We start from the raw sequence: 57,671 nt of genomic DNA on the forward strand, positions 1-57,671 counted from the left end.
TTACGGAACCCCCCAATGTGCCGCCGCTTGTCCCACAAATGCTGGTTGTTTGTCTCTATCGGAGAAAATGGGTCAACCCAGGGACTATTGGGATACTTGGTTTAATCACTACAACACTCTCCTAACCAAGCTAAAACACGAAGAACCCACCTATTGTTGGGAGACTTGGTTTGATACTTATTCGCGCGAAATCGCCTCTTTAATGACGGCCCACAGTTAACAGTCAACCACGAAAAAAATCACTGATAACTGATTAGGGAAACGGTATCATTGGCAACTTAATTTTGGTAACTATCGATGCGAGAATGTATATATCTTGATAACAACGCCACCACCCAAATAGACGAGGAAGTCTTAGGGGCGATGATGCCCTACCTGACCCTCTACTATGGCAACCCCTCTAGTATGCACACCTTTGGCGGACAAGTAGGACGAGCCGTAACCACCGCTAGAGAACAGGTCGCCTCCCTTTTAGGGGCAGATGCTTCAGAAATCGTCTTTACCAGTTGTGGTACTGAAGGAGATAATGCTGCTATTCGTGGGGCCCTAGCTGCTCAACCGAATAAACGCCATATCGTCACTAGCGAAGTTGAACACCCTGCTGTTCTTAATCTTTGCAAAAACCTTGAAAAACAGGGTTATACGGTAACATATCTTTCGGTTAATAATCAAGGACAACTTGACCTGAGTGAAGTAGAAGCCTCTCTCACCGGGAACACAGCCCTAGTTTCGATTATGTATGCGAATAATGAAACTGGCGTTGTCTTCCCAGTAGAAAAGGTGGGGCAACTGGCGAAAGATTATGGAGCGATCTTCCATGTGGATGCAGTGCAAGCAGTGGGAAAAATTCCTCTCAATATGCAAACTAGCACCATAGATCTCTTAACCCTCTCTGGTCATAAAATCCATGCTCCTAAAGGCATTGGTGCTTTGTATGTCCGTCGCGGTACTCGCTTCCGTCCTTCCATGATTGGGGGACATCAAGAACGGGGCCGTCGGGCAGGTACGGAAAATGTCCCTGGGATTGTAGCATTAGGAAAAGCGGCCGAGTTAGCTCAATATCATTTAGCTAATGTGTCTGGCGAACGGCAATTACGGGATTATTTAGAACAAACAATTCTGACTTTAATTCCGAATACGGTGGTCAATGGTCATCCGATTCAACGATTGCCTAATACGACAAATATTGGTTTCAAATATATTGAAGGTGAGGCGATCTTACTCTCTCTAAATCAATATGAGATTTGTGCTTCTTCGGGTTCTGCTTGTACCTCTGGTTCCTTAGAACCTTCTCACGTCCTGCGGGCTATGGGACTTCCTTACAGTGTTCTTCACGGTTCGATTCGCTTTAGCCTTTCTCGTTATACAACACAAACTCAGATTGATCGAGTTCTTGAGGTTTTACCAGGAATCATTGAGCGATTACGGGCTTTATCTCCCTTTAATAGCGATGATTCTAGCTGGTTACAAGAACAAGAACTAGCCGTATTAGCTAAGTAAATCATGAATGATAAATGATGAATGATGAATTGAAAAAATGGCTATAAAGGTAAGTATTATACCTTCATAACTGACAATCTAGTCTAACAGTTCATAATTCATAATTCATAATTCATAATTCATAATTTAGAATTTTCTCAACTGATAACTGATAAGTGGTAACTGACTATGTGGGACTATACAGATAAGGTGATGGAATTCTTCTATAATCCTCGTAATCAGGGAACGATTACGGAGAAAAATGAAGGAGAAGCGATTACAACCGGAGAAGTAGGTAGTATTTCTTGTGGAGACGCTTTAAGGTTACATCTTAAGATTGATACTGCTACAGAAATCATCTTAGATGCTCGGTTTCAAACTTTTGGTTGTGCTTCTGCGATCGCGTCTTCTTCAGCATTAACTGAGTTATTGGTAGGCAAAACTTTAGATGAAGCTTTGAGTCTTACTAATAAACAAATTGCTGAATTCTTAGGGGGTTTACCCGAAGAAAAAATGCACTGTTCAGTGATGGGACAAGAAGCATTAGAAGCAGCTATCTTTAATTATAGAGGGATTCCTCTTGATAATCATGACGATGATGAAGGAGCCTTAGTTTGCCGTTGTTTTGGGGTCAGTGATGCCAGAATTCGCAGAATTGTTTCTGAAAATGGTCTGACGACTGCTGAACAAGTAACCCATTATGTGAAAGCAGGTGGAGGTTGTGGTTCTTGTCTAACAGATATTGATGATTTAATTGCAGAAATTGTGTTAGAACAAGAGACTGCAGTTGCTGCGGCGACTAAAGTTATTCAATCAAAAACAATTCCTACTACACCACTAACTAATCTACAAAAAATCACTCTTATTCAACAAATTCTCGAACAAGAAATCAAACCCATGTTAGCACAAGATGGGGGAGATGTAGAGTTATTTGATATCGAAGGAGATCTCGTTAAAGTAATTCTAAAAGGAGCTTGTGGTTCTTGTCCAAGTAGCACTGCTACCTTAAAAATGGGCATAGAAGCGCGATTACAAGAACGAATTTCACCGACTCTAACAGTCATTGCTGTGTAATTAATTGTCAACTATGAATGAGAAATGATGACCTATGAATTGGAAAAATAGATGTCAACAATCTAGTCTAAAATTCATAATTCATAATTCATAATTCATAATTTTCCCAAGAGGCCCTATGTTATTCCAAAAAAATAGTCGAGAGCGGTCGCCACCAAACGAGCATCGCTTTCGCGAGAGTGTTGAGAGACTCAAACCCAACATTTGATATCTGCAACACAACCCCCAGACGTTTTATCTAACGTCTCTTCCAAGACTGACGTAGTGATCGAGGGTTCGACGGGACGTAATCCCCAAGACAATTATAGAACGAATCATTACTACGTCCGAAAGGTCAACCTTGACCATTGTATTCACACTAAATTGTCAATCAAGTACAAGCGAGAAATCACCATGCGTCAAATTGCATTTTACGGAAAAGGCGGTATCGGTAAATCTACCACTTCTCAAAATACCTTAGCCGGAATGGCTCAAGCTGGCAACCGCATCATGATCGTCGGTTGTGACCCTAAAGCTGATTCTACCCGTTTGATCCTTAACTGTAAAGCTCAGGTAACTGTATTACACTTAGCAGCAGAACGCGGTTCAGTTGAAGACATCGAACTCGAAGATGTACTATTAACTGGATTTGAAAATATCAAATGTGTCGAATCAGGTGGTCCTGAACCTGGGGTTGGTTGTGCTGGTCGTGGTATTATCACTTCCATCAACTTCCTAGAAGAAGAAGGTGCTTATGCAGACCTAGACTTCGTATCCTATGACGTATTAGGAGACGTTGTGTGTGGTGGTTTCGCAATGCCTATCCGTGAAGGAAAAGCCCAAGAAATCTACATCGTAACCTCTGGGGAAATGATGGCGATGTATGCTGCTAACAACATCGCTCGTGGTATCTTGAAATATGCTCACACTGGTGGCGTACGTTTAGGTGGTTTAATTTGTAACAGCCGTAACGTCAACAAAGAAATCGAACTAATCGAAGAATTGGCTGAACGTTTAAACACCCAAATGATTCACTTCGTACCCCGTTCCAAACAGGTACAAGAAGCTGAATTACGTCGTCAAACCGTTATTCAATACTCTCCTGATCATCCTCAAGCTCAAGAATACCGTGACTTAGGTGACAAAATTGTTAACAACAAAAAACTCACCATCCCCACTCCCATCGACAACGACGAACTCGAAGAACTCTTAATCAACTACGGTTTATTAGGTTCCGAAGAAGAGTACAAGAAAGTTATGGAAGCTGATGTGGCAGCACAACAACTCACCAGAGGTTCTAAGTAATCTAGGGTACTCGCGCAATTAAACCCATGTAACTGGGACATGGGGGAATCAAACCAGTGAACAGTGAACAGTGAACAGTAAACAGTTGTCAAAACTTTTAACTGATAACTGATAACTGATAACTGATAACCCCCTTACCCCTTCTTCAGTGAACAGTAAACAGTAAACAGTAAACAGAGCAACAGTGATTTAACTGATAACTGATAACTGATAACTGGTAATCCTCATCCTCACAAACACTCCCCACTCGTCTATTTGACGAGGGCGTTGTTCCATCCTAATCGCCAACCTATCACCGAGGAACACTATGTCAACAGTAGAAGACAGAAAGCAGCTAATCAAAGACGTTCTTGATACTTACCCCGACAAGTTAGCCAAGAAACGTTCCAAACATCTTAACGTTTACGAAGAAGGCAAAGACGATTGCGGTGTAAAATCTAACGTTAAGTCTGCACCTGGAGTTATGACCGCTCGTGGTTGTGCTTATGCAGGGTCTAAAGGGGTAGTTTGGGGTCCTATCAAAGATATGATCCACATCTCCCACGGGCCGGTTGGTTGTGGTTACTACTCTTGGTCTGGTCGTCGTAACTACTATATCGGAACCACTGGAGTTGATACCTTTGGTACGATGAACTTTACCTCTGATTTCCAAGAACGGGACATCGTTTTTGGTGGAGACAAAAAACTCCTGAAAATCACCGAGGAAATTGAAGAATTATTCCCCCTCAACAATGGGATTTCCATTCAATCTGAATGTCCTATTGGCTTAATCGGAGACGATATTGAAGGTGTTGCCCGTAAAGCGCAAAAAATCACCAACAAACCCGTTGTTCCCGTCCGTTGTGAAGGGTTCCGTGGAGTTTCTCAATCTTTAGGACACCACATCGCTAACGACGCAGTACGTGACTGGGTATTCAGTCGTACAGATGCAGCCGAAATCGAAACCACTCCTTATGACGTAGCCATCATCGGTGACTACAACATCGGTGGAGATGCTTGGTCTAGCCGTATTCTTCTCGAAGAAATGGGTCTACGCGTCGTTGCTCAATGGTCTGGAGACGGAACCATCAACGAAATGATGCAAACCCCCAAAGTGAAACTCAACCTGATTCACTGTTACCGTTCCATGAACTACATCAGTCGTCACATGGAAGAAAAATACGGTATTCCCTGGTTTGAATACAACTTCTTCGGCCCCACCAAAATTGCTGAATCTTTACGGGCGATCGCTGCACTCTTTGATGAAACCATCCAAGAAAAAGCAGAACAAGTAATCGCTAAGTACGAACAACAAACTGCAGATGTCTTAGCTAAATACCGTCCTCGTTTAGAAGGCAAAACCGTCATGATGATGGTTGGTGGATTACGTCCTCGTCACGTTGTTCCCGCTTTCACCGACTTAGGTATGGTCATGATTGGAACCGGATATGAGTTCGCTCACGGTGACGACTATAAACGTACCACTGAGTATGTAGATGACGCAACCCTCATCTATGATGACGTAACTGCTTATGAGTTTGAAAAATTCGTTCAAGAACTCAAACCCGACTTAGTTGCTTCCGGTGTTAAAGAGAAGTATGTGTTCCAAAAAATGGGACTACCCTTCCGTCAAATGCACTCTTGGGATTACTCTGGCCCTTATCACGGTTATGACGGATTTGCTATCTTTGCACGGGATATGGACTTAGCTCTAAATAACCCAACTTGGGGGCTGATCAAATCTCCTTGGAATAAATAAGACAAGGGAACAGGGGACAAGTTTCCCCCCTCCCCCTCTTATTGCCCAAACGATGCCTTACTATCCTTGATCGAAGAACGGAGTACCACCAATGCCTCAGAATATAGATAACATTCAAGACCACGTTGAGTTATTTCATCAGCCTGAGTACCAAGAGTTATTTGAAAACAAAAAAGCCATGCAAGGTATGGCTGCTGATGAAGAAGTAACCAAAGTTGCTGAGTGGACCAAAAGTTGGGAATATCGTGAAAAGAACTTCGCTCGTGAAGCCCTCACCATCAACCCCGCTAAAGCTTGTCAACCTTTAGGTGCTATCTTAGCAGCAGTTGGATTTGAAGGAACCCTCCCCTTTGTACACGGGTCACAAGGTTGTGTTGCTTACTTCCGTACCCACTTTACCCGTCACTTCAAAGAACCCTTTAGTGGTGTTTCTTCTTCCATGACTGAAGACGCAGCCGTTTTCGGTGGATTGAAAAACATGATCGAAGGTTTAGAGAACGCCTACAATCTCTACAAACCCAAAATGATTGCTGTCTGTACAACTTGTATGGCAGAAGTTATTGGAGATGACTTAGGTTCCTTCATCGGTAACTCTAAAGCAGCAGGTTCTGTTCCTGAAGATTTCCCCGTTCCCTTTGCTCATACTCCTTCTTTCGTTGGTTCTCATATCACTGGATATGACAACATGATGAAAGCTGTCCTCGGCAACTTAACCGAAGGCAAAAAAGCTGCTACCACCAACGGCAAAATCAACTTTATTCCTGGGTTTGAAACCTATATTGGTAACTTACGCGAACTGAAACACTTAGTCAGTGCTATGGGCGTTAATGCTACCATCTTAGGCGACCACGAACTCTATTTAGATTCTCCTAACGATGGAGAATTCAAAATGTACCAAGGCGGTACAACCTTAGCAGAAGGTGCAGATTCTATCAACGCTGAAAAAACCATCGCTCTGCAAACTTATCCTACCCTAAAAACCCTCGACTATATCGAGAAAGAATGGCAGCAACCCACCGCTACCTATCGTCCTTGGGGTATTCAAGCGACTGACGCTTTCTTAATGGGACTCTCTGAAATCACAGGTAATCCTGTTCCCCCCGAATTAGAATTAGAACGGGGACGTGCAGTAGATGCCATGACCGATAGTCATGCTTGGTTACACGGCAAAACCGCCGCTATCTACGGTGATCCTGATCTTGTATTAGGCGTACTACAATTCTTGTTAGAAATGGGCGTAGAACCAGTTCACGTCTTAGTTAACAATTCTAGCGAAGAATTTGAAACAGAAGCCAAAGCCCTCTTAGCTTCTAGTCCTTACGGTCAAAAAGCAACCGTTTGGGGTGGTAAAGATTTATGGCATATGCGTTCTTTACTGTTCACCGAACCCGTTGACTTCTTAGTTGGTAACTCCTACGGTAAATACCTCTGGCGCGATACCCAGATTCCTTTAATCCGCATCGGTTATCCTATCTTTGATCGTCACCACTTACACCGTTATTCTACCATTGGTTACAATGGCGCGATTAACCTACTAAATTGGATTGTTAACGCTCTATTTGAAGAAATTGACCGTAACACCAATATCCCCTCGAAGACCGATATTTCCTTCGATTTAGTCCGTTAATCAAAGGGAGACAAGGAAGAACAGGGGGAAAAGGAATTCTTTTCCTCCCCCCCCTCTCCTTTTAGAAGTTAGAAGTTAGAAGTCAGAAGTCAGAAGTTAAATGCTTTTTATGCTTCCTTTATTTCGACCAAAAGTAGAGATATATGACCAGTGAACAGTGATTTAACTGATAACTGATAACTGATAAAGCTCAATCCTCTCTACCACCAATTTATTATTTTGCGCTTACGCGCTCTCACTTAAATGTGCTGATGTTTGCGGCGAAGATGTTGGTCATTATATCTGTTAAAGGGACGCAATAGTTAATAGTTAATGGTTAGTAGTTTATACATAAAAACTATCAATTATCAACTGTTAACTATTAACTCTCAACTCTCAAAAGGAATTCAGTCATGAAATTAACAAAAGGCAAAATCAACGAACTGCTAACGCAACCCGGTTGTGAGCATAATCATAAAAAAGAGGGTGAGGGTAAAAATAAGTCTTGTACCCAACAAGCTCAACCCGGTTCTGCTCAAGGAGGCTGCGCTTTTGATGGTGCATCTATCGCCCTTGTTCCTATCACCGATGCAGCCCATTTAGTTCATGGTTCTATTGCTTGTTCTGGTAATACTTGGGGCAGTCGTGGCAGTCTGTCAAGCGGCCCTAATACTTATAAAATGGGTTTTACAACTGATTTATCAGAAAATGATGTTATTTTTGGTGGTGAGAAAAAACTTTATCAAGCAATTGGTCAACTCATTACACGTTATCATCCAGCCGCAGTTTTTGTCTATTCAACTTGTGTTACTGCCCTCATTGGGGATGATTTAGATGCAGTCTGTAAAGCTGCTAGTAATAAGTTTGAAACTCCTATTGTTCCGGTTCATGCACCAGGATTTGTGGGTAGCAAAAATCTGGGCAACCGTTTAGGAGGAGAAGCTTTACTTGACTATGTAGTCGGAACTAGAGAACCGGAATATACCACTCCTTATGATATTAATCTCATTGGAGAATATAATATCGCGGGTGAAATGTGGGGTGTTATTCCCTTATTAGAAAAAGCGGGATTTCGGGTTCTTTCTAAGATTACAGGTGATGCTCGTTATAATGAGGTTTGTTATGCTCATCGGGCTAAACTTAATGTTATGATTTGCTCGAAAGCTTTAATTAATATGGCTACTGCCATGAAGGAACGTTACGATATTCCTTTCATAGAAGAATCCTTCTATGGTGTAGCTGATATGAACCGTTGTTTACGCAATATTGCCGCTTTCTTCGGTGATGCTGCTTTACAAGAACGGGTAGAAAATTTAATTGAAGAACAAACCCTTAAGTTAGACATCGCTTTGGCCCCTTATCGGCAAAGGTTAGAGGGTAAACGCATGGTCTTATATACAGGAGGTGTAAAAAGTTGGTCAATTGTATCAGCCGCTCAAGATTTAGGTATTGAAGTCGTCGCAACTAGCACTAAAAAAAGCACAGAAGAAGACAAAGCGCGTATTAAACAGTTGCTTGGTCAAGATGGCATTATGCTAGAAAAAGGCAGCCCCGAAGAACTATTACGAGTCATTGAAAAAACAAAGGCTGATTTATTAGTTGCAGGGGGACGTAATCAATATACTGCCCTGAAAGCTAGAATTCCCTTTTTAGATGTTAACCAAGAACGTCATCATCCTTATGCGGGTTATGTCGGTATGGTGGAAATGGCTAGAGAATTAGATGAGGCAGTACATAGTCCTATTTGGCGACAAGTCCGTCAAGCTGCCCCTTGGGAAATTTGGCAACAAGAACATGAAAGTTTGTTGCATTTGGAAGCAGAGTAGGGAGAGCAGGGAGCAGGGAGCAGGGAGCAGGGAGCAGGGAGCAGGGGAGCAGGGGGAGTAGGGGAGAAGAAAAATTGTCTTATTGTCCCATCATCCCATCATCCCATCACCCCATCACCCGATTACCCCATCACCCCATCACCCCATCACCCCATCATCCCATCATCCCATCATCCCATTACCCAACAGAAGGAGGAACGGAAATGACCACTATTTTAAGTCCCAATAAGTCTCTATCAGTCAACCCCTTAAAAATGAGTCAACCTTTAGGCGCGGCCTTAGCGTTCTTAGGGTTAAAAGGAATGATGCCTTTATTTCATGGGGCCCAAGGTTGTACAGCCTTTGCTAAAGTAGTCTTAGTTCGTCATTTCCGTGAATCAATTCCCTTGTCTACCACTGCTATGACGGAAGTAAGTACCATTTTAGGGGGTGAAGACCATGTTGAGCAAGCTATCTTAACAATTGTTGACAAATATAAACCTCAAGTTATTGGTTTGTTAACTACAGGGTTAACGGAAACGAGAGGGGATGATATGGGAGGTATTCTCCAGGTAATTCGAGAACGTAACCCCAAATTAAACAATTTACCCATTATTTTCGTTTCTACTCCTGATTATAAAGGATCGTTACAAGATGGGTATACAGCCGCCATAGAAAGCATTGTTTCTACGGACTATGGGTCTTTCACCCCTGACCAACCGTTGATGGCTTCTGTGGGGATGCAGCCTCAAGTGACCATTCTGTGTAGTTCCTCTTTATCTCCTGGAGATGTGGAAGAACTCAAAGCGATCGTGGAAGGATTTGGCTTAACTCCTATCATGATACCCGATCTGTCTCGTTCTTTGGATGGTCACTTAGAAGATAATCCTCATACGGTAACAACAGGGGGAACCACATTAACCCAACTGCAACAATTAAACCGTTCTTGCTTTACTTTAGCGGTTGGGGAAAGTATGCGCAAAGCAGCCCAAATTTTAGAACAACGGTTTGGGACTAAATATGAGGTTTTCTCCCGTTTAGCGGGGTTAGATGGAGTAGATGCCTTTTTATGGCGACTCTCTCAGATTATTACTTCCCGTTGTGATCATCATTTCCCCATTATCCCCAATATTCCGGCCTATCTGCAACGTCAACGCCGTCAGCTACAAGATACTATCCTCGATACTCACTTCTATTTTGGGGGCAAAAAGGTAGTTTTAGCTTTAGAACCGGATTTACTGCACCAAACCGCCTGGTTATTAAATTCTATGGGGGCTAAAATCCAAGGGGCTGTTACAACGACAAAATCCCCCTTATTAGAAGATTTACCCATAGAAACGGTAATAATCGGGGATTTAGAAGATTTAGAAGATTTGGCTGTCGGCTGTGACCTGGTGATTACCAATTCTCATGGCGGCCCCATTGCCAAACGACTCCATGCCCCATTGTATCGTATGGGATATCCCGTATTTGATCAATTAGGCAATGGTCAACGATGTTTAGTAGGTTATCGAGGAACGATGCAATTTCTTTTTGATGTGGGTAATATTTTACTCGAAGAAGAAGTTAAACATAGTCCTTGTTCATCTACCTATGTTAATAGTTAATAGTTGATAGTTAATGGTTAACAGCTATTAACTACCAACTCGTAACTATCAACTGCCAACGACTACTTATTATCTCTAGGAGGAACGGAAATGAAAGTTGCTTTTACGACCAGTGATAATGTTCATGTTAATGCCCATTTTGGTTCAGCTAGTCAAATTGCCCTCTATGATGTTTCTCCCAATGGGTTTAACTTTGTTAATACCTTGAAGTTTAACGGAGAATTAAAAGAAGATGGGAACGAAGATAAATTAGTTCCTAAAATCGAGGCTTTAAACGGTTGTACTTTAATCTATGTTTCTGCTATTGGAGGTAGTGCTGCAGCCCGTTTAATTCGTAAAAATGTAACCCCAATTAAAGCTCGTACCGAAGATGATAAAATTGATGAAATTCTTGGTGAATTAGTCAAAACCTTAAAAGGAAATCCTCCTCCCTGGTTACGCAAAGTTCTACAACAAGAATCACAACCTGTCAGTTTTGAAGACTAGGAATAGTAAATAGTAAATAGTGAATAGTTAATAGTGAATAGTTAATCAATACTCACTATCAACTATTAACTAAAAACCATCAACTATCAACTATCAATTACTAACCATCAACTACTATGACAACGACAACTCAAAATCCTGAAACATCTCCTAGTTTAATTGCAGAAAGTCTATTTCTACAAGAATTAGTCCGTCAAATTCGCGCCTTTGATCACTATGGATTTTATCGAAGTTGGTCTGATGAATTAGTTCTGTCTCCTTTCATCATAGCTAAGAAGAAAAGACGGGAAATTTCCTTAGAAGGAGATGTTGACCCTACCACAAAAATGAGAATTCTCTGTTTCTATCGTGCCATTGCTTCTTTGATTGAAAAAGAAACCGGACAATTATGTCAAGTGGTGGTAGATTTAAACCATGAAGGCTTTGGTTGGGTATTAATTTGGTGTGGTCGTTTAATGGTAGTCACTCGTACCTTAAGAGATGCTCATCGCTTTGGTTTTGAAACCATGGAATCTTTAGCAGAACAAGGGAAAAATTTAACAGCTTCCGGCGTTGAAATGGTTAAACGTTTTCCTGAAGTTGCTCAATTTTAACTGAGGAATAAGGACTATGGTACAAATTATCAATTCCCTACCAACACCGGAAACTGTTGCTGATCTCAAAACCAAAATTCGGCGACTAAATTCTCAAGCTGGTCAATCAAAAATGGACTTGCATGATCTCGCAGAAGGACTACCTACAGATTATGAAACTCTCCTAGAACAAGCCCAAAAAACTTACGATATCTATCGTGAACTAGATCAACTGAAACAACAACTCAAACAATGGGAGGAAACCCTATAATGACTGCTACTCCACAAACTTTAGTTGGCTTCAAAAGCTTAATCGATACCGAAGAATTTTTAGACTTTTTTGGCATTGAATACGACCCTACTTTTGTCAATGTCAATCGTCTACATATTCTCAAACAATTTTCTCTCTTAATTGCTGAAATTGATGAAGTTTTCGGTGACTTAACTGAAGCTGAAAAATTGGCTAAATATGGTGAAGCTTTTGAAGAAGCTTACGAACTTTTCAAAACGTCTAGTCCCATAGAAACCAGACTGTTTAAAGTCTTCAAAGATAAGGCCAAAAACTTTGTTTCCTTAGACGAAATAAGCACAGAAGCTGGAGTTTAATTAAGATCATGGAATTCACCCCTACTGAACTAGAACGCTATTCCCGACAAATACAACTTCCTGGTTTTGGCCAAGAAGGACAAAAACGCCTCAAGGACTCCACTGCCGTCGTTACTGGAGTCGGGGGACTCGGCGGCACTGTAGCCCTTTATTTGGCTGTTGCTGGCGTAGGTAAATTAATTCTCGTTCGTGGGGGTGATTTGCGCCTTGATGACCTCAATCGTCAAATTTTGATGACTAATGCTTGGGTAGGTCAACCCAGAGTCTTTAAGGCTAGGGAAACCCTCTTAAATATTAACCCAGAAATCGAAATTGAGGCGGTTCACGAATTTGTCACCCCTGACAATGTGGATGCTTTAGTACAACAGGCTGATATTGCCTTTGACTGTGCCTTTGATTTTACGGAACGGAATCTCCTCAATGCTGCTTGTGTGCGGTGGGGGGTTCCGATGGTGGAAGCAGCTATGAGTGGCATGGATGCGTACTTAACCACCATTATTCCTGGGGAAACTCCTTGTTTATCTTGTATTTTCCCAGAAAAACCAGATTGGGATCGATGGGGATTTGGGGTTTTAGGCGCAGTTTCAGGAACTTTAGCCTGTTTAGCTGCCTTAGAAGGAATTAAACTCCTCACTGGCCTCGGAGAACCCTTAACGGGTCAACTTTTGACGATGGACTTGGGCAGCGCAACTTTTGCTAAACGTCGTCCTTATCATGATCCTAATTGTCCGGTTTGTGGGCATTTTACCCAACAACGGTTAATGAGTTACGTCGGAAAGCAAAAGGCACAAGTTCAGAATTATGAATTCATAATTCATAATTCATAATTTAGAATTTATAATTCATAATTTCTATCAGGAGGTATCAATGACAGTTACTCTAACAGAAAAAGCAGCATTTCGACTTCGCTCTTTTTTAAGAGGCGAAACCCCCAAAGTAAGCGGTATTAGAGTTGGGGTGATTAATGGAGGCTGCAATGGTCGTGAATATTCCTTAAATTTGGTCAGTGAACCTAAGACCGATGACTTGGTATTTGAACAAGATAGAGTTCCCATTTATGTGGATTCTAATAGTTCTACTTTGTTAAGTGGGGTTGTCATTGACTTTGTTGAAAGTTTAACCCAAAGTGGCTTTACTTTTAGTAATCCAAATGCAAGTAATACTTGTGGCTGTGGTAAGTCTTTCTCAACATCAGATTGTTCCAGTCAAGCATCATCTTGCGGCTAAAAAGTTTTGATTGTTTTATCGTTTTTTTTCTGTGAAAACGGTAACATATCAATTGTCAACGTTCCATTCCTGGAGAACAAGAAAACATGACTACAACCTACAAAGTTCGTCTCACCAAAGTTGTTAAAAGAAAAAATCAAGAGACGGGAAAGAAAGAAGAATTCACGGAAATGGATCTTACTTTAGATGTTCCTGAGGATAAGTATATCCTTGAAGCGTTTGAAGATGCCATTAACGACGATGAAATTCAATACCCTGATGGTATTGATGAGTTGCCTTCTTCTTGTCGTTCAGGTTCTTGTTCTAGTTGCTTAGGCAGAATAGTAGAAGGAACAGTTAATCAAGAAGACCAAAGCTTTTTGGATGATGAGCAAATGGAGAAAGGATGGGTACTTCTTTGTGTTGCTTATCCTACCTCAGATTGCATCATTAAAACTCACCAAGAAGCCAATCTTGGTTAAGTTAAACTAACACAGTGAACAGTTATCAAAACTTTTAACTGATAACTGATAACTGATAACTGTTAAACACCTTCATCCATCTGCTGGGGAAGTCGTTGTCACCCATAGACTACGACTTCTCACCCTTTATCTTTGACTTTTGAAGGAAAACATAATTATGGATGTTACCCTAATTAACCCTAACAATAATTGGATTGAGGTCAGTCATGGACTTAAAGTGGAAAATATTTTTATTCAAAACTATCTTTTGGATTATGGGGGAAGTTTTACTCAACGTTTTAGGCTTGGATAATGTGGCAGATTATAGCGAATTTATTTTCGGTCAAGAGATGGAATTATCTAAGAAAAATAACCGCATGGTTAAACTTTCTTGTCTCAAACCTAAATTCTGCCCCAAAATAAATGAAAATTGTCCGGTTAATGAAGTCGCTTTTCAATTTTCTGAGGCTCCCATAGATGACTGTATTAGTCAGCATAGCGTCTTTTTCAATAAATGTGTGAAGGTTAAACACCATTGCATTAAAGCGTCTCTATTTTCTGATTTATCCTATAGTTCTCATCACAAGGAGTCGCCAGATGATTCGTGAAAGATTAGTTCAAGAATATCTCGAAATTATTAATCGATATTATCCTAAAGTTGGTGACTTATTGAAGGATTGTCATGTGACTTTGTGTCAAGTTTCTCTGAGAAAATCTAGAGAAAATCATTATTATTATTTGGCAATTTATTATTCATCCCCTAGAAGTAAAACTGTTGTATCTTATCAAAACGAACTCAAGGAAGTTGCAGAAAATTTAGGCTTAGTAGATGTCACATTTTTGAATGCTAAAACCTTGATTCGTGATCCTCTTTCTCAACTTAAACAACAAAATCCTCGTCTGTGGTTAGAGTTATATTGGCTTGTTAATTTGAACTCTGAACCCCTAAGATAATTGATTTATTCAAAGAAATATTTAACTTTAGGCTCTTGATTAAACTGAGTTGAATAATTACCCAAAACTATTACGTTAAGGAAGTAATTATTTAGCTCAGATTTTTTATATATAAACTTAAATGATTATGTAAAATATGTATATCTAGTTACGGTTTGTGATATAAAAAATTATTATAATAATAGTTAGGTACAAAGGATTAAATATGAAATGTAATTCCTGTCCTGATAGTTGTGAAACCAAGTCCAATAAACCGAAGCAAAAAAGTAGACGTTTTTGGGCAAAACAAACAACTAAACCATCTCCTCCCCCTAGTAATCATCCTACTATTATTTTAGTAGGTTCTCCTAATGTGGGAAAAAGTCTACTGTTTAATGTATTAACAGGTTCTTACGTTTCCGTAGGTAACTATCCTGGTACTACAGTAGAAGTTTCACGCAGTCATACCATTATTGGGGGACAAACAGTAACAATGATAGATACTCCTGGAATGTATTCTTTAGTTTCTTTAACCGAAGAAGAAAAGTTCTCCAGAAATTTATTATTTACTGAAAAAATTGATTTGGTCATTCATGTTATTGATGCCAAAAATGTGAGTAGAATGTTACCCCTAACGTTTCAATTAATTGAAACTCAGATCCCTATTATTTTAGCAGTCAATATGATTGATGAAGCTGAAAAATTAGGAATTTGGGTTAATGAGAAACAATTAGAGGCTTCTTTGGGAATCTCAGTTGTTACCCTCTCAGCCATCCAAAAACGTGGGATTCAAACTCTAACTAATAAGGTGGCAAATCATGTCTTTATTCCTTCGTTATCCTACAGCTATTGAAGAAGGGATTACTAAAATTGAGTCCCTACTCAGCAAAAATAAAGTCATTATGTCGATGACTGTTAATTCTTCAGTTTCTCGACGCTCTTTAGCCTTATTACTACTCCAAAAAGAACCCATTTTTTGGAAAAAAATACAACAACAAGAACCTTATATTGTTGAAATTGAATCTGTTATACAGTCAGTTCAATCTCAATTTAGTGATCCCTTAATTTTAGTGATTGCTAAAACTCGCCATCAGATGGCCAGAAAAATAGAAGAATCTGCTGTTGTTAAGCTCAAGAAAAAATCCCCTGAAGGAGAAGATTTTTTCCATCAATTAACGGTCAATCCTATTACGGGTTTTCCCTTACTTATTTTTGTCCTTTATTTTGGTATTTATAAATTTGTTGGGGAGTTTGGGGCTGGAATTTTAGTGAATCAAATCGAAGGATTTTTTGCTAACAATATTAATCCTGTCGTTAATCAAATAACGGCTCAATTTTTACCTTGGAAGATCGCGCAAGATTTAATTGCCAATGATTATGGTATTATTACATTAGGAGTTCGCTATGCGATCGCTATTATTTTTCCGATTGTAACTACTTTCTTTTTAGTCTTGTCTTTACTAGAAGATAGTGGTTATCTGCCTCGAATTTCCTTGTTAGTGGATCGTTTATTTAAACCACTTGGACTTTCAGGACGTGCCATTATTCCTCTTATTTTGGGGCTAGGATGTGGGACAATGGCAACTTTAGTGACTCGCACTTTAGAAAGTAAAAGAGAAAGATTTATTGCTACTCTTTTATTAGCATTGGTCATCCCTTGTTCGGCTCAATTAGGCATTATTTTAGGGTTACTTTCTCAAAATCCTTTAGCCTTAACAATTTGGCTAGGATGTCTTGGAATTGTCTTCTTAGGAGTAGGGATATTAACAGCAAAAGTTATCCCTGGTAATATGTCCTCATTTTATATGGAAATTCCCCCTTTACGTTGGCCTCATCCGATGGGAATTGTCAGTAAAACCTATGGCCGTGTTAAATGGTATATTAAAGAAATTACTGGCTTATTTATTTTAGCATCTATCTTTATTTGGATAGGAAAATTAACTGGAATCTTTGAATTATTAGTTAACTTACTCAATCCAATTATGATAGATTTAGGATTACCTAAAGATGCTGCTTCTGTGTTTTTGTATGGATTTTTCCGTCGAGATTATGGGGCAGCCGGAATGTTTGATTTATATAATTCTGGTATTTTAGACGGGCGACAATTAGTTGTAACTGCTGTTACTCTAACCTTATTTATTCCTTGTATTGCTCAATTTCAATCTCTTTTGAGAGAACAGGGACTTAAAACTACTCTAGGTATGACTAGCTTCATTCTTACTTTTGCCTTTTGTATTGGCTATTCTCTCAATCAATTATTACTAATTTTCGAGGTAAGTTTCTAAATGTTTACTCAAACTTTTACCGTGGAATCTTCTGCCTTAAATCTACTCAAAGAAAAAGAAAAAGGCATTATCACACAATTTCGCAAAAATGATGAACTTCTGCTCAAAAAACTTATTGCTATGGGAATTATGCCAGGACTTTCTGTGACCATAGAACAACGATTTCCTTCATTTGTTATTAATATGAATGGCACTCGTCTGGCCATTGATCGTAATCTAGCCCGTGCGATTTATGTCCGACGAACCCGATAGGAAGTAACGCAAAAATAACATTGAGGGGAGAATTATTTTAATGATACTAAACTGGCAAAAAGATCACTCATTCTTAGCATTTTGCTTTGCTGTCCCCATTGCCTTATTAGGCGGGTTAATGGGGTTAGGAGGTGCAGAATTTCGCTTGCCAGTATTAGCAGGGCCATTAGGATATTCTGCTCGTCAGTCAGTGCCTCTCAACTTAGCAGTTAGTTTAGTGACAATTATCATTTCTCTGCTAATTCGTGGCAAAATTTTATCATTAGCTGTAGTTATTCCTTATAGCCCAATTCTCATATTTTTAATTATTGGCGCAGTCATTATGGCTTTTTTTGGGGCAAGTTGGTCAAAAAAAATCTCTAATGAAAGTCTTGAAAAAGTCATTTTAGTCTTGCTAATTATGATTGGTTGTGCTTTAATAATAGAAGGATTCCTCCCTGAATCTTTAGCCGCCCTTGTCCCTGGTGTCCCAGGAGTACAGGTAGCAGTTGCTTTAATTTGTGGCTTAGGCATTGGGTTAGTCAGTAGCTTATTAGGAGTCGCTGGCGGAGAGTTAATTATTCCTACTCTTATCTTTGGCTTTGGACTAGATATCAAAATTGCAGGAACGGGAAGTCTATTAGTCAGTTTACCTACCGTAATAGTTGGTTTACTACGCTACAACAGTCAAGGGGCATTTGCTGATACTCTCCCCCTCAAACAAACGGTATTACCAATGAGTTTTGGTTCCTTCATTGGGGCAATATTGGGAGGTCTGCTAGTGGGAATAATTTCGGCTTCAGCCTTAAAAATTATTCTAGGGGTGATTTTAAATTTGGCCGCCCTAAAAGTTTTTCTTCATATTAAGCCTAAATAGTTTTTCATCTTAAGTTTTTTTCAGTGACATTAACATGGGGAATTGCTATTGTCTACACATTCTAAAAAATACCAATCTCGATAGTTTTAAGGTCACACCGTCGCCACACCACCTAACAGAATTCAAGAGGCTTCATAACCCTTGGATAAAACTCGTTAGTCACCCTAAATAAGATGACTAGCGATCGCTAAATCAAACGAAAAACCATCCTCAAACAAGGAGAACACTTATGGCAAGTTTAAGCGGTTTAACCTTTGGTAAATTAGATTGGATTCCTAAATTTGTTCAGTCCATTAATAAAGATAATTGTCTTGGTTGTGGACGGTGTTTTAAAGTCTGTGGCCATAAAGTATTGCAATTAATGGCACTCAATGAAGACGGAGAATTCGTCGATGAAGATGAAGATGAAATCGAACGTAAAGTTATGGTAGTAGCCAATCAAAATAATTGTATTGGTTGTGAAGCCTGCGCTCGTATTTGCCCCAAAAATTGCTACACTCACGCGCCCTTACCCGCCTAGTAAATGTAGTCAATTTTTCTGGTTTGGGTTGCGCCAAAGCGCAACCTAATTTTATTTTTTCTTAAGTCTAATCGAATGGATGATCTACCCCAAGAAGTTAAACAATTATTACTCAAAGCGGCTGAAAATTGGGAAAATACAGACTTATCAGAGCATTATATTGAGCAAGCATTACATCAAGCTGGCGATAATCTTGATGTGTTGATCGGAGCTTATCGTTTCTTCTTTTATAAGAATAAACCTACTATTGCCTTAACAATAGCTAAAAAAGTCTTAAATATCATCCAAGAAAGCGAAAAGCTACCTATAGAATGGAGCCAACTTCATCTGATTTTAGCTAATCGTCAGGATGAATCATTAATTCGGCTGTATATTAATGCTTATGCGGCTCAGGGGTTTATTTTAGCTAAATTAGGACAACTTGAAGCAGCTAAATTAATCACCCAAAGGGTAAAAGAAATTGATCACCATCGAGAATCTTGTGCCACAACTGTATTTGACGTTTTAACAGCAACACCCGACCAAGACGACTAAAAATTTAACGCTTTATTCAGGAGAAATATTCCCATGACACAAACACGTAAAGATCAATATTTTGCCCTAATTGATCAATTAATTCGTTGTCCCAATGGACAAGAACCTGATGTTTTAACGGCTAATTCGGAATTATTGGATGCAGATTTTATTCAATCTTTGATGCAAGTTGCTACCATGATGGCCCATGAAAATAACCCTGATGGAGCTAAATTTTTAATCTATATTGCTCGTCAATTATCTAAAGAATTAGGATTATATCCTGAAGTAGCTAATCAAATTTCATAGTATAAAGTAAGCCAGACAGTGAATTAATTCACTGTCTAGATAGTCGTACTTTTATTAATGTTCACTATATTCTGTTCAGATAAGTTTGTATTTTTTGAACTAGGATTTGAACATAAGGGTCTTTAAATAAGGTGTGATGATATCCAGGAATTTCTTGAATTTCCACGCCTTCTGTCACTAAACTTTCTAATTGGGATGAGTGCAGTAAACGATATTCTTGGGAGATAAATAAGGTAACTTTTCCTGAATAAGACTGAGGAGAATATTGGTTTCGTGCTAACTCAAAAGCATTAAGTAGTCTCACATCTTCAATATAGCGAGGTAAGGGTTTATTATTGTTAGAAAATAGTTGTCCTTGCCAATATCTTAAACGAATTATCCATTTTTCTTTTGTCCAAAAAAGTTTATTTTTAAACATTTCTACTAGATAATTTATTCCAAATTGACGAAGATTATACCAATGGAAATAAATGCCAATATCCTGCTGTCCCCAAATAGCATCAATAAAACCTAAGAAAGCTATCTTTTCTCCATTTGCTTGTAGTTGTTGCGCCATTTCAAAGGTCAAAAATGAATCTGCACAGTAAGTTATCAGAAAATAAGGGCCATGGGGTTGAATAGTTTGCATATCTTCAATGAATTTAGCAGCAATATCTTTTAATTTTAAAGAATTAACTTGAGGTTTTAAAAATCCTGTAATTCCCAAAATATTAAGAATATAAAAAGGTTGATTTTTGTCTAAATAATCCCCGATTTTTTGGGCTTGACGAATTGAATTTATGAAAAATAATGGGAAATTATTCCCTTGATTTTTAATAGTAACAACAGAAGATTCTTGGATCATATTTTCCTGATTTTTAATTTGTTTTACAAGACTTTCAACTGTTGGTGTTTGTAAGAAGTTTGACAGAGGAAGATTAATATTAAATTCTTGCTCAATTTTTGCTAATATACGCATAGCTAAAAGGGAATGTCCTCCTAAATCAAAAAAGTTATCTTGTAGACTAATTGAATTACTGTTTAGGACTTGTTCCCAGATATTAACTAAGCGTAATTCTAATTCAGTTTGAGGTTTAATATGTATTTCAGACGTTTTTGAGGATATTGAATTAGAGGGAAATGTCAAAGTATCATAATTTATTTTACCATTAAAAGTTACAAAAGAATTTTGCTCTTTTTTTATTGATAAACATACATGATCAATGTTTTGTGTTGGATAATTAACAATTTCTTGTAATAAAAATTTAAAATGTTTAATAAATTCCTGAATAGTAGAAGCTTCAAATAAGTTAGTATTATATTCAAAAAATCCTTCTATTCCCATCGGTGTTTCCCAAGATAGTACCATTAAGTCAAATAATGCGGAAGGTTTTTCCTGAAGTACTGGACGACTTTGGACATCAGAAAAATCTAAATTATTGATAGGAATATTCAGAAAGTTAAAGACAACTTGAAACCAAGGAGTATAGCTAAAATCTCGTGCTTTTGCTAACTCTTTTAACATCTGTTCAACAGGAAATTCTTGATAAGTATAAGCTTCGAGAGAAACTTGCTTAATAGTGTCTAATAATGCTAAAAAAGAGCAATTTTTTGATAAATTAATACGGAGAGGAATTACATTGGAGAAACAACCAATAGTTGATTCAATTTCCGTTAGGTTACGGTTAGCAACTGGAACCCCAATAACTAAATCTTCTTGATGACTATAGCGATGCAGAAAAATCAGAAATACACCTAAAAGAATCATGTATAAAGTTGATTTATTTTGTTTACTTAAGTTGTATATTTTTTGAGTTAATTCTGCATCAATATTAAATGATTGAATTCCTCCTTCAAAGGTTTGTAATGGGGGACGAGGATGATCTGTGGGAAAGGAAATAAAGGGAGGTGCATCTTTTAATTTTTGACTCCAATAATCAACTAAAGGACGATAAACTTGAGGATTTTGTAACCATTGTTGATGGTTAATGCTAAAGTCTTTATACTGAACCACAACAGGAGGTAAAAAATTAGTATGATTATTAATTAAATCGTTATATAAATTTGATAATTCCTGTAAAATAAGACTCAATGACCAACCATCTGCAATCAAATGGTGAATGACGATTATAAAAATAAATTTATCTGAATTTAATTGTAGTAATAAACTACGAATAGGCGGTTTTTTATTTAGTTGAAAAGGGCGATTGATTTCTGTTTGTATTTGTTGTTCTATTTGCTTTTCTGATGAGGTTTCAGATGTTAATTCAACGGTAAGATTAAGGGAAAATGTAGGTAAAATACGTTGAATGGGAAACCCATCTACAAGTGGAAAAAACGTGCGTAAAGACTCATGACGTTGGATAAGTTGATTAATTGCTTTTTCAAGAATAGGAATATTGAGTGATCCTTGTAATCTAAAGACAATGGGTAAATTATAAACGGGATTTTTTCCTGATTGTTGAGTAATTAACCACATTCTTTCTTGATATAAAGATAAGGGAAAGTCTCCATTACCAGCAATTGCTTTTAACTCTAATGTTGACCAATTTAAAGAATTTTCTTGTATTGTTGATGTTTCTATAATTGTTGCTAATTCTGTAATTGTAGACCCTTTTAAAAGTTCTTGAACAGGTAAATCTATTCCTAAAATATCTCGGATACGGGAGATAATTTGTATCGCTTGTAAAGAATTTCCTCCTAGTTGAGTAAATTCATCATTAATACTGACAGATTTTCCTAATATTTCTGTCCAAATAGTAACTAAATCTGTTTCTATGGGAGTTCGAGGAGAGATGATCTTTTTGTTGTTTTTGTTAAGTTCTAATCGTAAATTAAGAAGTTGTTGACGATCTATTTTTCCATTAATATTAAGAGTAAATTCTTTAAGAAAAATAAACTCTGATGGTATCATGTAATCTGGTAGTTTATCCTGCAGATAAGTCCGTAATTCTGTTACAGTAATTTCTGTTTTAGGGATAATATAAGCTATTATTTGTTTATTGTTTGGGTTATCTTCCGTTGTTAAAATAACTGTTGATTGTATTTGAGGATTTTTAGTTAATACTGTTTCAATTTCTCCTAATTCAACGCGATAACCTCTTATTTTGACTTGAAAGTCAATACGTCCTAAAAATTCAATATTTCCCTCTTTATTCCAACGAACGCGATCGCCTGTTTTATAAAGACGTGAGTTAGGATCATTACTAAAGGGATTTTTAATAAATCTTTCTCTGGTTAAATCAGGTTGATTAAGATAACCTCTGGCTAAACCATCACCTCCAATATACAGTTCTCCTGTAATACCAATAGGAACTAATTGTAAATCATTATCAAGTATATATACTTGGGTATTAGCAATAGGAAAACCGATAGGAATAGATTTTTTTGTGGTGTCATCAATAGTAATTTTATGACAACAGGTAAAAGTTGTATTTTCTGTTGGGCCGTAACCATTAATTAATTGACAATTTGGTAATTGTTCTAATACTTTTTTGACATTAGTAATGGATAAAACGTCTCCTCCTGCTAAAAGTTGTCGCAAGGGTTTAAGATTTTCTATCTGTTCTTCTACTATTAAGTTAAAGAGTCCTGCTGTTAACCATAAAGTAGTGACATTATATTGTTTAATTACTTCTCCAATTTCTTGTAAAGATGGTGTTTTAGCTGGCATTAACACAAGTTTACCCCCATTAAGTAAGGGGGCCCAGATTTCAAATGTTGATGCATCAAAGGCAATAGAGGCTAGTTGTAATACTACTTCATCAGAACCAAAGTGAGCATAATTTGTATTTTTTACAAGTCGAATAACTCCACGATGTAAGATGCAAACTCCCTTGGGTTTACCTGTTGAACCTGATGTATACATTACATAGGCTAAATTATTGGTAGTAGTTTTATTATCTCGTTCTATATCATTAAGAATATTTGTTAAATTTAAGTTATCATCAACACAGATAATCTCAATATCCTGAGCCATTTCTTGAAGTTTATTCAACTCAGACTTTTTGGTAATTAAAATCGGTGTTTGTGAATCTTCTAAGATCGTTTTTATTCTATTTTTTGGGGCAGAAGTATCTAAAGGTAAATAAGCTCCACCAGCTTTTAAAATAGCTAAAATGGTGATAATTAAATCAGGAGAACGATCTAAATATAAGGCGACTAACGTTTCTGTTGTTACTCCATTTTTTTGTAAATAATTAGCTAATCTGTTTGACTTTATGTCAAGTTCATGATAGGTAATTTCTTGAGTTTTATAAGCGATCGCAACTGCATCAGGAGTTTGTGCAGCTTGAAGTTGAAACAATTCATGAATGGTAGAATTTCTGGGATAATCAGTTTGTGTATTTGTCCAGTCTTCTAATAATTGATGTTGTTCAGATTGAGTTAATGAAGGAAAATTATTCATAAAATTAGCCGTAATAAAATTATTATGTTTATGTTTAATATTAAAAAGATTTAATGGTTTTATAGTTTTGTATTCAGCCCTAAAGGGCTTATTGTAAGTACCTAAGAGAAATTAATTGTATAACGGCCGGCGGGTTTTGATCTAATTGTGATAGTTGAGCAACAAATGATTTTATAGGTTTGTAGTCAGTCCTTTAGGGCTTATTGTAAGTACCTAAGAGAAATTAATTGTACAACGGCCGGCGGATTTTGATCTAATTGTGATAGTTGAGCAACAAAGGTAGGGGCGGATTTATTTAACTTTTTTGTGAGAATAATTAATTTATGCAAAAAAATCTCCGGCGGGTTTATCTAGTTTTTTGGTGAGAATCATTGATTTATGTAAAAAACCCGCCCCTACAACAAAAACCCGCCCTTATAATTTTTGGTGCCATTAATTTTGTGTGATTACTTATAGATTAATTCTAACAGAAAAATTCAGAAATCGATAAAAAAGGGACGTTAAGAGCTAACATCCCCTTGAAAAAATTTGATTCAAATCTTAGGTATATTCCCTAAGTTAGAACATAGTTTTTACTGTGTTAAATGTGCTGACTTTTAGGGGTTTCCTCCGTAGAAAACACCATCTGCAAGACCTAAACCATTGTTGTAATTATCCAGGTTGGTATTAATTACACTACCCGCATCCACAGGATAAAGAACATTGGTGTTGGTTTTGTAGGGACTTGGTAAAACAGAAGCACTGGAAATACCTTGACTCCAGTAGGCATCAGCCGTAGGACTACTGATGGTACTACCAGTTTGTCCGTTCAAGGCGCCATCACCCTTCTTATCACCATTTTCGTCTGGAGTTATAGCTTGCAGCCAGTTAACACCTTCCTTGATATAGTATCGAGCATCTTTATCAGTTGTATTGGCGGTGTCAATGGGGTTTCCAGCAAGATAGTTCAACCAACTAGCAACTAAAGAGCGACCAAGATCGTAACGAGTATCTGTGTTCGGATGTTGTGAGGCATCGACAATCTGTAGTGCTTGTGCTTTGGTATAGAAGATGGTATCTTCGCCTGTATCAGTCTTACCATTGATGTTGAAGTCTCCGATAAGTAGACCAGTATTATACTGTCCGGTAACAGGGTCAAGAACTTTTCCAGGTTGTGCGGAGTTGGTATAGGGTGCGAACAGAAGGTCACTATCGGCAAAATTGTATTCTGTTTTTTGTGCAGGTTCGTTACCTTGGATACCATCCCAGAATGTTTGCCATTTGGTATTTTGCCAGAAACCGGGAGTACGAACACCAGGAGCAGCAACCACAGTATCGGTATCAGTGGCACTATTGTTACTGAGGTTAGTGTCAGTGAAACCTGTGGGAGCAGTTACTTTAGCCGTGTTGGTCAAGGAAGATGAACTCTGAACAACCTTGTTCACACTCAGATTCTGAATCTTGAAGTAATCATCAGGGGTTGTATCTGCTGTCGAAGGCCGCAATCACAATAGTGTTGCCTGCGTAGTTCCCAGCATTGACATCTGCCCAACGAGCGGTTGTCAGAGTTGTATCATTGACTTCAGTAAAGCCAAAGCTATTGAGAACAGAGTCACTTAAGGTAGTGATGGGAGTGCCAAAGTTGCCAATCCACAAAGAGATGTCACTGTCATCGACGACGAATCCTAAGTAAGCTTTATCAAGAACCACCGATTCCGAGAATTGGAACAGAACGTAGTTATTTCGTCCACCGACGTTATCAACGGTATGAGTGTTGTTAGCTCCATTACCTTCACTGCTGTCGGTGACACCTAAACCGCCGCCATAGCTACCAAGATAGCCCTTTGCCCAAGCTCCATTTGTACCGTCAACGCGACTAAAGGCACTAGCTGTAACGTTAATGCCGCCAGCAGTGAAGGTGCGAGTATTGCCGTCGGTTCCATCGAGCGCAGTATTGCCAGTGAAGTTAAATGTAGCAGCACTGCCCAGGCTGGTTGTACTTGCGGCTACTGTACCTTTGACGGTATAGGTGATGGTACTACCACTTGCCAAGGTGACGTAATCGTTAATGTTGCCCGTACCAGTGAGGTCGTTACCTGTGGCTCCTGGTGTTGCTACACTTGTCCAAGTTACTCCTGTTAGATTTGTGGGCATGACATCACTTACCAGGGCGTTAGTAGCTGTCATCGGACCATTATTGCCAACCACAATGGTGTAGGTGATTTGTTGTCCACCAAATACAGTGGTTAAACCATCAGTTTTGGTAATTGATAGGTCTACATTGTTTTTGATTAATCCTGCGTCAATGGTTAAGTTATCGGTAGTTCCGACGGTGAAGTTCGCGGTTGAACCGTTACTGTTAACCACATCACTGTCTGTTGTATCAAGAGTATTGTTACTAACATTGGCTGTGGTAAAGCCATTAAAGCCTGTTGGTTGAACAAATTGAACGCTGTAGGTGCTGTTGGCGTTGGCGGTGAATTGGTACAAACCATTAGCATCAGTGGTGGTTGTCCCGATTTTGGTTCCTGCTTGATTCAATAGATTAACAGTGACACCCGCAACTCCAGATTCCCCTGTGTCTTGGATACCATTCCCATTAGTATCGAACCAAACGCGATCGCCGATTTTGACAGTGGGAACTCCTATTGTATTAGTATCAGTGGCACTGTTGTTATTAGGGTTGGTGTCAGTGAAACCTGTGGGGCCCGTTATGGTAGCCGTGTTGATCAAGGAAGATGTACTTTGAACAACTTTGTTAATATTCAGAGTGTTGACTTTGAAATTATCATCGGTTTCACCAATTTTTGCCGCAATGACAAGCACATTGCCTGCGACATTGCCACTATTGATATCAGCCGTGCGAGTGCTACTGCCACCATTATTAACTTCAGTAAACCCTAAACTACTTAATACAGTGCTATTAAGGTTGAGATGATTGGTGAAAGGATTGTTGGCAGTTCCAATCCATACAGAAATATCGCTATCGCCAACAACGAAGCCCAAAGATGCTTTGTCAACTACAACGGATTCGGAGAACTCAAACAGTATATAATCATTACTGCCGGAGTTGTCCACAACGTGCATATTATTGCTGCCATCGCCTTCATTGGGGTTGGTAACACCTAATCCACCGCCATAGCTACCAAGATAAGCATTAGACCAAGTAGTTCCATTAAGTTGACTAAAGGCACTTGCCTTAACCTGAACACCATTAGTAGCAGTGAATGTTCGGATATTACCATCGGGTCCATCGAGCGCACTGTTGCCATCTAAACTGAAGGTTCCTGCACTGCCTAATGTGGTTGTACTTGCCGCTACCGTACCCACCACTGTATAGGTGATGCTGCTACCTGCTGCTAATGTGACGGTATCGTTAATGTTGCCTGTACCAGTGAGGTCGTTACCTGTTGCTCCTGCTGTTGCTACACTTGTCCAAGTTACATTAGTAAGATTGGTAGGCATGATATCAGTTACCAGGGCGTTGGTGGCAGTTATCAAACCATTATTTTGAGCAACGATAGTGTAGGTGATTTTTTGTCCGGGGGTAACAGTTGTTAAACCATCGGTTTTGGTAATTGACAAATCGCCAGCATTCTTATAAATCCCAGCATCCAAAGTCAGGTTATTTTCACCGGAACTTAGAGTCACAATCTGAGTTTTACCTGTGCTGATATTAGCATCACTATCTAAAGCATCCGAACCGATATCAGCTTGAGTAAATTGAAAACCTGCAGGTAGATTAGAGAAAGCGACTTGATATTGTTGACCAGGAGTTAATCCAGAAAAGCCATAAATACCACTAGCATTAGTTGTGGTGGTAACAGTAGTATCCCCAACACCATTGATAATGCCATCTGCACCTCCACCAATGAGGGTAACAGTTACGCCGCTTACTCCTAATTCTCCTGCTTCTTGAATACCATTCGCATTCTTATCTTCAAATACGAAGTCACCTAAAGAGGCTTTTCGGAATAAACCTGCATCTAAAGTCCCGTTAAATTCTCCTGAAGTTAGAGTGACACTTTGAGTCATTCCATTGCCATCAGCATCACTATCTAAGGCATCATTATTACCTTGGTTTGATGGACTAAACATATAGCCATTTGGTGCCACAAACATGACACTATAGCTACCAGGAATTAAACCCGTAAAACTATAAGCACCATTAGCATTTGTTGTCGTTGTTATGGGGTTTCCATTTCCATCTAAAACCGCCTTTCCATTGCCATCTAATAATTTAACGGTGACACCACTAATTCCTAATTCACCTGCTTCTTGGATACCATTCGCATTCTTATCTTCAAATACGAAGTCACCTAAAGAGGCTTTTCGGAATAAACCTGCATCTAAAGTCCCGTTAAATTCTCCTGAAGTTAGAGTGACACTTTGAGTCATTCCATTGCTGTTTGCATCAGAATCTAAAGCATCATTATTACCTTGGTTTGATGGACTAAACATATAGCCATTCGGTGCCACAAACATGACACTATAGCTACCAGGAATTAAACCCGTAAAACTATAAGCACCATTAGCATTTGTTGTCGTTGTTATGGGGTTTCCATTGCCATCTAAAACCGCCTTTCCATTGCCATCTAATAATTTAACGGTGACACCACTAATTCCTAATTCACCTGCTTCTTGAATACCATTCGCATTCTTATCTTCAAATACGAAGTCACCTAAAGAGGCTTTTCGGAATAAACCTGCATCTAAAGTTCCGTTAAATTCGCCTGAAGTTAGAGTGACACTTTGAGTCATTCCATTGCCATCAGCATCAGAATCTAAAGCATCATTATTACCTTGGTTTGATGGACTAAACATATAGCCATTTGGTGCCACAAACATGACACTATAGCTACCAGGAATTAAACCCGTAAAACTATAAGCACCATTAGCATTTGTTGTCGTTGTTATGGGGTTTCCATTTCCATCTAAAACCGCCTTTCCATTGCCATCTAATAATTTAACGGTGACACCACTAATTCCTAATTCACCTGCTTCTTGAATACCATTCGCATTCTTATCTTCAAATACGAAGTCACCTAAAGAGGCTTTTCGGAATAAACCTGCATCTAAAGTCCCGTTAAATTCTCCTGAAGTTAGAGTGACACTTTGAGTCATTCCATTGCTGTTTGCATCAGAATCTAAAGCATCATTATTACCTTGGTTTGATGGACTAAACATATAGCCATTCGGTGCCACAAACATGACACTATAGCTACCAGGAATTAAACCCGTAAAACTATAAGCACCATTAGCATTTGTTGTCGTTGTTATGGGGTTTCCATTGCCATCTAAAACCGCCTTTCCATTGCCATCTAATAATTTAACGGTGACACCACTAATTCCTAATTCACCTGCTTCTTGAATACCATTCGCATTCTTATCTTCAAATACGAAGTCACCTAAAGAGGCTTTTCGGAATAAACCTGCATCTAAAGTTCCGTTAAATTCGCCTGAAGTTAGAGTGACACTTTGAGTCATTCCATTGCCATCAGCATCAGAATCTAAAGCATCATTATTACCTTGGTTTGATGGACTAAACATATAGCCATTTGGTGCCACAAACATGACACTATAGCTACCAGGAATTAAACCCGTAAAACTATAAGCACCATTAGCATTTGTTGTCGTTGTTATGGGGTTTCCATTTCCATCTAAAAACCGCCTTTCCATTGCCATCTAATAATTTAACGGTGACACCACTAATTCCTAATTCACCTGCTTCTTGGATACCATTCGCATTCTTATCTTCAAATACGAAGTCACCTAAAGAGGCTTTTCGGAATAAACCTGCATCTAAAGTCCCGTTAAATTCTCCTGAAGTTAGAGTGACACTTTGAGTCATTCCATTGCTGTTTGCATCAGAATCTAAAGCATCATTATTACCTTGGTTTGATGGACTAAACATATAGCCATTCGGTGCCACAAACATGACACTATAGCTACCAGGAATTAAACCCGTAAAACTATAAGCACCATTAGCATTTGTTGTCGTTGTTATGGGGTTTCCATTGCCATCTAAAACCGCCTTTCCATTGCCATCTAATAATTTAACGGTGACACCACTAATTCCTAATTCACCTGCTTCTTGAATACCATTCGCATTCTTATCTTCAAATACGAAGTCACCTAAAGAGGCTTTTCGGAATAAACCTGCATCTAAAGTTCCGTTAAATTCGCCTGAAGTTAGAGTGACACTTTGAGTCATTCCATTGCCATCAGCATCAGAATCTAAAGCATCATTATTACCTTGGTTTGATGGACTAAACATATAGCCATTTGGTGCCACAAACATGACACTATAGCTACCAGGAATTAAACCCGTAAAACTATAAGCACCATTAGCATTTGTTGTCGTTGTTATGGGGTTTCCATTTCCATCTAAAACCGCCTTTCCATTGCCATCTAATAATTTAACGGTGACACCACTAATTCCTAATTCACCTGCTTCTTGGATACCATTCGCATTCTTATCTTCAAATACGAAGTCACCTAAAGAGGCTTTTCGGAATAAACCTGCATCTAAAGTCCCGTTAAATTCTCCTGAAGTTAGAGTGACACTTTGAGTCATTCCATTGCTGTTTGCATCAGAATCTAAAGCATCATTATTACCTTGGTTTGATGGACTAAACATATAGCCATTCGGTGCCACAAACATGACACTATAGCTACCAGGAATTAAACCCGTAAAACTATAAGCACCATTAGCATTTGTTGTCGTTGTTATGGGGTTTCCATTGCCATCTAAAACCGCCTTTCCATTGCCATCTAATAATTTAACGGTGACACCACTAATTCCTAATTCACCTGCTTCTTGAATACCATTCGCATTCTTATCTTCAAATACGAAGTCACCTAAAGAGGCTTTTCGGAATAAACCTGCATCTAAAGTTCCGTTAAATTCGCCTGAAGTTAGAGTGACACTTTGAGTCATTCCATTGCCATCAGCATCAGAATCTAAAGCATCATTATTACCTTGGTTTGATGGACTAAACATATAGCCATTTGGTGCCACAAACATGACACTATAGCTACCAGGAATTAAACCCGTAAAACTATAAGCACCATTAGCATTTGTTGTCGTTGTTATGGGGTTTCCATTTCCATCTAAAACCGCCTTTCCATTGCCATCTAATAATTTAACGGTGACACCACTAATTCCTAATTCTCCTGCTTCTTGAATACCATTAGCATTCTTATCTTCAAATACGAAGTCACCTAAAGAGGCTTTTCGGAATAAACCTGCATCTAAAGTCCCGTTAAATTCTCCTGAAGTTAGAGTGACACTTTGAGTCATTCCATTGCTGTTTGCATCAGAATCTAAAGCATCATTATTACCTTGGTTTGATGGACTAAACATATAGCCATTCGGTGCCACAAACATGACACTATAGCTACCAGGAATTAAACCCGTAAAACTATAAGCACCATTAGCATTTGTTGTCGTTGTTATGGGGTTTCCATTGCCATCTAAAACCGCCTTTCCATTGCCATCTAATAATTTAACGGTGACACCACTAATTCCTAATTCACCTGCTTCTTGAATACCATTCGCATTCTTATCTTCAAATACGAAGTCACCTAAAGAGGCTTTTCGGAATAAACCTGCATCTAAAGTTCCGTTAAATTCGCCTGAAGTTAGAGTGACACTTTGAGTCATTCCATTGCCATCAGCATCAGAATCTAAAGCATCATTATTACCTTGGTTTGATGGACTAAACATATAGCCATTTGGTGCCACAAACATGACACTATAGCTACCAGGAATTAAACCCGTAAAACTATAAGCACCATTAGCATTTGTTGTCGTTGTTATGGGGTTTCCATTTCCATCTAAAACCGCCTTTCCATTGCCATCTAATAATTTAACGGTGACACCACTAATTCCTAATTCTCCTGCTTCTTGAATACCATTAGCATTCTTATCTTCAAATACGAAGTCACCTAAAGAGGCTTTTCGGAATAAACCTGCATCTAAAGTTCCGTTAAATTCGCCTGAAGTTAGAGTGACACTTTGAGTCATTCCATTGCCATCAGCATCACTATCTAAAGCATCATTATTACCTTGGTTTGATGGGCTAAACATATAGCCATTTGGTGCCACAAACATGACACTATAGCTACCAGGAATTAAACCCGTAAAACTATACGCACCATTAGCATTTGTTGTCGTTGTTATGGGGTTTCCATTGCCATCTAAAACCGCCTTTCCATTGCCATCTAATAATTTAACGGTGACACCACTAATTCCTAATTCACCTGCTTCTTGAATACCATTCGCATTCTTATCTTCAAATACGAAGTCACCTAAAGAGGCTTTTCGGAATAAACCTGCATCTAAAGTTCCGTTAAATTCGCCTGAAGTTAGAGTGACACTTTGAGTCATTCCATTGCTGTTTGCATCAGAATCTAAAGCATCATTATTACCTTGGTTTGATGGACTAAACATATAGCCATTTGGTGCCACAAACATGACACTATAGCTACCAGGAATTAAACCCGTAAAACTATACGCACCATTAGCATCTGTTGTCGTTGTTATGGAATTTCCATTTCCATCTAAAAGTATATTCCCATTGCCATCTAATAATTTAACGGTGACATTACTAATTCCTAATTCACCTACTTCTTGAATCCCATTAGCATTCTTATCTTCAAAGACGAAGTCACCTAGTCCTGTCTGGGGATCACCACCCGTTGGATCTAGATAAAAACCCTGATCAATAGTCGGATTTTTCTGACCTGGAGCTAAACTAATAACACCCGATATCAACCCATCACTATCAATAGTATCATCTCCTCCAACATTGGCCGGACTTGTTATAAAACCTGATGGTTTGACGAATTGAACTTTATAATCCCCTGCAATTACGTCAAAATTATAGCTTCCATTAGCATCTGTTGTCGTGGTAGCTATCACTTCATTTGAGGCAATTACTCCATCCCCATTCACATCAGCTAACAGATTAACCGTAACTCCGGCAATTCCTGTTTCTCCTGTATCTTGAATCCCATCCTTATCAATATCTTGAAATACGAAATCTCCTAACTTAGATAATTTAACTTCAGCAATAATAAATTGTGTGTTATCAGGAATAACTCCATCATTGTTTGTATCTGGTATCAGGATCACTCCCAGTTTACCCGTAACTGCTTCCCCAAAATAAGTTGTATAATGATAAGTGGGGACAAATCCGTCACCATTGGCTAAAGCCAGTGCAACAATTTGATCTGCTTTAGTTTGAGTCCAAGAACCTAATCCACCTGTGTCATTTGTATCATCACTTAAAGCCCAAATAGCCCTTTGTACATCCCCGAAAGTAAAAGTTCCTGCCCCACTTGCTGCAGTTTTTCCGACAAAATTCTGGTTAAGAATCCAGTTAACTAAGTCTAAGTTTTCGGGGAACTCAATGTTCCCTGGCCCCGTTAATGTTGATGGTAAGGTTTCATAACTCGAAAAAACTTTAGCCGTAAAAGTTCCATTGCGACCAATAGTGCGATCCGTATCAATGCAATAAGCATCATAATTGCCAGCCAGTAAACTATTAGTGATTTGGATATCAAAGTAACTAGGTTGACCACCACCGACTGTTCCTGTAGGGCCTGTACCTGTATTTGTGCCGGCATTGTCGTCACCAGGGTTGGAATAATTTAATACGACTGTGCTGGGTAAATTAACACTCAAATTTGGTATATCAGACATAATTGACCCTTATTTTATAAACGATAAACTATCAATCCTTAACTTTTAGCTTAAAGTGGGTATGTAGACTTTAGTGTTAGTTTTAATGTCATTCTTAAACGTTTACATGTATATTTTTCTATCTTTTTCGCTTACAGTATTTACACTGATTGTTTTTTACACTTATATAATATAAATTTATTATCTACGAATATATAAACTAATAAAACATTATCTTATTGATTTAATAGCATTTAATTCTCATACTTAAATCTAACCAAGGCGACCGTGTAATGGGCGCACTACTCGAAATATAATCTACTCCCGTTTCTGCCACTTGACGAATATTTTCTAATGTAATATTCCCGGAAGCTTCAATTTTTACCCTTTCATTTTGTTGACGAATTATCTTTACAGCTTCTTTCATTAACTCCACTTCCATGTTATCTAACATGATAATATCAGCCCCATATTTAAGCCCATCTTCTACTTCTATTAATGTGGAGGTTTCTACTTCAATAGTCAACGGATAAGGCATTTTTTGACGAATACTTATTATTGCAGGTTGAATACCTCCTGCTGCTTGAATATGATTATCTTTAATCATCACCGCATCATCTAACCCCAAACGATGATTAACCGCACCCCCTATTTGTGTCGCATATTTCTCCAAAATTCTCAATCCTGGGGTAGTTTTACGGGTATCTACTAACTTAGTCGGTAAATCAGCTATTATCTCCGTATATTGCCGGGTCATGGTCGCAATACCACTCAAACGCATCCCTAAATTTAAAGCCACTCTTTCTCCCATTAATAAAGCATCTAAGGGGCCTTGCATTTGAGCAACTACCTGTTTAGATTGTACCTTTTCTCCCTCTAATACTAAAGGAGTAAATATCACGCGATCGCTTAATAAACTAAATACTCTAGCAGCAATAGGTAAACCCGCGATCACACCCGTTTCTTTGGCAACCCATTCTCCTTTTCCCTCCTGAGTTAAGTTTAACCCTTGAGTAGTGCGATCGCCTCGTCCGATATCTTCTTGTAACCAATCTAATAGTAACGGATCTAAAATAATTAGGGGTGGTATCATCTTTTGAATTATGAATTATGAATTATGAATTATGAATTATAAATTATGAATTATGAATTCAATAATCAAATTGAATTGAACAATGTAGGGGCATGGCATTAATCAATTATGATCATGAGATTAACTTAAATATTGCCATGCCCAATGAAAATTCTGGTTCAATTATTTAATTTCTCATGCCGTGTCCCTACATTTTTTTTGTTTTTGTTCTCATTTCAAAACGTAAAAATTCATAATTCATAATTCATAATTCATAATTCATAATTCCTAATTCCTAATTCCTAATTCCTAATTCATAATTCATAATTCATAATTCATAATTCATAATTCATAATTCATAATTCATAATTCATAATTCATAATTCCTAATTCATAATTTATAATTCATAATTTATCAAGTGCTTGGTAAAGAACGTAAATAAGGACTCAAATGAGAACGATCGCCAATAAAATGAACTAAAGGGCCACGATGAGTCATTTCTAGTAAACTAACAGTAGCAACAGGCATCAAAAAGCGATCGCGGTAATGTTTAATATCAATACCAAGCAAAGAACATAAAATAATGCGAATGGTCGCTTTATGAGAGACTATCAAGATATTACCATCATTGTCATGAGTTTGCTCAATTTCTTGAAGTACCTTAGACCCACGACGGGCAATATCAATACCCCGTTCACCCCCTGGAGGTGCATTCCAGGCAGGTTCGGTTAACCATCTAACATAAAGATCATGAAACTGTTTATCGATGTCATCAGGGTGCATTCCTTCCCATTGACCATAACCAATTTCTTGTAACCCTTCTCGCAGTCGCATTTGAAGGCCTACCGCCTCACACAAGGGTTTGGCTGTCTCAATGGTACGTCTGAGAGGACTCACATAAACCCCTTGCCAAGATAAGGTACAGTAAGACTTAGCAAACGCTTGGGCCATGTCTTGCCCTTCAGGGGTTAAACCTGGATCATTTTCCAGTTTGCCACAATACCCCCCCGTCTGACTATAGGCGGTTTGGCCATGTCGCAAAAAATAAAGCATTAAACCCATTCTAAATTATGAATTATGAATTATAAATTAGGAAAATCAAATTAGGTTCCTTTGCGATCGCGTAATTCTGGTTTAAGATGAGAACGATCAGTCATAATGTGAATAAGCGGCCCATTTTCGGCCATTTCCACAATACTAAGAGACCCTACTGGCATTCCAATGCGATCGCGGTATCGTCCCACATCGATCCCTAATAGAGAACATAACATAATGCGAACAGTTGCTTTATGGGAGACGACTAACACATTACCATTGTCATAGGTTTGCTCAATTTCTTCAAGGACTTCGGAACTGCGACGAGCAACATCAATACCCTTTTCTCCCCCATTGGGCGCATTCCAGCCGGGATCAGCCAACCAGCGTACATAATCATCATGAAATTCTTGGTTGACCTGTATAGGGGTTTTACCTTCCCATTGACCATACAAAATTTCTTTGAGTCCAGCACGCACAAGCATTTCTATTCCCACTTTATCGCATAAAGGTTTGGCCGTTGCAATTGTTCGACGTAGGGGACTACAATAAACAGCTTTCCAGGGAAGATGATGATAAGCTTTGGCAAAGTCTTCTGCCATCTCTTTTCCTTCTTGGGTTAGGTCAATATCTGATCTACCGCAATAGGTTCCTGTCTGACTTGCCGTAGTTTCCCCATGACGTAGAAAATAAATATTTAACCTATTCTTCATAAAATTTTAGGGTTGTTTTAACTTTTTCTATTGACCCAACTATTGTGTAATTCTTGATAGCCAATTATCCAATAGTATAACGCATAATTCAGTCCGCTAAATAGTTTTGGTAATCCTTCTATTAACGGATTGTATATTACACCTCTCAAAAATAGAGAATCAGCTATAATAGCTAAAAATAATAAAATAACACTAATTATTATAATATGATAGGGAGTTTGTTTCAAGTCTTTCCAAAAAACGAAAAAATAAATAAGCATAATTATAGCATACACTTGAATAGTAATAATTTTAGGAATATTAAAATAAAGAAAAATAATATGAATACGATAAATTTCATTCATTAAAAATGCGCTAGTTATGAGACTTGAACCCAACAGAAAATTGAGATTTTTATGTTGAGGAGAAATTTTTTTAAGGAAAGAAAAAGTAAAGGCACAAATAACTGGAGGAATACAACATAAAAGCTGAAACGTATGGGTTAAAAATCCTGCCGTAGGATAAGGAGGAGTTGCCGGGGGCATAAATAATCCTATAACTGATGGTTCAAACCTTTTAGCATATAACATGATCAAAAGGGTTAAACAGATTCCTACACTATTAAAAATTATGGCAATATGACCTATTTTCATTCTTTCATTTCCTTTCACGTTCTCTGTTATTGTACTTTTTATATAGTAAACCCCAGGATGGATAATGCCCAAATTAATCTTGGAGAAATAGTCTCCTGAAATATTAATATTTGAGATAGGGGGTGAACACAACCAGAACCGACACCTGAGATAATAAGAAAAAGGGATCGGGCGATGGCTAAAGTTGCTGATTATACCGAAGTACCTATAAGGGAGATATATTAATTTATGTTTAAGACCATTTTGTTTCCTGTTGACCAAAGTAGAGAAGCCCGTGAAGCGGCTGAAACGGTGGTTAACCTTGTCAAAACCTATAGTAGTCGTCTTGTTTTATTATCAGTGGTAGAAAAGCCTTCTACGGAAGAAGTCCCCTCTCAACCAGGAGTCATGGCCTCACCTGAAGCAGTAGCAAAATTATTACAAGGGGCCCAAACCTTATTTGCTGATAAGGGTATCGAAGCCGATATCATAGAACGGGAAGGAATGCCTTCATTTACTATCTGTGATGTGGCTGATGAAATTAATGCTGATTTAATTGTAATGGGATGTCGAGGACTCGGTTTAACCTCTGAAGGGGCATCCGAAAGCGTGACTAATCGTGTAATTAATTTGTCACCTTGTCCGGTGTTAATTATCCCTTAGTGTAGGGGCGGGTTTTTCACAAAAATTTAGTATTTTCACAAAGATGTTACATAAACCCGCCCATACATGATTTCAGAACTTTTTTGTCAATGTTATCATTAAGCTTTAGCCTTCTAGTATATTAGCTACGCTAAATTAAATGTCTTAATCGAGTAACCCTATACCGATGCAGCCAAAAAAATCCTCTCTATCCCCTTGTGTTTCTACTTCTATCACCCCCTTATTAATCTCTCCCTCTCAAGTATTAAAAGGAGACGGTATTCTATCTCAAGCTGGAAGTGCGATCGCTCGTTTTGGCCAACGTCCTCTAATTGTAGGAGGAAATCACAGCCTTTCTCTGATTTCTCCCCATCTTAAACCAATTTTTCAATCATTCAAGCTTATTGCTGCCCAAGCTAATTATACCCCTGACTGTTCGGAAAGTTCTTTAGAAACCCTACAAACGGCTATTAACGACCATCAGGCAGATTTTATCATTGGGGTGGGTGGAGGTAAAGCCCTCGATACTGCTAAATTATTAGCTCATCACAATCAACTACCTATTATTACCATACCTACTTCTGGGGCGACTTGTGCGGCTTGGACAGCTTTATCTAATATTTATTCTAATGAAGGGGCCTTTCAATATGATGTGCCTCTGCTACGTTGTCCTGACTTATTGATTCTAGACTATCAACTGCTCAAAACAGCCCCCAAACGAACCTTAATTGCTGGCATTGGGGATGCGATCGCTAAATGGTATGAAGCGTCTGTTAGTAGTGGTAATTCTACCGCAACCCTGACCATTGCGGCTGTCCAACAAGCCAGAATTTTAAGAGATATCTTGTTACAAAAATCAGCAATAGCCTTAGAAAACCCAGAAGCCGAAGAATGGCGCGAAGTAGTAGATGCTTGTGTCTTATTAGCAGGAGTCATTGGTGGGTTAGGTGGGGCAAATTGTCGCACGGTAGCCGCCCATGCTGTCCATAATGGCTTAACTCACATTTTAGCTGCTCATGGAGCCTTACACGGCGAAAAAGTCGCCTATGGTATCCTCGTTCAACTACGTTTAGAAGAAATTATACAGGGTAATCAATTAGCGGCCTCCTCTCGACAACAATTATTAAAATTTTATGACGAAATTGGCTTACCCAAAACCCTCGAAGATTTAGGTTTAGCTAATGTGAGTTTAACTCAATTACGTCAAGCAGCAGCAATAACTTGTCATTCTAACTCAGATATTCATCGTTTACCCTTTACTGTTACTCCCGAACAATTATTAGCAGCAATGGTATCTACAACTGATGAAAGAATTGTTAGTAAAAAATTAGAAAATTGAACAAAAATATCACAGGCAAGTTAATCAAATAATCAAAAAAATCAGGTTCTATCGGACAAACTATGCTAAATTAATAATTAATAACAGACTCAAGTCTGATCCTATAAACATTAAGTCCGCCTGCGCGGACTTAATCCTAGCTTGCGTAGGCAACCTTTGTTTGTATAGCTTAACTATGAACGAGTTATGGTAAATTATTTGTAATAATTTACCATAACTTGTCCGGTAGAACCAAAAATCATAGTTTAGACAATCAATATTAATGGGGGAATAAGCTAAGACCTATTCAAACTGTATATTGACAGATTAGGAAACAAACCATCATCCCATCATCCCATCAGTCGAATAGAACTAATTTAGATGTGGACAGCTTATCTGTCTTAAGGTTCGGAGATCACCCTAAGCCTAAACCTTTGATTATATTTATTTTTGGGTCATTATGGTAGAGAGATAAAAAAATCATTGGCCTCAACCCTGACCTATTCTTGGTCTATCAGCCTTGAGATGCCCTTGAACTCCTCTGGCAAGGCGATGAACCTTTTGTTTGTTGCCATCGTCTAAACAAATGAGTTAAAATAAAAACAAATTAAAGTCATACCGACTTCACTTTGTAACTTTTTTTTTCCTGTCTTGATATATTAATTTATAGAATTATGGGAAAGATAAAGATAGCAAAAGACTTTGAAGCAGATTTAAGGAGCCATAACAGTACCGATGCCCACTGCTAACGTCAATCCCAAAACAAAACAGCCCATGTACTCGGCAGATATGGTGCGGACTTATCTGCATGAAATTGGGCGGGTACCTTTGTTAACCCACGAACAAGAGATTGTTTATGGCAAACAAGTCCAAAGAATGATGAACTTGTTAGAAACAAAAGAGAAACTTGCCGAAGATCTACAACAACAACCCAGTCTCCAAGAATGGGCCAAGGCTGTACAACTTAATGAAACAACTTTGACCAAAACCCTTGAACAAGGAAATCGGGCCAAACGGAAAATGATCGAGGCCAATTTGCGCTTGGTGGTGGCCATTGCCAAGAAATATCAAAAGCGCAATATGGAATTCCTGGATTTAATTCAAGAAGGTAGCTTAGGACTAGAAAGAGGAGTGGAGAAATTTGATCCCACTAAAGGTTATAAGTTTTCTACTTATGCTTATTGGTGGATTCGCCAAGCTATTACGCGGGCGATCGCGCAGCAAGCCCGTACTATCCGTTTACCAATTCATATCACGGAAAAACTCAATAAAATCAAGAAAACTCAGCGAGAATTGTCTCAAAAGCTAGGAAGAAGCGCGACTCCAGCAGAAATCGCTAAGGAATTAGAGATTGAACCGGCACAAATTAGGGAATTTTTGAGCATGGCCCGGCAACCAATTTCCCTCGATGTCCGCGTGGGGGATAATCAAGATACAGAACTGTCCGAACTCTTAGAAGATGATGGTATTTCTCCCGATCATTACATCACCCAAGAGTTATTACGCCAAGACTTACATAACTTGATGGCGGAATTAACCCCACAACAGCGAGCAGTTTTAAGCCTACGCTTTGGGTTAGAAGACGGAAAAGAACTATCTCTAGCTAAAATTGGCAAAAAACTTAACATTAGTCGGGAACGAGTCCGTCAACTAGAACATCAAGCTTTAGCCCAACTGCGTAGAAGACGGGCCAATGTTCAAGAATATCTAGCTGCTAGTTAGGGTTGACAACTAGCTAGTGATTTACTAACAAATGCTTGTAATCTCAATAAATAATTAAGATTAGGGGTCAACGGCCGTTGACCCCTACTTTTTCTAACGAGTTATTAAAACTTAAGAAAAGAATTGCGCTTTGCCCAGAAGTTGTTGCACAATAAAGTTGGTTGTGAGGAAACATTTGTAGAGTGTCTAACGTCCATCGGGCGATAGAATTTTGTCCAAGATTAAAAAGCTGAGGCTAGAAATAACTGTAATTAGCAAAGCTTCAATCTCACATCTGTCTAAATTTTAAACCAGTGTAACCATTTGAGATCAAATTTGAGCGAGTGATGATTTATCGAAGAAAGAAAAGTCATCCCATTGTATTAAGAAGAAGTCACCTATTTAGGTGATTTCAGAGTCTTTTTTATCTGGATAAGGTAAATAAAGACAGGCTTGCCGTCAATATTTTGAAGCAAAACCCATGTTATCTAATCAAACGTTTTTATCCTCACTTACTCGTTTTTCTATATTGTCTTTGGGTGTTTTAGCTAGTTTCGGGATGATAAATCGTTCTCCTATTTTAGCGCAAATGGCTCAATCTAATTTTACCTTAGCCAATGGAGTTTATTTATATGGACAATCTCCTGAAGCTGAAGAAATAGGTCAAGAATATTTAGTGTTTAAGGTACATCAGGGAAAAGTAATCGGAGCGATTTATTTACCCCAATCAGAGTTTAACTGTTTTTCCGGGACTTTGACTGCTAATCAGATGAATTTGTCGATTATTGATCCCAATGATGGCAAGAAATATCCTTATCCCATTGCGATGAAAGCTTCTTCTCCTGTTGCTTCCCAAGGTCAAGTTTCCTCAGAGGTTATTTTAGAAGGATATCATCGATTGACCAAAATTAGTAATAACGATCACAGAATCCTAAAAACCTGTTTACAGCCAAATTAGTCTAAAATTCGATACCTGGTTGAGCTTTAACTCCTTGTTCCCGGAAAGGATGCTTAATAAGCGTCATTTCGGTTACGAGGTCTGCTGTTTCTATTAATTGGGTGGGTGCGCCTCTCCCAGTGAGAATAACGTGGCTATCTTCCGGTTTTTGGGCTAAACCTGTTAAAATTTCGCTTATGTCGAGATAACCTAATTTAAGAGCAACATTAATTTCATCGAGTAGGACTAATTTATAATCAGGATTAGTAATAAAAGTTAATCCTTTTTCCCAAGCAGCACGAGCGTGTTGTATATCCCGTTGTTTATCTTGGGTTTCCCAGGTAAAACCTTCTCCCATGGCATAAAACTCTAATTGTCCTTCCCAATGGTTTAAAATGGCTTTTTCTGCGGGTTCCCAAGCACCTTTGATAAACTGAATAATAGCAACTTTAAAACCATGGCCGAGCGAGCGCAATACCATTCCTAAAGCGGCGGTAGTTTTTCCTTTACCATTGCCTGTATTAACAATAATTAAGCCTTTTTCTGTGGAAGCTTGAGCAAGACGTTGTTCTTGAACTTCTTTGCGTCGCTGCATTTTTTGTTGATATTGTTCAGGAGATAGAGTGATATTTTCTGTCATGTTAATTATTTATTATTGGGAAATTAGGATAAGGTTTAAGCAGTGCAGAATACAGGAGTTAAAAAATTATATTCTTATTATCTACTTATTTATAGCATTACGCATTAAGCTTAGGATATTCGTTATCCGGCGAAACTTTGCCATCTAAGGGTCAACGGCCGTTGACCCCTGCTTAATTTCGAGTGCTAGAGTATATCAAGTATTTTCTTCTTGTGGTGGATTTTCTGTTTGTTCTTTGAGCTTTTCAACTTGTGCTGTAATTTGCTTAAGATGAATTTCATTTATCTTATTAATAAACTCTACAATTGCTCTTTTAGCTCGTTTTTCTTGGAGTTGTATTTGTTGAGCAGTTTGTTGTTGTTCTTCTGGGGTTTCTGAGCTTTCAGGAACAATAGGAGAGTTAAGCTCTAACACCGTATCATTGTTAATTCCCAGGATGAATTTTTGTTGTTCTGCTTCTAAATTTTCGACAATACTGTTAGATTCTTTCCAGATAGTTTCTAGGGGAAAAGAAGTGGCAATACTGGCAACAATAGAAGCGATTGCTGGAAAAATTACGGGTAGCCAAGCTATCCAAAACGAGGTTTTATTGGTATCTAACTTATCAACTAATACTAAAACCGGAGTCACACCAGAGAAAATAATGGTAGACATTTGGAAAAAATAGTATAAGTTTCGAGCATTGCCTCTAGTTTTTGTGTAATCTTCTACTAATTGTTGACAGTAGCGTAAGGCATTTTCTCTCTCTAACTGAATACGACTTGTGCTTTCGGTTAAAGGTTCAATTAATTGTTCATATTTTTTATCTCTTTCTGCTTTATCACGGTAGGAGAAATATTGCCAATTAAAGAGAAATAAGAAAACAAAACTTGCTAAAAAAGCAGCATCAAGGGTAAGAAGAAGCTGATTATCTCGAAAAAATAACGTAATAATTACGGTGGCGATAAAAGCATCCAAACATAAATATTCGAGTATTTTCAAGAAGCGACGAAGCTCAATTAAAGAGCCTTGTTGTTCTAATTTTAGTTGATCGGCGTTCGTCATATTAGACTAATTTTCTGGTATTAGGTTTAATGAGTCTCCTTATTTATTTTACCAGAGGACAGTATTCAGGTACAGGAAATTTATCGTCAAGAAAATTAATAAATGTTACTCATCTTAACATTCTTCTTGGCTTCTTCCGCTTCTAATCGTGCTAAAGTTGTAGCAGCATCCGCTAAATACATGGATATTGTTACTCGTTTTTGAGTATCTTTTTCTTGCCAAAGATCATTAGCATAAATCATCACTCTATTACGGTAAGCTTGAATTGACTCTGAATCATCTAATTTCATCTTAATATTTTTCATCTGTTGGATTCCTTTAATATTATAAAGTTTGTTAGGAAACTCTAAACACCAAGAAGCAGGAATAACTTCTAATAACCACCAATTAAATAAATCCCGTCTTCCTTCTGAACCTGGAAAGATTGCATAACCTTCAAAACAATCATCTAAAATATTTAATAAAGCTTCTTTTGCTTGCCCAAAATCAAGAACTCTCAATAAATTTTTTAACACATCTAAAGCTTCATCTATTGCTTGACATCCTTCTGAATTATCAGGAAATAATTGATTAATAATTGTTATAGTATCCATTATACGTTGAGAAAAGGAATCGATAATCGGTTCAAACTGACCTCCCTGTGATTTTGGTTGAGGTATGGAAACAGGACTTTTTACTCTAGAAGTTGCACCAATAGCAAAAGAGATACCATTCTCAAGATATACTTCAATAATGGAAACGTTAGCTTTAGGAAATGGCTTTTTTAAATAAAGATTACGAATTATCTGAGCATTGTGACGTAACCTTGTTTTAATTTTGTTATTCATAACATAGACAGTAGGGTGGGCATTGCCCACCCCACCATTATCAGGTTGAAAGTTAAGCCCGAATTTCAACCGTACTGGTTTGTAAAGCTTCCACCAAAGAACGAACCGCCGCTACCATAGCGATAGGGTCATTAAGTTGGTTAATAGCAGAACCTACACCCACACCAGATGCACCTGCAGCAATAGCTAAAGGAACAGTAACAGAAGACAACCCAGACGCACATAAAACGGGAACTGATACCGCACGGGAGATACTATAAGCTGCTGCTAAAGTAGGGGTTGCTTTTTCCATTAACCCTAATATCCCAGGGTGAGTCGGTTGACTACTGGTTCCCCCTTCAGTTTGAATAATATCAGCCCCAGCATTGACTAAAGCTTCTGCGAGTTCCACTTGTTCATCGAGGGGCAGAATATGAGGAACCGTTACCGATAAAGTAATATGAGGTAAGAGAGATCGCGTTTTCTGAGTTAATTCTAAAACCTCAGCAGCTTCAAAACGTCGTCCTTGGCCATAGAAAGCATCAAAATTACCAATTTCGATTAAATCTGCTCCAGCATCAACCGCTTCAACGAATAATAAAGGTTCTACAGCCGAAACACAGATAGGTAAATCAATTAATTGACGTACATGACGAACTAAAGCCGCATCAGCCGCAATATCCACAAAAGTGGCTCCTCCAGCTTGTGCGGCTTGGACAATAGCACTAACTTTGTCCGTATCAAAATTGGTTAAGCCACTAATCACTTTAAGGGCTTTACGTTGAGTTAATGCGTTCTGTAATTGAGAATGGATAGTCATATTAGTCATATTGCTGGAGCGATGGTTTATTGGTTGGCAAAAATTCATCTCATCGTTAACCTGACGGTGTAACGGGAGTCTTCTTTGGCATTTTTAAAGATAGAATTTCCCGCTCAAGAAGTAACACGGATAACAGCTATCAAAAAAGCCTGTGCTAAAATCAGCTTATCATGGGTAAGCAGCAGATGATGGGTACATAAAAAAATGTTTGAACGCTTTACAGAAAAAGCTATTAAGGTGATCATGCTGGCTCAAGAAGAAGCCCGCCGTCTCGGTCATAACTTTGTCGGGACGGAACAAATTCTTCTAGGCCTGATTGGTGAAGGTACAGGAGTCGCAGCCAAAGTTCTTAAGTCGATGGGAGTTAATCTAAAAGATGCTCGCATCGAAGTCGAAAAAATTATTGGCCGCGGTTCAGGATTCGTTGCAGTTGAAATTCCCTTTACGCCCAGAGCCAAAAGAGTTTTAGAACTTTCTTTAGAAGAAGCTCGACAATTGGGCCATAACTATATTGGCACAGAACATCTCTTATTGGGATTAATCCGAGAAGGGGAAGGTGTGGCAGCACGGGTACTAGAAAATTTAGGCGTTGATTTGTCTAAAGTTCGTACTCAAGTTATTCGTCAATTAGGAGAAACTGCCGAGGTAGCGGCCGGTGGTGGTTCTTCAGGACGGACTAAAACCCCAACCCTGGACGAATTTGGCTCTAATCTCACTCAAATGGCGGCCGATGGCAAACTTGATCCGGTTGTCGGACGACAAAAAGAAATTGAGCGGGTGATCCAAATTCTGGGCCGTCGTACCAAAAATAACCCCGTTCTTATTGGAGAACCAGGGGTCGGTAAAACCGCGATCGCGGAAGGATTAGCCCAACGTATCGCCAATAAGGATATTCCTGACATTCTCGAAGATAAAAGAGTTGTCACCCTCGATATTGGCTTATTAGTCGCCGGAACCAAGTACCGGGGTGAATTTGAGGAACGTCTTAAAAAGATCATGGACGAAATTCGTCAAGCGGGGAATGTGGTTCTCGTTATTGATGAAGTTCATACCCTCATTGGTGCTGGTGCGGCTGAAGGTGCGATCGATGCGGCTAATATTCTCAAACCGGCCTTAGCACGGGGAGAACTCCAATGTATTGGGGCTACCACCCTGGATGAATACCGTAAGCATATTGAACGGGATGCAGCCCTAGAGCGTCGTTTTCAACCCGTTATGGTGGGTGAACCTTCCGTTGAGGAAACCATCGAAATTCTCTATGGACTGCGGGAACGCTATGAGCAACATCATAAGTTAAAAATCTTGGATGAAGCTCTTGAAGCTGCCGCTAAACTATCTGATCGTTACATTTCTGACCGTTATCTTCCCGATAAAGCCATTGACTTAGTTGATGAAGCTGGATCACGGGTACGATTGATGAATTCCCAACTGCCACCAGCGGCCAAAGAATTAGACAAAGAACTGCGTTCTGTTCTCAAACAAAAAGATGACGCGGTTCGGGCCCAAGACTTTGACAAGGCTGGAGAATTACGGGATCTCGAAATGGATCTTAAATCCCAAATTCGGGCTATTTCCTCGGCTAAGAAAACGGAAGGGGACTCAGACGAACCTTTTGTAGATGCGGAAGAAATCGCTCATATTGTGGCTTCTTGGACGGGCGTTCCTGTTAATAAGTTGACGGAAACTGAGTCCGAAAAACTGTTACACATGGAAGATACCCTACATCAGCGTTTAATTGGTCAAGAAGACGCAGTTAAAGCGGTATCACGGGCGATTCGTCGGGCGCGGGTGGGCTTGAAAAATCCTAACCGTCCCATCGCTAGTTTTATCTTTTCTGGCCCTACTGGGGTCGGTAAGACTGAGTTAACGAAAGCATTGGCGGCTTATTTCTTCGGATCAGAAGATTCCATGATTCGTCTGGATATGTCCGAGTATATGGAACGTCACACCGTTTCTAAGTTAATTGGGTCGCCTCCTGGTTATGTGGGTTATAACGAAGGGGGACAACTAACTGAAGCGGTTCGTCGTCGTCCTTATACGGTGGTGCTGTTTGACGAAATCGAAAAAGCTCACCCCGATGTCTTCAATATGCTTCTGCAAATTCTTGAAGATGGTCGCTTGACTGATGCTAAGGGTCGCACAGTGGATTTCAAAAATACTCTGTTAATCATGACCTCTAATATTGGGTCTAAGGTGATTGAAAAAGGTGGTGGCGGTTTAGGATTTGAGTTCGCTCAAGACCAAGCAGATGCTCAATATAACCGCATTCGTTCCTTGGTCAATGAGGAATTAAAACAATACTTCCGTCCTGAATTCCTTAACCGTCTTGATGAGATTATCGTCTTCCGTCAGTTGAATAAGGAAGAAGTTAAGGAAATCGCTGAAATTCTGCTTAAGGAAGTGTTTGGTCGTTTGACTGAGAAGGGTATTAGCTTAAATGTCACTAATAAGTTTAAGGAACGTTTAGTCGAAGAAGGCTACAATCCTGCTTATGGGGCCAGACCTTTACGCCGTGCGATTATGCGCCTTTTAGAAGATGTCTTAGCAGAAGAAATTCTGTCGGGTCGTGTCGGTGATGGAGATGCGGCGATCGTAGACATTGACGAACAAGGACAGGTTAAGGTGTTTCCTGGTGAGAAACAACAACCCGTATTAGCGAAAGCGACGGATTAATTAATCTTTTGTAGGGTGGGCATTGCCCACCTTATTGATAGCATTAACCCTTAAAATAAACGGTAGCAGATATCAATTATCCTACCGTTTTTTATTGATGTTTAGATGAAATGTAACACATTATCCTAAGTACGAATATAATGTTAATCACTGGAAAAGTGAGATTTATAACTTTCGCTTACAGTTACAACGTCGTATGACTAAAACCTTTTATAATTATCTGAATACAAAACTGGACTCAATTTATTCTGATTCTTTAGGATTTGTACAAATTAAAACCGACAAAATGGATTGTTTTCCTTTAGAATGTCCCTATACTTTGGAGCAATTATTAGATATTAACTGGCTACCTAAATTTTAAGTGCGATTATTTCCACATAAATAAATATTGTAATTTGTAGGGTGTGTTAGCGTAGCGTAACGCACCTAAACCGGTTAATATCAGACATAAGGTCTGTCATTAATTATTAATTTAGCCAAGAATATAGAAAGATTGAGAATAAACTAATTGACAAAGAAATTATCAGAATACGAAGATACAATAAGTTTTCAAGTTCTGTTAATTGAAAGAAGTATTAAGCAAAAAATACAAGAAGAATTATAAATTAATAGATATTTTTTGTTAAATCAACGCCTGAAGATAGACTAAAGTCTGATACTATAGGAACGAAGCCTCCGAAGGGAGGCTAAATTCAACCCGCGTGGGTGGGTTTTGTTTTTATAGCTTAACCCTGAGCGAGTTTAAGCTCGTTAAAACTACATTTTTTTGACAAATTCTTGATGTTCTTCTGTAGCAATTCCCTGTTGTAAAACCTCTAAAACTCTAGATAAATTTTCTGTTAATAAAGCATTAACATCTAACCATAAACCCGAATATATTTCACTTTTAATAACCCCATTTTCATCAGGTTCTAGTTTAATATATTTACCCTCTTTTAATATAAACCAATCAAATTCATTATCATATACTCGCCAGACTAAATACTCTTGGACTTGATTACGTCGGTAAGCTTTCATTTTATCATTTAAGTCAATAGAAACAGTACTCGCCGCAATTTCCACAATTAATTCTGGCGCACCTTCTACATAATCATCCTCACTAATAATTGATTGTCCACCCTTTTCAATTCTTAATAAAGCATCAGGTTGAGGATCATTATCAACATCAAGTCTTACCGTAGCATTATCAGCTAATTCAACTCCTGGTGTAGATGCTTCATAAACCCCTAACCAAGTCATAATTTGAGCATGAGGTTTGCCATGTTGTCTAAATCTTAATGCTGCTGCCATATAAACAATTCCTTCTATTAATTCTGCTTTCTTTAAATGTGGCATTTTCTGATAACGGGTTTCAAATTCAAAGCGGGTTAATTTATCCCCATTTTCTAAAGGCGGAATTGTTAAATTAGCTTTTATTATACTCTGAGTCATGATGATTACTCCTATTAATAGCTGTATGATTTAAGTTAAGAATTACTCAATAAATTAACAAATTCTTGATGTTCTTTCGTAGCAAGTCCCTGTTGTAAAACCTCTAAAACTCTAGCTAAATTTCCTATTAACAAAGCATTAATATCTAACCATAAACCCGAATATATTTCACTTTTAATAACCCCATTTTCATCAGGTTCTAGTTTAATATATTTACCTTCTCTTAATCTAAACCAATCAAATTCATTATCATATACTCGCCAGACTAAATACTCTTGGACTTGATTTCGTCGGTAAGCTTTCATTTTATCATTTAAGTCAATAGAAACCTTACTCGCAGCAATTTCTACAATTAATTCTGGCGCACCTTCTACATAATCATCCTCACTAATAATTGATTGTCCACCCTTTTCAATTCTTAATAAAGCATCAAAGCGGGTTAATTTATCCCCATTTTCTAAAGGCGGAATTGTTAAATTAGGTTTAATTATACTCTGAGTCATCATTATTACTCCTATTAATAACTGCTAACTGATAACTGATAACTGAAATTACCCCCTTCACTCTTTCCCCCAAGCTGCCATTTTTCCAGGGTTCATTAACCCATAAGGATCAACTTGTTTTTTAAAGTTTAATTGAGCAAAATCAATAATTTTACGCCCCCCATCTTCAAGAATATAAGTATGAGGGTTAGCAATACCTGCCCCTTGTTCTTCGTGATATTTTATGATCTCATTAAGTCGTTCTTCTGTGGTAAATTTTATTAATTGTAATCCTGCTGGAATTGTCTTTCCGTTGACTTTTATAAACTCTAAATGAATCATTACTTCATCCCCAAAATAATGATAAAAGTGTTCAACTTTTTCTAACGTAAAGTAAAAAGTTTGTAGATAAGTTAAGGTCGGATCAACACTACGAGCGTGTAACGTGGTATGATTCCAAGTAAATTCCAGTAAACTTGTCCCTTTACTGGCTTCTTGGGCAGTTTTCAGGTAAGTTATCTCCCCTTGATACTCAGATACTAATTCATGAAAAGCATCTAAATCGTACTCTGACACCATCAACAAGGCACAATGTTTGCCTAAGGGTAAATAATCGTTTAATCCTGTCAAATAAGGGCAAATGGGGGCAGCATGAACGGTAATCAGCTTTTTAACCATACCATCACTATCCCCTAAAGCTTGACCAAAACGGGCAGCCGTCATAAACTCATCAAAGACGACGATAATTTCAGCCCAAGGATAAGCGGGGGCTAAAGGGAGTTCTAATTGGGTTATAATGCCATTAGTGCCGTAAGCGTGGTTAACTTTTTGCACTTCATCCCCTCGTAATTCAATGATACAGGGTTCTTCTTCTAGAGTAACGATTCGTAAAGCTTGGACGTTACCGCGATCGCGTAATTGTCCATAGGTAATTGAACCCATGCCCATACTTCCGCCACCGATAAATCCCCCAATAGTGGCAATGCGATAGGTAGAAGGGGCCATGCGTAGTTCCCAGCCAATTTCTCGCGCTTTTTTGTCAAAAGCAGCCATTTTTACCCCTGGTTCAACACAAGCTAAACCTGGTTCAATCCAAGGAATTTGGCTCATTTTCGTCGTATCTAAGATAATACCACCTTCTAGGGGGATACATTGCCCATAATTTCCGGTTCCTGCCCCTCTAACGGTCAAGGGAATCTTATAATTAAGACAGGTTTGGGCAATTTGAATGATTTCGTCTTCATTAGTGGGGCGAACAACCAAATTACCCCGTTTATCTTTGAGTTTTTCGTAAAGAATCGGGCTAAAGTGATAATAGTCTAGAGAAAGTTTAGTCAGTTGGATCGGATCTATAATTATTTCTAAATTAGAAAGATCCGCAGTGATTTTATCCCATGGGAGTATCATAGATGTCATAAGCTCTTTAATAATGAATAATGGACAATAGACAATTAATAATTATTTAAACATCTAATTGTCAATTCCTTAGTAAATATGTAAATCTATTACTTTAGAGGAAATATTATTTTTATTATAAAACGTTTTGGAATAAATTAAGAAGTATGTTTGATACAGGATTAAAACGCATTACTGAACGATTAAGCCAAGCACTAGATCGAGATATTCTGATACAAAATACAGCTAACGCATTAAGAAATAATTTGCACGTTAATAGGGTAGTTCTCTATTATTTTTATCGTCATTGGCAAGGACAAGTTATCTATGAAGCTATCAGTTCTCAACACTTTTCTATTTTAGGATCTATGGGGCCTGATGATTGTTTTAATGGGGAATATGCTAAATTGTATGAAGATGGAAGACTTAGGGCAATTAATGATATTAATACTGAAGCAATAACCCCCTGTCATCGAGATTTTTTGCTAGATTTGCAGGTTCGGGCTAATCTAGCTGCTCCTATTCTTAATTCTAAAGGATTGTGGGGATTATTGATTGCTCACCATTGTCAAAGTTCTAAGTCATGGACTGATCTAGATATTGAGGAGATCAAAAAATCAGCAGCAATTTTAGAGAAAGCACCCGCTATTCAAAATAGTTAAGTTTACAATAAATAGAAGTAAACCCTATCGGACAAATTATGACAACAACAGATACCCCAAAACCTTCTCAACCGGATCAAGATACTTATCTTAATGAGATTCCTGATGAAGTCGAGATGTCTTTATTTGATCATCTTGAAGAATTGCGAATGCGTATTTTTTATGGATTAATTGCTGTTGTTATTGGCATAATTGGCTGTTTTATTATAGTCAAACCTTTAGTAAAATGGTTACAAATTCCAGCCCAAGGGGTAAAATTTTTACAATTGGCACCAGGAGAATTCTTTTTTGTTTCTATTAAGGTCGCGGCCTATAGTGGATTATTAATATCAAGTCCTTTTATTCTTTATCAAATTATTCAGTTTGTTTTACCTGGATTAACTCGTAAGGAACGTGGTTTATTAGGTCCCGTTGTTTTAGGTTCGAGTGTTTTATTTTTTGCAGGAATAGGGTTTGCTTATTGGGCATTAATTCCCGCAGCTTTAAACTTTTTTATTAATTATGGGGCAGATGTTGTTGAACAATCATGGTCAATTGAGCGTTATTTTGAATTTGTTTTATCATTAATGTTTTGTGTTGGAATTGCTTTTCAGATCCCAATTATTCAATTAATTTTAGGATTTTTAGGGATTGTTTCTTCAGAAATAATGTTAAAAGGATGGCGGTTTGTTATCTTAGCATCAGTCATTTTAGGTGCAGTTTTAACCCCATCTACTGATCCTTTAACTCAGTCTCTTTTAGCAGGGGCAGTATTAGCTTTATATTTTGGAGGTATTGGTATGGTAAAAATTATTGGTAAGTAAATAAATATATTAATTGTAGAACAGGCATCTTGCCTGTTATCAATCTTTTTCAATTCTCTACCTTCAAGGAAAATGTAATTATCAATTATTCATTATTAATTATCCATTCAGAACTTCTTTCTCCTAAGTCTAAAGGAATACTAACAACTTTACCTAAACGGGGACGTTCTTTCGTCATATCCACATAAGTTTTAACCTGTTCTATGGTTCCCCAAGTAGTGAGATAATTAGCAATAGCATTAAGATGTTCATAATATTCTTGTTCAGACAGAGGAAAAGAAGCTTGTTCGAGATATTTCCACATCACTTGACAATAAACTTTACCCTTAACTTGTCGAAGTTGGATATCATAAGATCGTCCCCATTTACTCAATAATAATTCGTGTAATTCTTGTCCGGTCATTTTTTTTGTTTCCAAATTTTGAACATTAACCCTAAACAAGTCAAAATATAACCCGATGTGAGTAACCCATTAAAATATAATAATCTTAAGGTTAATATTTCCGAACTTTGTAACGAACCTAACCATAATAAACTATAGGCAATGGCCCAAATAATAGTTAAACGAACTGATAAACGACTGAGAGATAATTTTTCTGAACTATCTGGACGAATATATAATGTCCATAAAGATGGTATCCATCCCACCATAGGAATTAAATAAATAATTAATTGAATTTTTTCTAACTTTCTTTCCTTAAACCGATCATCATTATCCATAATTATTAAAAGACAATAAAAAACCCTTAAATTATCATTTATGTAGGTAAAAGATGAAAACAGTCTCTAAAAATAATCTCAGTGCTATTATTTTAGCAGGAGGACAAAGTTCTCGTATGGGACGAGATAAAGCATTAATTCCCATCCAAGGAATACCGATGTTAAAACGTCTTGCTATCTTGGCTCAAGAATACACTACTGATGTTTATATTATTACCTCTTGGCCCGAACGTTATCAGTCTATCATTCCCCCAGACTGTCATCTAATACAAGAAATTTGTCCCTCTCGAAAAACTCAAGGCCCTTTAACAGCTTTTAGTCAAGCATTAACCCATATTAAAACACCTTGGATCTGGTTACTTGCTTGTGACTTACCTAACTTAACCTCCCCTGAAATCCTACCCTGGTTAACCTATTTAGAAACAGTTTCAGAAGACGCGATCGCACTTTTACCTCGTCACCCCAAAGGATGGGAACCCTTATGTGGGTTTTATCGCTATTGTTGTCTAGACTCCCTGCAACACTTTATTGATACAGGGGGACGATCATTTCAAAGCTGGTTACGACAACAGACAGTTGCAGAACTTCCTATGCGCGATCGTCAAGTTTTACTCAATTGTAATACTCCTCAAGAGTGGGAGAGCAATTTTCGTAGGTTGGGTTGAACCAGAGTGAAACCCAACACAGGTAAGAGAATAATCAGAGTTCGTGACTTCTATACATTGGTTTTGTTGGGTTGAGGAACGAAACCCAACCTACGTTTTGAAAGGGTGGATCACAAATATAAAATATACTTTCAGTTTTTAAAAACTTAATCAGGGTTTGCGATCGCAATTTTCGTAGGTTGGGTTTCACTATCGTTCAACCCAACACAGGGTTTTTGTTTTTCAGACATTTATGTCAAATTTATCCGGTATTCATAGACAAGAAGATTTTTTTGTCAAGAGCATTTGACATTATTTAACATATCGGTTACAATTAGTTACAATACAAAGAAGCAGTAAACAAATTCTTAATTGCCAAGAAAGGTGTTTGCAAAGTAAAATCGTGTGATTTCGGTATCTCCCATTAAATGATATTGAGTTCTCCTAGATAACCTCGGTGGCGTGCCGGGGTTTTTTATTGATAATGGCCTAAAAATTCTTCTAACTTGCTTGACGTAACTGGTTTAAAACCCTTTAAAATAAGTAAGGAAGCTTAATCAAAACTCGAAAAAGGTAGCAAGTATATGACACCATCTTTAGCCAATTTCTTATGGAGTCTGGTTTGGGGAACTGTAATTGTAGTTATTCCCGTTGTTGTGGGTTTGGTTTTCATTAGCCAAAACGATAAAATCAAACGTAATTTCTAAATTGTCTCCCCACCTAATCTCACGAAAGGGTGGGGATTTAAAACAGTGAACGCCTGAACGCCTGAACAGTTACCAATGATAAACACATCATTCTTTATTTAGATGCCTTGCCCTGATTCTTTACTGATAACTGTTAACTGTTAAAGGTAGGCATGGGTAAGTTAATATTTGTTATTTTATACAAAAGACATCTGTGGTCAAAACTCGCTACCATAGAAAAGAGAACGGAGAGCGATAATGGTAAACTTTGGGCTGAACTCGGCCAGTATCCTTGGTATTTTTCTAGCGGTTGCGGGAGCGGGCTTATATTTCTTGCGCTCTGTACGCCCCGAATTATCGAGGGATCACGATATTTTTTTTGCGGCCGTCGGCTTATTATGCGGCTTGATTTTGCTGTTTCAGGGATGGCGACTTGATCCAATTTTACAATTTGGGCAGTTTCTTTTAACAGGGGCCGCCATCTTTTTTGCGGTGGAAACCATTAAACTACGAGGGGCCACCACAGAACAAGCACGTCGTAATTCTCCTATTGTGGATAATGAACGTCGGGTTAGTAAAACGCGAGTCTATACCGAGGCCGAACTCGATCAAATCGAACCCTATGAGGAAGAACAAGAGGAAGGTTATCGCAATAATCGTCGCTTAAGAGGCTATGAAGAACCTCGTAGTCCTCGTAGGTCTAATTATTCTCAAGAAGAACCAAGAACCTCTAAAACGCGCCGTCCTGCTGATTCTTATGGCGATACTGAACCCCCTCGTAAGCGGCCTTCTCGTCCGGGTTCTTCAAAACCTGAATCTTACGATGCTTGGGAGGAATCTTCGGATATGTGGGAAGAAAGACCAAAAACCCCTCGTCCTCGTCGTCCTCGTCCAGACAGTCAGCCCCCAGAAACCTCTCAAAGACCTCCTCGTAAGCGTCCTAGTCGTCCCTCTGGCGATCAAGAACGTTATCCGACTCGCAGTTCCCAGAGTACACCTACAGATTACGTCGATTATCAACCTATCGATCCACCTATGGCCGATCAGGGAACTATACCCCCATCAGATGAGGATTTAAGAGGCGATCGCCCTGATGATAATAATCCCAATCGTTTCGATTATTAACGGTATTGAAGGTGAGGGTAGGAGATTCTCGATGGTTACGGATAGGGATAGTAGGGACTCTGATAAGCTTATTATCTGCTTGTGAGAGTTTCAACCGTCCTCAAGCTCCTGCTGCCCTTAACAGTCGTTATAATGATGAACAGCCTACTTTAAGTGGGGATGGTCGCTGGTTGGCCCTGGTATCAAATCGCAATAATAATAGTCATATTTTACTATACGATTTACGGGGTAAACTTTTTGTTAATTTGCCGGGCCTCAACCAAAGTGATGTCATTGTGGAAAATCCTAGTTTGAGTCGGACGGGTCGTTATTTGGTGTATATTTCTAGTATTCAGGGACGGCCTGATATCGCTTTGTATGATCGGGCTACCCAAAGGGCCGAATTATTAACATTAGGATATCGTAGTTGGGTGAGAAATCCCCAAATTAGTCCCGATGGACGCTATGTTGTCTTTGAAACAGCAAAACGAGGACAATGGGACATCGAGGTGTTAGATAGAGGGCCTTTAATAGAGTTAGATATTCCTGATGGTACTCCAGTAAATCCTTAAACAGTGAAGCGTTTTGTCTTAATTTTTCTGGCGGTTTTGAGCAGTTTTATCGGAGGTTGTACGGGTTATCCTCGCCTCTTGAATTTTCCTTTAGATGGAGGAGGAAGAAGTTTAAATAGTCGTGCGTCTGAGTTGACTCCTCAAGTGAGTTCTCTTTATATTGTATTTGTATCTGATCGTAATGGTTCTCAAGATGTTTATTTATTTGATGCACAAAAACGGGTATTAATTGATTTACCGGGGTTAAATTCTCTTGATGAGGTGGCCTCTCATCCTTCTATTTCTGAGGATGGCCGCTACATTGTTTTTGCTAGTAGTCGTCAAGGAAGATCTAATATTTATCTATATGATCGTCAAACCCAACAAAAACGCAATTTAACGGAGAATTTAGCCGCAGAAGTGCGTAATCCGACAATTAATGCCCAAGGGACGCAAATCGCCTTTGAGGTGGCAAAAAATGGTCAATGGGACATCTTATTATACGATCTTTCGGGAAATGCGATTCCATAGTTTTGACAGAAGGTAGGAGACAAAAGGTCTCAACTTAGTCCAAAATGCCGACAGGCTAAAGCCTGTGGCTATACCAACAAAGTCCGACGAGCGCAGACTTTACTGTAACATTAGCCTGTGTAGACAGGCTTTGTACAGTTAACCCCACCCTTGGCAGGGTGTGGGTGGGATAGTGAGAAAGGTTGCACCCCGTCAAGTTTCGCCTTAAGTTGACACCAATGACGGCCGTTGACCCTTACAAGGTTCAAATGATTGAGATTGTCTTAACATTTGCTTTGACTATAAACTAGAAAAAGGAAGATTGAAAGGCAATAACAGATGAGAAATTTAAGATATTATGGCAGTCTGGGATTATTATTAATTGCGGGATTGTTGGGTAATTATTTTAAATTACCGCTTTTTTTCAATATTGATTTTCTTTTTGGTAGCATTGCGACTTTGATGGTGGTTAAGGGTTATGGAATTTTTTGGGGAACTCTTGCTGCATTGATAAGTAGTTCTATTACCTATTTTTTGTGGGATCATCCCTATGGGATCATTCTTTTTACAGTTGAGGCCATATTTGTTGGTATTTTATTACGTCGCTATCATAATTTAGTGTTATTAGATGGCATTTATTGGTTATTTATTGGTATCCCTTTAGTAGCATTGTTTTATGGCCAATTTTTGTCTATTCCTTTAACAGGAACTGGGTTAATTGTTTTCAAACAATCAGTTAATAGCATTTTTAATGCCTTAATTGCTAATTTAATTATGACCTATTTTCCTTTTTATAAAATTATTAGTTATCAAAAATTTAATAATTATTTATCATTTCAACAGACGATTTTTAATCTTTTACTAACATTTGTTATGTTTCCCGCTTTGATATTGACAGTTATTCAAGGAAACCAAATTATGGACTCCACTGAAAACGAAATCAAAAATGAATTACAAACAGCTATCATCCACTTGAAACAAGATATAATGCAAACATGGTATCAAACTCATTTACAAGGTCTTA

Annotated in this window: 54 protein-coding genes and 1 pseudogene (2 of these 55 running past the window's edge); 38 read left to right on the top strand and 17 right to left on the bottom strand. The window is 38.3% G+C overall.

Translation table 11 applies throughout. The features are described 5' to 3' along the window. The 24 genes from AsFPU1_RS02145 to AsFPU1_RS02265 form a co-directional block, all read left to right on the top strand. Positions 1-220, top strand: partial view of a 4Fe-4S binding protein gene (locus AsFPU1_RS02145; RefSeq protein ID WP_124976492.1) — the 3' portion only. The gene continues 131 nt to the left of window position 1, outside the view; the window shows 220 of its 351 coding nt (coding positions 132-351); the start codon falls outside the window, past its left edge; its stop codon occupies positions 218-220. Between the two features lie 77 nt (positions 221-297). Continuing rightward, the gene (gene nifS, locus AsFPU1_RS02150; RefSeq protein ID WP_124976490.1) at positions 298-1,500 is read left to right on the top strand and encodes a cysteine desulfurase NifS; all 1,203 of its coding nucleotides are present in this window, start codon (positions 298-300) and stop codon (positions 1,498-1,500) included. 168 nt (positions 1,501-1,668) lie between these two features. Next, complete coding sequence (gene nifU / locus AsFPU1_RS02155) at positions 1,669-2,553, top strand: Fe-S cluster assembly protein NifU (RefSeq protein WP_124976488.1); 885 nt, start codon at positions 1,669-1,671, stop codon at positions 2,551-2,553. A gap of 393 nt (positions 2,554-2,946) precedes the next feature. Further along, positions 2,947-3,837 carry a nitrogenase iron protein gene (gene nifH, locus AsFPU1_RS02160; protein ID WP_124976486.1) on the top strand — a complete coding sequence of 297 codons (891 nt, stop codon included), beginning with the start codon at positions 2,947-2,949 and terminating at the stop codon, positions 3,835-3,837. Positions 3,838-4,144: 307 nt separating this feature from the next. Further along, the gene (gene nifD, locus AsFPU1_RS02165; protein WP_124976484.1) at positions 4,145-5,575 is read left to right on the top strand and encodes a nitrogenase molybdenum-iron protein alpha chain; all 1,431 of its coding nucleotides are present in this window, start codon (positions 4,145-4,147) and stop codon (positions 5,573-5,575) included. A gap of 91 nt (positions 5,576-5,666) precedes the next feature. After that, positions 5,667-7,202 (top strand): nitrogenase molybdenum-iron protein subunit beta, encoded by a 1,536-nt coding sequence (gene nifK / locus AsFPU1_RS02170; protein ID WP_124976482.1) that lies wholly within the window; start codon positions 5,667-5,669, stop codon positions 7,200-7,202. A 392-nt stretch (positions 7,203-7,594) separates the two neighbouring features. Further along, positions 7,595-9,007 carry a nitrogenase iron-molybdenum cofactor biosynthesis protein NifE gene (gene nifE, locus AsFPU1_RS02180; RefSeq protein ID WP_124976480.1) on the top strand — a complete coding sequence of 471 codons (1,413 nt, stop codon included), beginning with the start codon at positions 7,595-7,597 and terminating at the stop codon, positions 9,005-9,007. Positions 9,008-9,210: 203 nt separating this feature from the next. Continuing rightward, positions 9,211-10,593 (top strand): nitrogenase iron-molybdenum cofactor biosynthesis protein NifN, encoded by a 1,383-nt coding sequence (gene nifN, locus AsFPU1_RS02185; RefSeq protein WP_124976478.1) that lies wholly within the window; start codon positions 9,211-9,213, stop codon positions 10,591-10,593. Positions 10,594-10,683: 90 nt separating this feature from the next. Then, positions 10,684-11,079, top strand: coding sequence for a nitrogen fixation protein NifX (nifX, locus tag AsFPU1_RS02190; protein ID WP_124976476.1), 396 nt, complete (start codon positions 10,684-10,686; stop codon positions 11,077-11,079). A gap of 116 nt (positions 11,080-11,195) precedes the next feature. Continuing rightward, positions 11,196-11,672: a NifX-associated nitrogen fixation protein gene (locus AsFPU1_RS02195; protein ID WP_124976474.1), complete on the top strand. Its 477-nt coding sequence runs from the start codon at positions 11,196-11,198 to the stop codon at positions 11,670-11,672. 16 nt (positions 11,673-11,688) lie between these two features. After that, positions 11,689-11,922 (top strand): CCE_0567 family metalloprotein, encoded by a 234-nt coding sequence (locus AsFPU1_RS02200; RefSeq protein WP_124976472.1) that lies wholly within the window; start codon positions 11,689-11,691, stop codon positions 11,920-11,922. Further along, positions 11,922-12,257, top strand: coding sequence for a nitrogenase-stabilizing/protective protein NifW (gene nifW / locus AsFPU1_RS02205; protein WP_124976470.1), 336 nt, complete (start codon positions 11,922-11,924; stop codon positions 12,255-12,257). Before AsFPU1_RS02200 ends, nifW begins: the two co-directional genes overlap by 1 nt. 8 nt (positions 12,258-12,265) lie before the next feature. Next, positions 12,266-13,084: a HesA/MoeB/ThiF family protein gene (locus AsFPU1_RS02210; RefSeq protein WP_124976468.1), complete on the top strand. Its 819-nt coding sequence runs from the start codon at positions 12,266-12,268 to the stop codon at positions 13,082-13,084. 40 nt (positions 13,085-13,124) lie between these two features. Next, on the top strand, positions 13,125-13,484 hold the full coding sequence (locus tag AsFPU1_RS02215) for an iron-sulfur cluster assembly accessory protein (protein ID WP_124976466.1): 360 nt from the start codon (positions 13,125-13,127) through the stop codon (positions 13,482-13,484). A gap of 86 nt (positions 13,485-13,570) precedes the next feature. Next, positions 13,571-13,945, top strand: coding sequence for a 2Fe-2S iron-sulfur cluster-binding protein (locus AsFPU1_RS02220; protein ID WP_124976464.1), 375 nt, complete (start codon positions 13,571-13,573; stop codon positions 13,943-13,945). 206 nt (positions 13,946-14,151) lie between these two features. Beyond that, entirely contained in the window at positions 14,152-14,532 is a 381-nt protein-coding gene (locus AsFPU1_RS02225) for a hypothetical protein (protein ID WP_124976462.1), read from the top strand. After that, a complete protein-coding gene (locus tag AsFPU1_RS02230) occupies positions 14,522-14,878 on the top strand; it encodes a hypothetical protein (RefSeq protein WP_124976460.1) in 357 nt (118 codons plus the stop codon). The genes AsFPU1_RS02225 and AsFPU1_RS02230 overlap by 11 nt, the downstream gene beginning before the upstream one ends. Before the next feature lie 205 nt (positions 14,879-15,083). Further along, positions 15,084-15,710, top strand: a complete 627-nt coding sequence (locus AsFPU1_RS02235; protein ID WP_124976458.1) for a FeoB small GTPase domain-containing protein — start codon at positions 15,084-15,086, stop codon at positions 15,708-15,710. Next, a complete protein-coding gene (locus AsFPU1_RS02240) occupies positions 15,676-17,142 on the top strand; it encodes a nucleoside recognition domain-containing protein (RefSeq protein WP_124976456.1) in 1,467 nt (488 codons plus the stop codon). The genes AsFPU1_RS02235 and AsFPU1_RS02240 overlap by 35 nt, the downstream gene beginning before the upstream one ends. Beyond that, positions 17,143-17,394 carry a FeoA family protein gene (locus AsFPU1_RS02245; RefSeq protein ID WP_124976454.1) on the top strand — a complete coding sequence of 84 codons (252 nt, stop codon included), beginning with the start codon at positions 17,143-17,145 and terminating at the stop codon, positions 17,392-17,394. It abuts the gene before it with no gap. Between the two features lie 40 nt (positions 17,395-17,434). Further along, entirely contained in the window at positions 17,435-18,250 is an 816-nt protein-coding gene (locus tag AsFPU1_RS02250) for a sulfite exporter TauE/SafE family protein (RefSeq protein ID WP_124976452.1), read from the top strand. Between the two features lie 229 nt (positions 18,251-18,479). Then, positions 18,480-18,770 carry a ferredoxin III, nif-specific gene (fdxB, locus tag AsFPU1_RS02255; RefSeq protein ID WP_124976450.1) on the top strand — a complete coding sequence of 97 codons (291 nt, stop codon included), beginning with the start codon at positions 18,480-18,482 and terminating at the stop codon, positions 18,768-18,770. Between the two features lie 75 nt (positions 18,771-18,845). Beyond that, on the top strand, positions 18,846-19,304 hold the full coding sequence (locus AsFPU1_RS02260) for a hypothetical protein (protein WP_124976448.1): 459 nt from the start codon (positions 18,846-18,848) through the stop codon (positions 19,302-19,304). 33 nt (positions 19,305-19,337) lie between these two features. Next, complete coding sequence (locus AsFPU1_RS02265; RefSeq protein WP_124976446.1) at positions 19,338-19,592, top strand: hypothetical protein; 255 nt, start codon at positions 19,338-19,340, stop codon at positions 19,590-19,592. Positions 19,593-19,656: 64 nt separating this feature from the next. Here AsFPU1_RS02265 and AsFPU1_RS02270 read toward each other — a convergent pair whose 3' ends face one another. From AsFPU1_RS02270 to AsFPU1_RS02300, 8 genes are all read right to left on the bottom strand, one after another. After that, entirely contained in the window at positions 19,657-23,979 is a 4,323-nt protein-coding gene (locus tag AsFPU1_RS02270) for a non-ribosomal peptide synthetase (protein WP_125061029.1), read from the bottom strand. 596 nt (positions 23,980-24,575) lie between these two features. Then, positions 24,576-25,403, bottom strand: coding sequence for a hypothetical protein (locus AsFPU1_RS22910; protein ID WP_227875698.1), 828 nt, complete (start codon positions 25,401-25,403; stop codon positions 24,576-24,578). A gap of 28 nt (positions 25,404-25,431) precedes the next feature. Further along, complete coding sequence (locus AsFPU1_RS23255) at positions 25,432-29,637, bottom strand: SdrD B-like domain-containing protein (protein ID WP_265415784.1); 4,206 nt, start codon at positions 29,635-29,637, stop codon at positions 25,432-25,434. Continuing rightward, positions 29,579-33,667, bottom strand: coding sequence for an SdrD B-like domain-containing protein (locus tag AsFPU1_RS23260; protein WP_125061030.1), 4,089 nt, complete (start codon positions 33,665-33,667; stop codon positions 29,579-29,581). The genes AsFPU1_RS23255 and AsFPU1_RS23260 overlap by 59 nt, the downstream gene beginning before the upstream one ends. A gap of 223 nt (positions 33,668-33,890) precedes the next feature. After that, complete coding sequence (nadC, locus tag AsFPU1_RS02285; RefSeq protein ID WP_124976305.1) at positions 33,891-34,739, bottom strand: carboxylating nicotinate-nucleotide diphosphorylase; 849 nt, start codon at positions 34,737-34,739, stop codon at positions 33,891-33,893. Between the two features lie 394 nt (positions 34,740-35,133). Then, positions 35,134-35,781, bottom strand: coding sequence for a histidine phosphatase family protein (locus tag AsFPU1_RS02290; RefSeq protein ID WP_125061031.1), 648 nt, complete (start codon positions 35,779-35,781; stop codon positions 35,134-35,136). Positions 35,782-35,822: 41 nt separating this feature from the next. Continuing rightward, positions 35,823-36,467 (bottom strand): histidine phosphatase family protein, encoded by a 645-nt coding sequence (locus tag AsFPU1_RS02295; RefSeq protein WP_124976307.1) that lies wholly within the window; start codon positions 36,465-36,467, stop codon positions 35,823-35,825. Positions 36,468-36,484: 17 nt separating this feature from the next. Continuing rightward, entirely contained in the window at positions 36,485-37,099 is a 615-nt protein-coding gene (locus AsFPU1_RS02300; protein WP_124976309.1) for a DUF8692 domain-containing protein, read from the bottom strand. A 228-nt stretch (positions 37,100-37,327) separates the two neighbouring features. On the opposite strand from AsFPU1_RS02300, the gene AsFPU1_RS02305 reads away from it, so the two are divergent. The 4 genes from AsFPU1_RS02305 to AsFPU1_RS02320 all read left to right on the top strand — a co-directional run bounded on the left by AsFPU1_RS02305 (position 37,328) and on the right by AsFPU1_RS02320 (position 41,697). After that, entirely contained in the window at positions 37,328-37,741 is a 414-nt protein-coding gene (locus tag AsFPU1_RS02305; protein ID WP_124976311.1) for a universal stress protein, read from the top strand. 166 nt (positions 37,742-37,907) lie between these two features. Further along, positions 37,908-39,059, top strand: coding sequence for an iron-containing alcohol dehydrogenase family protein (locus AsFPU1_RS02310; RefSeq protein WP_124976313.1), 1,152 nt, complete (start codon positions 37,908-37,910; stop codon positions 39,057-39,059). A gap of 714 nt (positions 39,060-39,773) precedes the next feature. After that, complete coding sequence (locus AsFPU1_RS02315; RefSeq protein ID WP_124976315.1) at positions 39,774-40,760, top strand: RNA polymerase sigma factor, RpoD/SigA family; 987 nt, start codon at positions 39,774-39,776, stop codon at positions 40,758-40,760. Positions 40,761-41,220: 460 nt separating this feature from the next. Next, positions 41,221-41,697 carry a hypothetical protein gene (locus AsFPU1_RS02320; RefSeq protein WP_124976317.1) on the top strand — a complete coding sequence of 159 codons (477 nt, stop codon included), beginning with the start codon at positions 41,221-41,223 and terminating at the stop codon, positions 41,695-41,697. 1 nt (position 41,698) lies between these two features. Here the strand turns inward: AsFPU1_RS02320 and cobO are convergent, their stop codons facing one another. From cobO to AsFPU1_RS02340, 4 genes are all read right to left on the bottom strand, one after another. Beyond that, positions 41,699-42,304 (bottom strand): cob(I)yrinic acid a,c-diamide adenosyltransferase, encoded by a 606-nt coding sequence (gene cobO, locus AsFPU1_RS02325; protein WP_438357526.1) that lies wholly within the window; start codon positions 42,302-42,304, stop codon positions 41,699-41,701. A gap of 207 nt (positions 42,305-42,511) precedes the next feature. Continuing rightward, entirely contained in the window at positions 42,512-43,360 is an 849-nt protein-coding gene (locus tag AsFPU1_RS02330) for a DUF4231 domain-containing protein (protein ID WP_124976321.1), read from the bottom strand. 95 nt (positions 43,361-43,455) lie between these two features. After that, positions 43,456-44,187: a hypothetical protein gene (locus tag AsFPU1_RS22925; RefSeq protein ID WP_227873577.1), complete on the bottom strand. Its 732-nt coding sequence runs from the start codon at positions 44,185-44,187 to the stop codon at positions 43,456-43,458. Between the two features lie 52 nt (positions 44,188-44,239). Next, entirely contained in the window at positions 44,240-44,986 is a 747-nt protein-coding gene (locus tag AsFPU1_RS02340; RefSeq protein WP_124976353.1) for a DUF561 domain-containing protein, read from the bottom strand. A gap of 204 nt (positions 44,987-45,190) precedes the next feature. On the opposite strand from AsFPU1_RS02340, the gene AsFPU1_RS02345 reads away from it, so the two are divergent. Together AsFPU1_RS02345 and AsFPU1_RS02350 are read left to right on the top strand one after the other, a co-directional pair. Then, the gene (locus AsFPU1_RS02345) at positions 45,191-47,659 is read left to right on the top strand and encodes an ATP-dependent Clp protease ATP-binding subunit (RefSeq protein WP_124976323.1); all 2,469 of its coding nucleotides are present in this window, start codon (positions 45,191-45,193) and stop codon (positions 47,657-47,659) included. 142 nt (positions 47,660-47,801) lie between these two features. Beyond that, a pseudogene (locus tag AsFPU1_RS02350) lies at positions 47,802-48,020 on the top strand (DUF29 family protein); the annotation flags it as partial. A 395-nt stretch (positions 48,021-48,415) separates the two neighbouring features. Here the strand turns inward: AsFPU1_RS02350 and AsFPU1_RS02355 are convergent. From AsFPU1_RS02355 to AsFPU1_RS02365, 3 genes are read right to left on the bottom strand one after another with little or no spacing between them, the layout of a single operon-like run. Continuing rightward, positions 48,416-49,090 (bottom strand): Uma2 family endonuclease, encoded by a 675-nt coding sequence (locus tag AsFPU1_RS02355; RefSeq protein WP_124976327.1) that lies wholly within the window; start codon positions 49,088-49,090, stop codon positions 48,416-48,418. A 35-nt stretch (positions 49,091-49,125) separates the two neighbouring features. Beyond that, positions 49,126-49,593 carry a Uma2 family endonuclease gene (locus AsFPU1_RS02360; protein WP_124976355.1) on the bottom strand — a complete coding sequence of 156 codons (468 nt, stop codon included), beginning with the start codon at positions 49,591-49,593 and terminating at the stop codon, positions 49,126-49,128. 57 nt (positions 49,594-49,650) lie between these two features. Beyond that, positions 49,651-50,979, bottom strand: coding sequence for an FAD-binding oxidoreductase (locus tag AsFPU1_RS02365; protein ID WP_438357525.1), 1,329 nt, complete (start codon positions 50,977-50,979; stop codon positions 49,651-49,653). 155 nt (positions 50,980-51,134) lie between these two features. On the opposite strand from AsFPU1_RS02365, the gene AsFPU1_RS02370 reads away from it, so the two are divergent. Then, positions 51,135-51,629, top strand: coding sequence for a GAF domain-containing protein (locus tag AsFPU1_RS02370; protein WP_124976331.1), 495 nt, complete (start codon positions 51,135-51,137; stop codon positions 51,627-51,629). A 38-nt stretch (positions 51,630-51,667) separates the two neighbouring features. Further along, the gene (gene tatC, locus AsFPU1_RS02375; protein ID WP_124976333.1) at positions 51,668-52,432 is read left to right on the top strand and encodes a twin-arginine translocase subunit TatC; all 765 of its coding nucleotides are present in this window, start codon (positions 51,668-51,670) and stop codon (positions 52,430-52,432) included. 85 nt (positions 52,433-52,517) lie between these two features. On the opposite strand, the gene AsFPU1_RS02380 is transcribed toward tatC, so the two are convergent. Next, positions 52,518-52,835 (bottom strand): DUF3067 family protein, encoded by a 318-nt coding sequence (locus AsFPU1_RS02380; RefSeq protein ID WP_124976335.1) that lies wholly within the window; start codon positions 52,833-52,835, stop codon positions 52,518-52,520. Next, positions 52,832-53,152, bottom strand: a complete 321-nt coding sequence (locus tag AsFPU1_RS02385; protein WP_124976337.1) for a hypothetical protein — start codon at positions 53,150-53,152, stop codon at positions 52,832-52,834. Before AsFPU1_RS02385 ends, AsFPU1_RS02380 begins: the two co-directional genes overlap by 4 nt. Before the next feature lie 53 nt (positions 53,153-53,205). On the opposite strand from AsFPU1_RS02385, the gene AsFPU1_RS02390 reads away from it, so the two are divergent. The 6 genes from AsFPU1_RS02390 to AsFPU1_RS02415 form a co-directional block, all read left to right on the top strand. After that, positions 53,206-53,817: a molybdenum cofactor guanylyltransferase gene (locus AsFPU1_RS02390; protein ID WP_124976339.1), complete on the top strand. Its 612-nt coding sequence runs from the start codon at positions 53,206-53,208 to the stop codon at positions 53,815-53,817. 563 nt (positions 53,818-54,380) lie between these two features. Next, positions 54,381-54,503 carry a photosystem II reaction center X protein gene (gene psbX, locus AsFPU1_RS02395; protein ID WP_124976341.1) on the top strand — a complete coding sequence of 41 codons (123 nt, stop codon included), beginning with the start codon at positions 54,381-54,383 and terminating at the stop codon, positions 54,501-54,503. Positions 54,504-54,740: 237 nt separating this feature from the next. Beyond that, positions 54,741-55,607 carry a Ycf66 family protein gene (locus AsFPU1_RS02400; protein ID WP_124976343.1) on the top strand — a complete coding sequence of 289 codons (867 nt, stop codon included), beginning with the start codon at positions 54,741-54,743 and terminating at the stop codon, positions 55,605-55,607. Between the two features lie 11 nt (positions 55,608-55,618). Further along, on the top strand, positions 55,619-56,158 hold the full coding sequence (locus AsFPU1_RS02405; protein ID WP_227873578.1) for a TolB family protein: 540 nt from the start codon (positions 55,619-55,621) through the stop codon (positions 56,156-56,158). Between the two features lie 3 nt (positions 56,159-56,161). Next, positions 56,162-56,668 carry a TolB family protein gene (locus tag AsFPU1_RS02410; protein ID WP_124976347.1) on the top strand — a complete coding sequence of 169 codons (507 nt, stop codon included), beginning with the start codon at positions 56,162-56,164 and terminating at the stop codon, positions 56,666-56,668. A 318-nt stretch (positions 56,669-56,986) separates the two neighbouring features. Beyond that, positions 56,987-57,671, top strand: the 5' portion of a protein-coding gene (locus AsFPU1_RS02415; RefSeq protein ID WP_125061032.1) for an ATP-binding protein. It continues 2,912 nt past the right edge of the window; only the first 685 of its 3,597 coding nucleotides appear in the window; it begins with the start codon at positions 56,987-56,989; its stop codon lies off the right edge, out of view.

Origin of the sequence: Aphanothece sacrum FPU1 (genome assembly GCF_003864295.1) — a bacterium.
GTDB classification, from domain to species: Bacteria; Cyanobacteriota; Cyanobacteriia; order Cyanobacteriales; family Microcystaceae; genus Aphanothece_B; species Aphanothece_B sacrum.

Bases quoted from the DNA above. Each gene is read 5' to 3' on its own strand.
- nifS (WP_124976490.1), top strand. From the start codon at position 298: ATGCGAGAATGTATATATCTTGATAACAACGCCACCACCCAAATAGAC.
- nifU (WP_124976488.1), top strand. From the start codon at position 1,669: ATGTGGGACTATACAGATAAGGTGATGGAATTCTTCTATAATCCTCGT.
- nifH (WP_124976486.1), top strand. From the start codon at position 2,947: ATGCGTCAAATTGCATTTTACGGAAAAGGCGGTATCGGTAAATCTACC.
- nifD (WP_124976484.1), top strand. From the start codon at position 4,145: ATGTCAACAGTAGAAGACAGAAAGCAGCTAATCAAAGACGTTCTTGAT.
- nifK (WP_124976482.1), top strand. From the start codon at position 5,667: ATGCCTCAGAATATAGATAACATTCAAGACCACGTTGAGTTATTTCAT.
- nifE (WP_124976480.1), top strand. From the start codon at position 7,595: ATGAAATTAACAAAAGGCAAAATCAACGAACTGCTAACGCAACCCGGT.
- nifN (WP_124976478.1), top strand. From the start codon at position 9,211: ATGACCACTATTTTAAGTCCCAATAAGTCTCTATCAGTCAACCCCTTA.
- nifX (WP_124976476.1), top strand. From the start codon at position 10,684: ATGAAAGTTGCTTTTACGACCAGTGATAATGTTCATGTTAATGCCCAT.
- AsFPU1_RS02195 (WP_124976474.1), top strand. From the start codon at position 11,196: ATGACAACGACAACTCAAAATCCTGAAACATCTCCTAGTTTAATTGCA.
- AsFPU1_RS02200 (WP_124976472.1), top strand. From the start codon at position 11,689: ATGGTACAAATTATCAATTCCCTACCAACACCGGAAACTGTTGCTGAT.
- nifW (WP_124976470.1), top strand. From the start codon at position 11,922: ATGACTGCTACTCCACAAACTTTAGTTGGCTTCAAAAGCTTAATCGAT.
- AsFPU1_RS02210 (WP_124976468.1), top strand. From the start codon at position 12,266: ATGGAATTCACCCCTACTGAACTAGAACGCTATTCCCGACAAATACAA.
- AsFPU1_RS02215 (WP_124976466.1), top strand. From the start codon at position 13,125: ATGACAGTTACTCTAACAGAAAAAGCAGCATTTCGACTTCGCTCTTTT.
- AsFPU1_RS02220 (WP_124976464.1), top strand. From the start codon at position 13,571: ATGACTACAACCTACAAAGTTCGTCTCACCAAAGTTGTTAAAAGAAAA.
- AsFPU1_RS02225 (WP_124976462.1), top strand. From the start codon at position 14,152: ATGGACTTAAAGTGGAAAATATTTTTATTCAAAACTATCTTTTGGATT.
- AsFPU1_RS02230 (WP_124976460.1), top strand. From the start codon at position 14,522: ATGATTCGTGAAAGATTAGTTCAAGAATATCTCGAAATTATTAATCGA.
- AsFPU1_RS02235 (WP_124976458.1), top strand. From the start codon at position 15,084: ATGAAATGTAATTCCTGTCCTGATAGTTGTGAAACCAAGTCCAATAAA.
- AsFPU1_RS02240 (WP_124976456.1), top strand. From the start codon at position 15,676: ATGTCTTTATTCCTTCGTTATCCTACAGCTATTGAAGAAGGGATTACT.
- AsFPU1_RS02245 (WP_124976454.1), top strand. From the start codon at position 17,143: ATGTTTACTCAAACTTTTACCGTGGAATCTTCTGCCTTAAATCTACTC.
- AsFPU1_RS02250 (WP_124976452.1), top strand. From the start codon at position 17,435: ATGATACTAAACTGGCAAAAAGATCACTCATTCTTAGCATTTTGCTTT.
- fdxB (WP_124976450.1), top strand. From the start codon at position 18,480: ATGGCAAGTTTAAGCGGTTTAACCTTTGGTAAATTAGATTGGATTCCT.
- AsFPU1_RS02260 (WP_124976448.1), top strand. From the start codon at position 18,846: ATGGATGATCTACCCCAAGAAGTTAAACAATTATTACTCAAAGCGGCT.
- AsFPU1_RS02265 (WP_124976446.1), top strand. From the start codon at position 19,338: ATGACACAAACACGTAAAGATCAATATTTTGCCCTAATTGATCAATTA.
- AsFPU1_RS02270 (WP_125061029.1), bottom strand. From the start codon at position 23,979: ATGAATAATTTTCCTTCATTAACTCAATCTGAACAACATCAATTATTA.
- AsFPU1_RS23255 (WP_265415784.1), bottom strand. From the start codon at position 29,637: ATGGAAAGGCGGTTTTTAGATGGAAATGGAAACCCCATAACAACGACA.
- AsFPU1_RS23260 (WP_125061030.1), bottom strand. From the start codon at position 33,667: ATGTCTGATATACCAAATTTGAGTGTTAATTTACCCAGCACAGTCGTA.
- nadC (WP_124976305.1), bottom strand. From the start codon at position 34,739: ATGATACCACCCCTAATTATTTTAGATCCGTTACTATTAGATTGGTTA.
- AsFPU1_RS02290 (WP_125061031.1), bottom strand. From the start codon at position 35,781: ATGGGTTTAATGCTTTATTTTTTGCGACATGGCCAAACCGCCTATAGT.
- AsFPU1_RS02295 (WP_124976307.1), bottom strand. From the start codon at position 36,467: ATGAAGAATAGGTTAAATATTTATTTTCTACGTCATGGGGAAACTACG.
- AsFPU1_RS02300 (WP_124976309.1), bottom strand. From the start codon at position 37,099: ATGAAAATAGGTCATATTGCCATAATTTTTAATAGTGTAGGAATCTGT.
- AsFPU1_RS02305 (WP_124976311.1), top strand. From the start codon at position 37,328: ATGTTTAAGACCATTTTGTTTCCTGTTGACCAAAGTAGAGAAGCCCGT.
- AsFPU1_RS02310 (WP_124976313.1), top strand. From the start codon at position 37,908: ATGCAGCCAAAAAAATCCTCTCTATCCCCTTGTGTTTCTACTTCTATC.
- AsFPU1_RS02315 (WP_124976315.1), top strand. From the start codon at position 39,774: ATGCCCACTGCTAACGTCAATCCCAAAACAAAACAGCCCATGTACTCG.
- AsFPU1_RS02320 (WP_124976317.1), top strand. From the start codon at position 41,221: ATGTTATCTAATCAAACGTTTTTATCCTCACTTACTCGTTTTTCTATA.
- AsFPU1_RS02330 (WP_124976321.1), bottom strand. From the start codon at position 43,360: ATGACGAACGCCGATCAACTAAAATTAGAACAACAAGGCTCTTTAATT.
- AsFPU1_RS22925 (WP_227873577.1), bottom strand. From the start codon at position 44,187: ATGAATAACAAAATTAAAACAAGGTTACGTCACAATGCTCAGATAATT.
- AsFPU1_RS02340 (WP_124976353.1), bottom strand. From the start codon at position 44,986: ATGACTATCCATTCTCAATTACAGAACGCATTAACTCAACGTAAAGCC.
- AsFPU1_RS02345 (WP_124976323.1), top strand. From the start codon at position 45,191: ATGTTTGAACGCTTTACAGAAAAAGCTATTAAGGTGATCATGCTGGCT.
- AsFPU1_RS02355 (WP_124976327.1), bottom strand. From the start codon at position 49,090: ATGACTCAGAGTATAATAAAAGCTAATTTAACAATTCCGCCTTTAGAA.
- AsFPU1_RS02360 (WP_124976355.1), bottom strand. From the start codon at position 49,593: ATGACTCAGAGTATAATTAAACCTAATTTAACAATTCCGCCTTTAGAA.
- AsFPU1_RS02365 (WP_438357525.1), bottom strand. From the start codon at position 50,979: ATGATACTCCCATGGGATAAAATCACTGCGGATCTTTCTAATTTAGAA.
- AsFPU1_RS02370 (WP_124976331.1), top strand. From the start codon at position 51,135: ATGTTTGATACAGGATTAAAACGCATTACTGAACGATTAAGCCAAGCA.
- tatC (WP_124976333.1), top strand. From the start codon at position 51,668: ATGACAACAACAGATACCCCAAAACCTTCTCAACCGGATCAAGATACT.
- AsFPU1_RS02380 (WP_124976335.1), bottom strand. From the start codon at position 52,835: ATGACCGGACAAGAATTACACGAATTATTATTGAGTAAATGGGGACGA.
- AsFPU1_RS02385 (WP_124976337.1), bottom strand. From the start codon at position 53,152: ATGGATAATGATGATCGGTTTAAGGAAAGAAAGTTAGAAAAAATTCAA.
- AsFPU1_RS02390 (WP_124976339.1), top strand. From the start codon at position 53,206: ATGAAAACAGTCTCTAAAAATAATCTCAGTGCTATTATTTTAGCAGGA.
- psbX (WP_124976341.1), top strand. From the start codon at position 54,381: ATGACACCATCTTTAGCCAATTTCTTATGGAGTCTGGTTTGGGGAACT.
- AsFPU1_RS02400 (WP_124976343.1), top strand. From the start codon at position 54,741: ATGGTAAACTTTGGGCTGAACTCGGCCAGTATCCTTGGTATTTTTCTA.